Consider the following 57,671-nt stretch of genomic DNA (forward strand, 5'->3'; position numbering starts at 1 on the left):
ATCTATTTACACAAAAAATTTGACAGTTTCTATTAAACTGATGATAGGTCGTGATATAAGTGAATCTCTACATTAAATTAATTATATTGTGTATGTTTTTGCAATGTTTATGGCACATAGTTAGATCATTGATAATTTTTAAAAAGATAAAACATTATTCTATAAATAATATTAATTTTAAAAAATTTGATGGACTACTATATATAGTTATTCCCTGCTTATTGGAACAAAGAATTATCAGTAATACAATTGATAATTTTGTAAAAGCAATTGAGGAAAGTAAAATTAAAGCCCAATTATTGATTGTAACAACTAATAAAGAGAAGAAATTAATTGATTCAGATGATACAACTTATGAAGTGGTAAAAAAGAAACTTGCTACTTCTTCAAAATACAAAAATGTAAAATTATTGAACTATCCTGCATATTCTGGAATGATGGCACATCAATTAAATTTTGCTTTGCAGGCAATAATAAAAAACAATAAAAATGTCGATAAAAAAAGCTATTTTGCTGTTTACAACGCTGATAGCAATATTACAAAACAAACTTTAATAAATATGTGTAAATTATGTCAGACAAAATCATTTCCACTAATTATGCAGGAATATGCTGCATTTTTTAAAAATTTAAAGTCGTTATCTCCTTTGATGAAAGGCTTTGCAATTTTCCAAACGAATTTTGAATTTACAAATGGGTTTACAAATGGGTTTACAAATGGAATTCTTTTTTCTAAATTTCTTAGAAATCATGTGGTTGGTCATGGCTTATTTATAAGGTTAGATTATTTACAGAAAATACGAGGATTTACAACAGATTACTGGTGTGAAGATATTTATTTGAGTTTTTTTCTTAGAAGCCATGATGTTAAGATTTATCCTATTTTTGCTGTGGAATATGGAGAATCGCCCAAAAATTTAAAAATACTAATGAAACAAAATGCCACATGGTTTAAAACACTATTTGAAAATGGAAAAATATATTCTGATCTGGTCAAAAAGCATATTGATAGGACTTCTGCTTTTTCATATTTGATTAATCAATATAGAGGAGCATTTGCATGGCTTTTTTTGCCAACTTTATATTTAGCTATAATATTTTATTTGTTTTTACTAGGAAATTGGCAGTTAGGTATTATTTTTTTATTTAGTTATATTGCAACAACAACTATTCGGTATTGGCTAAGTAATAGAATTGTAGAATTACTATCTCATAATACTATGCAATCTAAATTGTATTTAGCTTTTTTAGCTAGTTTTGCATACTTGATTTCTAATATAGGACCTTTATATTCATTGCTAAATCCTAAAAGAAAAAAATATAAAACTGAAAGGTGATTAAAATGATTTTTTTAAAAGAATTAACAAATCGTCTAGGAAAAGAACCTAATAAAGTAGCTATAAGTTCCAGAGATGGAAATTTAACTTTTTTACAGATTGAAAATCTAAGTAATCAACTTGCTCAAGGCTTATTGCATTTTAATAAACAAAACATTGTTCCTTTTTACTTACAAAATACGCGTTTCGTTCTTCCTGTAATTTTAGGAATCTGGAAAGCAGGAAAAATCCCAATGCCACTTGTTTCAGCTTTATCTCTTAATGAAGCACTAAAGCGTGTTAAAGAAGTGGAATGGAATTCCTTGGTAACTGATTTTGTGGTAACTGATTATGATTTTACTAATATAAATGTTGAGGAATTTGACCCAGATAAAAATATAAGCTTTAATTATCAAGCTTCTAGTCCTAAATATGCTTATATTCTTGCAACATCAGGTAGTACTGGGGTACCGAAGAAAGTTTTTTTGACTGAAGAAAATATTAAATGGTTATTATCTGAATTATATCCATTAATTCACGTTAATAGTGAAACGCGCTTCCTTTTCTCAACACCATATTCTTTTGATGTTTCATTAACTGAGATTCTTTCACCAATTTTGACCGGGGCAGAGCTTGTCTGTTTGCCTACTAGTCCATCAAAAAGTGAAAGTATTCGCTTAATTCCTAAATTGATTAACGAAGAAAAAATTACTCATTTATCTTTATCTCCTTCATTTGCCGATGCTTTGTTAACAATCGGAGGGCCCGATGTTTTTAAAAAATTAAAATTTTTAATGGTTGCTGGAGAAGCTTTTCCAATTGACTTAGCGAAAAAACTTAAAGCAAGTTTGAAGAGTGGATGTCGAGTCTTTAACTTATATGGACCAACCGAAACAACGATTTATGCTACTTATCACGAAGTGACCCTTAATGAAAATAATTATGTTCCAATTGGAAAACCTTTTTCTGGTGCAATTGTTAAGTTAGTCAATCAAGAGGGGAATAAAGGAGAACTTTATATTGGTGGCAAAGGTGTAACTCAAGGCTATGTGTTAGATCCTGTGAAAAGGCGAGAAAAGTTTATTTCTGAAGCAGGAATTAATTACTATAAAACAGGTGATATTGTTGAGCAATTAGATAATGGCGAATTGGTATTTTTAGAGCGAATGGATGATCAAGTTCAAGTTAATGGTATTAGAATTGAACTTGGTGAAGTGAAAACTATTGCGAGTGAAGTAATGGGAGTAAAATCTGCAGTTGCCAAATATCAAAATGGTCGAATTTATATTTTTTATCTAGCTGACAATGATAAAACGGCTGAAATTAATCATAAACTTCCGCGGTATTTAAATCCGATAATTATTCGAGTACCTGAGTTTCTATATACTTATAATCGAAAAATTGATGCAAAAAAGATGATTGAAAAATATTATCTTAAAAAGCAATACTTGCGTAATGATACCAAGGATATTGAGCAGGAACTTGAAAAATTGCTTGCGAAATTTAATGTATCAGCTTTAAAAGATTTGGATTCATTAGATTTGGTCCGTTTTATAATTGAAGTTGAAAGTGCATTTAAAATCGAAATAGAGGATGCAGAACTTAACCAAATTAATAATCTGTCACAACTAGATCAATTAGTTGTGAAAAAGCTAACTGGTAATAATGAAGTCAAAGGTGCATTTGCTAGTGAAGTTGACCTAGATAATTTAAAGTTATTGTTTGATAATTTTAGTGCTGAATATGGATCTGAGCCAATCATTGCCTCTCCAACAGCACAGAGTCTTTTCTCACAAGGTAAAACTTCTTTTTCGATATTAGAGTTTGATTTAAAAGAAGCCAGCTATACAGAAATTAGGAGAATCTATCAATTGTTAACTGAATTAGCTAATAAAGTTGATTTATTAAACTATGCTTGGTTTATTAATGACAAAAAATTAGAGTTTAGGCCAATATTAAACTCTTCAATTCCATTTTTGGTTGCAACAGGGGAAATTAAACGTTCTGATTTAGAAAAAATAATGTATCAAAAGCCAGGTCGACCAATTTTTATAGCCCTAGTTGATTTATCTTCTTCAAAATTAAGATTAATTTTTTCTCATCATAGTTTAGATGCTGCTTCTGAAACTTTATTAAAAAAGAGGTTTAGTAATTTATATCAGGGGGATGAACTAGCTTCAGCACTTCCAGTTAGTTCTTTTGCTTCATATTCTAAATTCTTAAAAAAGCAAAATGAACAAGTTGATTTAGCAAAAGCAATTGAAGAAATCCCAGAAACAAGCGAGAATTTAAATTTATCTAAGGATAAAAAGCTTCTACATGTAATTTCTTTCCCAGCCAAGGTAAAAGATGTAGATACTGCTTATATTCAAGGTATTTATACTTTAGCTAAGGCAGTTATTAGCGAAAGACATCTTAGTCAAGTTACAGGTAAACTTGCGCTTAATATTCGTAAGTTCAAGGAGTTTGATGCCCAAAATGTGCTTGGTGATCTGCATGCAACGCTCCCTTGGGAAGTTAAAGCAACTGATAGTTTAGCTGATTTTAAACAAAGATATTTTGTAACTAAGCAACTTTATCAAACTGGTATTGACTATCGTTATTGTTTATTTAATAAACTGGGGAAAGATCTTGAATTTTTACCAGTTTTAGAAAAGAAATGGAAAGCAATGAATCTTTCACCAAATTATTTGGGTGAGGTGAAGTCAGTACAGGCAGTTATTGATGAAATTTGGCAACTTCCTTTCAAAGCTAACTATATTACCATGGTTTCTTGTCATGGAAAGATGTATGCAATTTTATATGGCGATTTATTGAAAGAGAAAAATATTAAGATTTGTCTAGATGGAAAAGATTTTGTAGTGCAAACGCAAATTTTAGAAAATAAATAAACAAAGACGTAATTGAACACAGCGTTCAGTTACGNATCTTATCTTTGCTCAATTAAATTCTTGATTGCTTCATCACCCATTTTTTCATTTTGTTTAATCAAAATTCCGGCACAAGCTTCACTGTCACTTAAAGCATTATGGTGATGCCAGAGTTCAACATCCAATGCTTCAGAAACAGTATTAAGTTTATGATTTGGCAAATCAGGTTCAAATAAGCGACTGGTTTTTAAGGTATCAATCACTAGGTAATGTGGCTCTGCGATGTCATATCTGGCTAATGACATTTTTAAAACATTGGCATCAAATTTGGCGTTATGAGCCGCAACAAGCATGCCTGGCTGGTATAAATCTTTTATTTTGGGCCAAACTTCTGCCATTGTAGGAGCATCTTTTACGTCGCTGGGTGTGATTTGATGAACACTAATGTTGCGCCCATCAAAAGGCATTTGTGGATTGATTACCGTATAAAAGCGATCTGCTATTTTGTTGTTTCTAACCATTACTAAGGCTAGTGAACATGCACTTTCAGGATGACGATTGGCGGTTTCAAAGTCCATAGCAATAAAATTCATCTTAAAATTCTCCTTAAATGTAAACAATTTCAGTATAGCATACTACTGCGTAATAACGCGCTTTGCGGTAAAATAAAAAGGATGAAAAAATTGGAGGCTCCTAAATGAAAATAGATTCTTTAATTAAGCAAAATTATAATATTTCAAAGCAGATACCTTTGAGTCGGTATACTTTTACTAAAACCGGTGGAGAGGCAGAATATTTGGCTTTTCCAAAGAATCTGGAGCAGCTGCAGATGCTAGTTGCTGCAGCAAATGAAGATGGCTTAGATATTACTGTTATTGGTAATGCATCAAATTTAATCATATCTGATAAAGGGATTGCTGGTTTAGTAATTATTTTAACAGATATGAATGAAATTAAGCTTGATGGAGATACAGTTGAAGCACAAGCTGGTGCAACAATTGTTAAAACAGCTTTTTTTGCTGCTAATCATGGACTATCAGGTTTAGAATTCGCTGCTGGAATTCCTGGTAGTGTTGGTGGAGCAGTCTTTATGAATGCTGGAGCATATGGTGGAGAAAGTGAGCAGGCAATTTCTGAAGTTACCGTTTTAACTAGATCAGGTGAAATTAAGCATTATAGCCATGATGAAATGCATTTTAGTTATCGCCATTCATTGGTTCAGGAAACTGGAGATATTGTAGTTAGTGCTCGCTTTAAGCTGGAACAAGGTGATAAGCTTAAGATTTTGGATGAAATGAATTATCTCAATGCCTTAAGAGCATATAAGCAACCACTTGAATATCCATCTTGTGGGAGTGTCTTTAAACGTCCAACAGGTCATTTTGTCGGCCCAATGTTGATTAAGGCTGGTTTGCAAGGAAAGCAAATTGGTGGAGCACAAGTATCAACTAAGCATGCAGGATTTATTGTTAACAAGGGCGGGGCAACAGCTACAGATTATTTAAATCTGATTCATTACATTCAAAAAACAATTAAAGAGCAACGCGGAATTGATTTGCATACTGAAGTTAGAATAATTGGTCGTGATATTGAGGGGGAGAGTAAGTGAACATCATTGAATTAAAGAATGTAACTAAGCGTTATGATGATGGCTTTGTGGCTTTAAAAGATATTAACTTAGAGATTGAATCGGGTAAATTTTATTCTTTGCTTGGTCCAAGTGGTAGTGGAAAAACAACCATTTTAAGAATTATTGCGGGTTTTACAGAGGCTACTAGTGGTCAAATTTTGTTTGATGGTCAAGATATTACTAATTTAGATGCTTCTAAAAGACATTTAAATACCGTCTTTCAAAATTATGCCTTGTTTCCACATTTAGATGTCTACGAAAATGTTGCTTTTGCTTTAAAGCTAAAAAAACGACCAGAATCTGAAATTAAACAAGCTGTTAAAGAGGCGTTGCATACTGTTCGCCTAGATGGGTATGCTAATCGTGAAATATCTGAATTGTCGGGTGGGCAGCAACAAAGGGTTGCTATTGCCCGGGCAATTATTAATAAACCCAAAGTTCTATTACTCGATGAATCCTTGTCTGCCTTAGATAAGCGTCTGCGTAAAGAAATGCAGTTTGAATTGCGGGCTATTCAAAAGAAGCTGGGAATTACTTTTATATTTGTTACTCATGATCAAGAAGAAGCTTTAGCAATGAGTGATGAAATCTTCGTTTTAAACGAGGGCAAAATTCAACAATCTGGTACACCAGTAGATATTTATGATGAGCCAGTTAATGATTTTGTAGCACGCTTTATTGGAGATTCTAATATTGTTCCTGGACGGATGGTTCAAGATTATGAAGTAGAGTTTGTTAATAAGCATTTTGAATGTGCTGATGCTGGTATCAATCCGAGAGAAAAAGTTGAAGTGGTTTTAAGACCAGAAGACTTGGATATTGTAGAACCTGATAAGGGAAAATTATTAGTTACAGTTGAAAGTCAGCTATTTTTAGGTGATCACTTTGAAATTAAGGCTCATGATGCTGATGAAAATGAGTGGCTAATTCATTCAACTAATCCAACTGAAGTTGGAAAAGAAGTAGGCATTTTCTTCGACCCAGAAGATATCCATGTTATGCGATTTGGTGAAAGTGAAGAAGAATTTGATGCACGATTAGAAAAATACGAAGGTGAGGATGATAATGAAGAATAAACATTGGTTCTTTTTATTACCTTACAGTCTTTGGATTGGCTTATTTGTTGTTCTGCCGTTATTGCTGATTTTTTGGACTTCATTAACTGGTAATGGTTCAATTAGTTTAGAAAATTTTAGCAACTTCTTTACAAATGCTACTTTTTTGAGAATGACACTAAATTCATTTTGGTATGCATTACTTATTACTCTATTTACTTTGTTAGTATCATATCCAGTAGCTTATATTTTAACTAAACTAAAAAATCAACAATTTTGGTTACTTTTGATAATTTTGCCAACTTGGATTAATTTGCTTTTAAAAGCCTATGCATTTATTGGGATTTTTGGTAAGAGTGGATTAGTAAATAACTTCTTGCATCTATTTGGAATTGGTCCGGTAAATATTTTGTTTACCAATTTTGCCTTTATTTTTGTAGCAACTTACATCGAAATTCCTTTTATGATTTTACCCATATATAATGCGATCAAGGAAATTGATCCTGCGTTGATAAATGCAGCTAATGACTTGGGTGCAAGTAAGTGGCAGAGTTTTCGTTATATAATTTGGCCATTATCACTTCCTGGTGTTGAAAGTGGTGTTCAAGCAATTTTTATTCCATCATTATCACTTTTCATGTTGACTAGATTAATTGGTGGTAACCGAGTTATTACATTGGGAACTGCGATTGAGGAATACTTTACAACAACAATGAACTGGAGTATGGGTTCAACTATCGGTGTAATACTGATTGTAATGATGGTAGCTGTAATGGTTTTGACAGGAGAAAAGAATAAGCGCAAAAAGGAGGTAAAACTATGAAAAAAGTTTGGGGAAGACTATATTTAGCTTTAGTTTTATTTATTCTTTATTTGCCAATTTTTTATCTAATCGTTTTTTCTTTTTCAAATGGGAAAAATATGGATGTCTTTCATGGCTTCACATTAACGCACTATAAAGATTTATTTGCTGACGGTCGACTTTTAGCAATCTTCTTAGATACGATTATGTTGGCTCTACTTTCAAGCTTAATTGCAACGATTATTGGTACTATGGGGGCAATTGCAATTGATGGTACTAAGAATAAGAAGAAAAAAACGGTATTACTATCATTAAATAATGTGCTAATGGTGTCGCCTGATGTAATTATTGGGGCAAGTTTTTTAGTGTTTTTTACTGCATTAGGACTTAGTTTGGGCTTTGGCTCCGTTTTACTTAGTCATATTGCTTTTTCAATTCCAATTGTTGTCTTAATGGTATTGCCCCGCCTTAAAGAAATGGATAAGTCTTTGATTGATGCTGCTCGAGATCTTGGCGCAAATAATTGGCAGGTATACAGTAAAGTATTGATACCAGCAATTACACCAGGAATACTATCTGGTTTGTTCATGGCTTTGACTTATTCATTAGATGATTTTGCTGTTACCTTTTTTGTAACAGGGAATGGCTTCACAACTTTATCGGTAGAAATATATTCACGTGCACGCCAAGGAATTGATCTAGAGATTAATGCTTTATCAACTTTAATGTTTTTAATTGTTCTTGTATTAGTCGGTGGATATTATCTCTTAACTACCCGTCATAGCCATAAGGGTAATAAGCCAGAGATTGGGGGCCTTATTAAGTGAAAAAATTAATTTGGGGTGCAGTAATTATTTTAGCCCTTTGTTTGGGACTTAGTTTAGCTGCCAATAAGTTAGATTCTTCATCAGCTACTTCCTCCAAAAAAACTTTGATTATATATAATTGGGGAGATTATATTGACCCAAGTTTGATTACTAAATTTGAAAAACAAACGGGTTATAAAGTCATTTATGAAACTTTTGACTCAAATGAAGCAATGTTTACCAAAGTGAAACAAGGTGGGACGAGCTATGACTTGGCAGTTCCATCAGACTATATGATTACTAAGATGAAAAAAGCCAATTTACTGGATAAGATAGATACAAATAAGCTATCTAACTTTAAAAATCTTAATCCGCAGTTTTTACATCAGTCTTTTGATAAGCATAATCAATATTCTATTCCTTATTTCTGGGGAACTTTAGGTATTATCTATAATGATAAGTATGTTAAATCTGATGAGGTTCAGCACTGGAATGATTTGTGGAATCCAAAATGGAAAAATAAAATTTTATTAGTTGATTCGGCCCGTGATATTATGGGATTCTCGTTAGTTTCACTAGGTTATTCGATGAATACGACCAATTCAGTTGAATTAAAACTAGCCAAAACTAAGTTAGATAGTTTAGGAACAAATGTTAAAGCAATAATTTCTGATGAAATTAAAATGTACATGATTCAAAATGAAGCCGCTCTTGCTGTTACTTGGTCTGGTGAAGCAAGTGAGATGTTAGATAATAATTCCCATCTTCATTATGTAGTTCCTGAAGAAGGCTCTAATTTATGGTTTGATAATATGGTCATTCCTAAAACTGCTAAAAATAAAAAAGCTGCTTATGCATTTATTAATTTCATGTTAGATGCCCAAAATGCTACTCAAAATGCAGAATATGTGGGATATGCAACGCCAAACAAGGCAGCGATGAAGTATTTGCCAAAATCTATTCGGGATGACAAGCAATTTTATCCAGATAAAAACACCATTAATCATTTACAAGTTTATAAGGACTTACCTCCTAAAAAAGTGCAAGAATATAATGATTTATTCTTAGAATTTAAGATGTATTCTCGCTAAAAAGGTATAATAAAATTTAATGATAGGAGGGTTTAAATGTCTTTTAATTTTACTAATTTCTTTACTTGGCAGAATTTATCAATTCTAATAGATATTTTAGTAGTTTGGTATATTTTGTATTTATTGTTAATGCTTATTAAGGGAACAAAAGCAGTTCAGCTAGCAAAAGGATTAGTCATCATATGGGTGGCTAGACAAGTTGCTGGATGGATTGGCCTTAATACTTTTGCATATATTGTTGATCAACTCCTATCTTGGTCGGTTATTGGGGTTATAGTCATTTTCCAACCGGAAATTCGGCGTGGACTTGAACATCTGGGAAGAATGCCATTTTTTAATGGTAATGCCAAAACAGAACGACAAATGTCTGAAAAATTTGTCGCTGAACTAGATAAGGCGATTCAATATATGAGTAAAAGACGTATTGGGGCTTTGATAACAATTCAACGTAATACAGGTCTTGATGATTATATTGAAACAGGAATAGGATTAGATGCAGAAGTTACAGGTGCATTATTAATTAATATTTTTATTCCTAATACCCCACTTCATGATGGAGCAGTTATTATTAGAAATGGTCGAATCGCTGTTGCTGCGGCTTATTTACCATTATCAGATAATAGTATGATTCCTAAAAAATTAGGTACACGGCACCGTGCTGCTGTCGGAATTTCTGAAGTTACCGATGCGATAACTATTGTAGTTTCTGAAGAGACAGGTGGAGTTACAATTACTAAAAATAGTCAATTTATGTTAGACATGACTAGAGACGAATATATGAAGTATTTAACTAGTGAGTTGGTACCTCAAGATGAGGTAAAGCAGACACTTTTCCAAAAAGTATTAGGTAGATTATGGAATTGGGGTGCAGACCGATGAACAAATTCTTCGATAAACCTTGGTTTTATAAGATAATTGCCTTACTTGCTGCAACTTTATTAGTAATCTATATTGATACAACTCAACATGGTTATTTCACTCAAGGAGAGCAAACAACCAGTCAACAAACTGCAACTAAAAAAGTTACAATTAGTGTTCCGTTACAGGTGTCCGTAAATACAGATCGCTATTATGTAACTGGCTATCCTGAAAAAGTTAAGATGACATTGTCTGGTGCCAGTGCTTTGGTTACATCAACACAAAATACTCAAAATTTCCGAGTGTACATTGATTTAACTAAATTAAGTGTAGGTAAACATACAATTAAAGTTAAAGTAACAAATTTGAATAAGCAATTAGCTTACTCAATTAATCCGAAAAAAATAACAGTTAATATTCAAAGACGAAAATCTCGTTCGCTTCCTGTTCAAATAGAGTATAATAAAAATGTTGTGCCGGATGCATATACAATTGGAACCGCAAAAGCAGATCCTTCAGTAGTTAGTGTTACTGGTGCAAAAAGTGAAGTAAACCAAATTAACAAGATTATTGCCAAAGTCGTTTTGCCAACTAATACAACAAAAACTTTTGAACAACAAGTTATGTTAGTGGCAGAAGATAAGAAGGGTTCACAGCTAAATGTTGTTATTAATCCTTTAGCAGTAAATGTAAAGATTCCTATTACATTACCGAAAAAGACTGTTAAAATTAAGCTAAACCCGAAGAATGAATCTAGTGATAAGGTTTATTCATTGACTGCGGAAACCACTAGTGTGACTATTTATGGCAAGAGCAGTGCTTTGAAGAAGATTAAGGAACTTGACACAGATGTTGACTTGAAGAATGTTTCTAGTTCACAGACTAAAAAGATAAAGCTAAAATTGCCTAATGGGGTAATTAAGGCAAGCGAAGATGTAGTAGCTGTGAGGATAACAGTTGCCAATTCAACACAGTCAGGTTCATAAGAAAGGTAGTTTATTGTAATGTTAAAATATTTTGGTACTGATGGCGTTCGTGGAATTGCTAATGAAGTTTTGACTCCTGAAATGGCTTTTAAGTTAGGACGTATGGGTGGTTATGTTTTAACTAAACACAAGAAAGATGGCGAAAAAGCAAAGGTTTTAGTTTCTAGAGATACTCGTATTTCTGGACAAATGCTTGAATATGCACTTATTTCAGGACTTTTGTCAGTAGGAATTGAAGTATTGGAATTGGGGGTTATTACCACTCCAGGATTGTCATACTTAGTTCGTGCTCAAGGTGCAGATGCTGGTGTTCAAATTTCAGCATCACATAATCCGGTTCAAGACAATGGTATTAAGTTCTTTGGTAGTGATGGTCTTAAATTATCTGATTCTAAAGAAGAAGAAATTGAACAATTAATTGATGCCCCAGAAGATACTTTACCTCGCCCATCAGCATTAGGTTTAGGTACAGTAACTGATTATCATGAAGGTGCATCAAAGTACTTACAATTTATTGAACAAACTATTCCAGAAGATTTAGATGGTATTAAAGTTGTGGTTGATGGCGCAAATGGGGCTTCAAGTCATTTGATTTCACGTTTGTTTGCTGATTTAAACATTGATTTTACTACTATTGCAACTCATCCAGATGGCTTAAACATTAATGACCATGTAGGTGCAACTCATACTAAGAAGTTACAAGAAGAAGTTGTTAAGCAAGGTGCTGATCTTGGTTTAGCCTTTGATGGCGATGCAGATAGATGTATCGCTGTTGACGAAAATGGTAACGAAGTTGATGGGGACCACATTATGTACGTAATTGGTACTTACTTAGCTGAACATGGTCGTCTTAAGAAAGATACAATTGTAACTACTGTTATGAGTAACCTTGGCTTTACAAAAGCTTTAGAGCGTGCAGGATTAAAGAATATCCGGACTCAAGTTGGTGACCGTTATGTATCAGAAGAAATGCGTGCTAACGGTTACAATCTCGGTGGTGAACAATCTGGTCACGTTATTATCAGTGATTACCACAATACTGGTGACGGAATGCTTACTGGACTTCACTTAATGCTTGTAATGAAGAAGACAGGCAAGAAGTTAACTGAACTTTTGAAGGACTTCAAAGAATACCCACAACGCTTAATCAATGTTCCAGTTAAGGACAAGAAGGCATGGAAGCAAAATGAAAAGGTAATGGCTGTTATTAAAGAAGTAGAAGATGAAATGAATGGTGATGGTCGTGTTCTTGTAAGACCATCAGGTACACAAGAATTACTTCGGGTAATGGCTGAAGGCCCAACTCAAGAACAAACTGATGCTTATGTAAATAAGATTGTTGAAGTTGTAAAAGCTGAAATGGGCGAATAATTTCATTAATTGATGGATAAAAAGACTGCAGATAGCAGTCTTTTTTTGTACAATAAAATATATATTTTAGAAAGTAATTTTGGGAGGACTAAAATGACAATAAAAATGCTTGCTGTTGACTTAGATGGTACTCTGTTGACGTCACATAATACAATTGCTGCTGAAACGCAAAGAATGCTTACTTTAGCAAGAAAACAAGGATTAAAAGTTGTTTTAGCTTCTGGACGACCACTATCAGGTATTTTGCCATATGCAGCACAATTAGGACTTGAAGGGGATCAACAATTCGCGACTGTTTTTAATGGTGGGGTTGCTCAATCTTATAGTGGAAAAGTTCTTTTTAGTCATGAACAAAATTTGCATGATGTTGAAACGATGAAACATTTACAGAGATTAGCTCATGTCAATATGCACTTTGAAACAACTGAAGCTTTTTATACTTTTGATCGGATAATTAATGTTCAGATGGGGATTAATGCAAGTACCACAAATAATGAAATCCATGTTTGTGATTTGAAAGATTTGAAAAAAGATTTTACTTATATTAAATGTGAATTTACAGGTTCTGTAGATGAAATCGCACGTTTTAGAAATCGTTTGCCAGATTGGGTATTTGATCAATATAATGTTGTTAGAAGTGCTGAAACTATTGTTGAATTTAATAATCCAGCAGCTTCAAAAGGCCTAGCATTAGCTGAATTAGCAAGCCGGCTGGGCTTTGAAGAAGATGAAGTAATGATTTTTGGAGATGAAGGTAATGATATCTCAATGTTTTCAAACCCAAATTTCAAAAAAATTGCGATGGGTAATGCAATTGATGAAATAAAGAATTTAGCTGATTATGTTACTGACGACAATAACCACAATGGAATTGCCAAAGCACTTAAAAAATTTGTTTTGTGAGGATAGAAATGGCAATAAAAATGATTGCAACTGATCTGGATGGAACATTGCTAACTTCAGATCATAGAATAAGTCCAAAAACTAAAAAAGCTTTACAGCGTGCAGATAAAATGGGAATAAAAGTTGTTCCTGCTTCAGGTCGACCATTACCAGGAGTTCTTCCATATTTAAAAGAACTTAATATCTCAGGACATGATAATTATGCAATTTTGTTTAATGGTGGAGTAGTACAACGCCTTACAGGGGAGAAATTAATAAGTAATGACTTATCATATGCTGATTTGAAAGAATTTCTTCATTACCAAAAGTTAGGTAAGGTTAATTTGCATTTTATGACAGAAAATCATTACTACACGATGGATCGGAATCTATCAATTATCATGGCTGCTGCCTCAGCACTAAATAATATGAAAATTCGGGTACGTGATTTAGAGCAAGTACCCGAAGACTTTCACTTTATTAAAGCAGAATTCAGTGGACCGGCAAATGAAATTAAAGCCTTTAAACAAAATTTGCCTGAAGTCTTTTTTGATAAATGGAATGCTTCAAGTAGTGGCATTTCTTCACTGGGAACAGATACAATTGAAGTTAATAATTTAGTAGCCTCAAAGGGTTTGGCAATTCATCAATTAGCACATCGGTTAGGTATTCATGAAAATGAAGTGGTTGTTTTTGGTGATCAAGGTAATGATTTGTCAATGTTTGAAAATAATAACTTTTATAAAGTTGCTATGGGCAATGCCATTAGTGCTTTAAAGGAACGTGCAGATTTTGTCACTAAAGATCATGATGACGATGGGATTGCTTATGCATTAAATAAAATTTTAGCTAGCCAAGTTTAATTACTTGGCTTTTTTATTGACAAAAAGTAAGTATCGACTTAATATATGTTTACAAATGTAAACAATGGAGGTGAAGATATGGTAGACAAAATTTTAAAAATGAATATTTCTGATGCTGAGTGGGAAGTTATGAGGATAATTTGGACACTCGATGAAGTAAAAAGCAGTGAAATAATAGATCAATTGAGTGAAAAAATGTCTTGGACTGAATCTACTATCAAAACTTTAATTAGAAGGCTAGTTGATAAGGGATTAGTTAAGATAAAAAAAGAAGGGCGTGCTTATATTTATAGTGCAACCGTTTCTGAAAATGAGATGATGTATCAAGTGACTAAGGATATGTTTTCTCATATGTGTGATATGCATAAGGGAAGTTTGTTAATTCGATTGATAAAAGAAATACCTTTATCTAAATCTGCGATAAAGGAAATACAGAGAGAACTCAATATTATGGAACAGTCAGCACCAGATACCATTCCATGTGATTGCTTACATAGTAAGAGAAACCATCAATGTTAAAAAAGGAGATAAATATGCGAATTATTTCAATTTTAATTGCTATTCTGATTATTGGATTTATTATTTGGTGGTTCTTTATCAGAAAGGTCAACGATATCGAAGCTGCCAAGACAAGTAAAAATAAACAAAAAGCGCAAATTATCATTCAAGGTGGATATAGTCCTTCTACTTTGGTATTACAGAAAGGAATTCCGGCAGAAGTAGAATTCGTCCAAAAGGATTCAACTGCATGTTTAGCTGAAATAAAGTCAGGTGATTTAGCACTAGATAAAAAACTTGCACCAGGTGAAAAGGTGTCAATAAAAGTTCCGACAGATCAGATTGGTGAATATAATTATAGTTGTGGAATGAATATGTTTCATGGAAAGGTAGTTGTTAAATAATGACAATAAGTGCAAGAAAAAAGGTAATAATTACTTTGCTTTTGTCATCACCATTACTTTTTCAAATGGTGCTTATGCCTTTTCATATTGTGTTCCCATATTATAATGAGCTAGCCTTAGTTTTGACGACATTAATTCTGGTAATAGCGGCTAAGGACTATTATATTAGTGCTTGGGCTGCCTTTAAAAAAGGACAAGCTAATATGAATACATTAGTAACTATTGGCACTTTAGTTGCCTATTTTTATAGCATTTATGCAATGACTCTGGGGCATGAAGTATATTTTGAAAGTGCTGCAGTTATTATCTTATTTATCTTACTCGGTGATAGTCTGGAAGAAGGCATGCGTAAGCGGGCTAATGGAGCATTAAAAAGTCTTTTAAAATTACAGGCTAAAGATGCCATCCTTTTAAAAAATGGGCAGGAAATCAAGATACCAGTCGAAAAAATAAAAGTTGGCGATGTTCTGGTTGTTAAACCAGCGATGAAGTTTGCTGCTGATGGGCAAGTTGTCAAAGGAACAAGCCATGTTGATGAATCTATGATTACTGGTGAAAGTTTACCAGTTAAAAAAAGCATTGGCGACAATGTAGTCGGGGCAACTATTAATTACGATGGTATCATTTATTACCAAGTTACTAAGTTAGGTCAGGATTCTTTACTTAGTCAGATTGTTGAATTTGTAAAGAGAGCACAGACTTCAAAAGCACCTATTCAAAGATTGACTGATAGATTTTCTCAATTTTTTGTTCCAATTGTTTTAATTATTGCAATCATAACTTTTGAAATGTGGTATGTGGTATTTTCTGCACCTTTTGATCATAGCTTAATTTTTGCTGTTAATGTCTTAGTTATCGCCTGCCCATGTGCTTTAGGATTGGCAATTCCAACCGCATTAATGGTGGGGACTAATTTAAGTGCCAAGCATGGAATTTTAATAAAAAATGGTCAAGCTCTTGAAGAAATTAACCAAATTTCAACTGTTGTTTTTGACAAGACAGGAACAATTACTAAGGGTGAACCAGTAGTAACAGATATCGTTGGAGATGTAAAGCAAGTTCTTACTCTTGCTAAGAATCTAGAGCAAAATAGTGAGCATCCACTTGCTAAGGCGTTTTTGAATGAAGCGGCTAAATATGACTTACCAAGTTATGAGGTATCTAATTTTAAAGTTCATAAAGGTGAGGGGATTTCTGGCCTGATTAATGGCCAAGAAATTTTTATTGGAAATGAAAAGATGGCAACTAATTTAAGCCAAAAGTTATTAGATGCTGCAAAAAAGTTAGAGCAGCAGGCAAAAACTTGTGCTTATGTCGGAATTGCTGGTGAGGCAATTGGAGTAGTGGCTATGCAAGATATTCCAAGAGATAATGCAGCTTTTGTAATTTCCGAACTTAAAAAAATGGGTAAGAAAAGTGTTATCCTCACTGGTGATAATCAAAATGTAGCTAATGAAATCGGTAAAAATATTGGAGTTAATCAAGTCATTAGTGAGGTTTTACCAAATGAAAAGGCAAATGAGGTTAAAAAACTACAAAAAGATGCTAAAGTAGCTTTTGTTGGGGATGGAATAAATGATGCTCCAGCGCTTTCAACTGCTGATGTCGGGGTGGCGATGGCAAGTGGAACTGATATTGCGATTGAAAGTGGAGATCTGGTTTTAATGCAAGATGATTTGAATAATTTACTTAAGGCCTTACAGATTTCTAAAAAAATATTTAATCGAATTAAAATTAATCTTTTTTGGGCATTTATCTATAATGCAATTGGTATTCCAATAGCTGCGGGAGTTTTTGTTAACCAAGGATTAGTTTTAAGTCCTGAATTAGCTGGTTTAGCAATGGCTTTTAGTTCCATTTCAGTTGTTGCTAGCTCTTTACTTTTAAATAGAACCAAATTTAATTAATATTTCATCAAAAAAGTTCTCAAAGCTTAGCTTTGAGAGCTTTTTATGCTTTATTTAAAGCGTTTTTTGCGGTAAACTTACAATTGTTCTGGAGATGAAAATATGAATAAAATAAGAGTCTATTTAAGTGTAGCAGTTTTTGGCTTTTTGGGTGGTATTTGTCGTTATTTCTTATCAGGAGCCTATCAAGCCATGGGAACTGTAATTTGTAATTTATTGGGATGCTTTTTACTTTCATTTCTCACTTATTTTGTTATTGAAAGTAAAAGATTACCAGAGTGGCTAAATACTGGTTTAGGTACTGGCTTTATTGGGGCATTTACAACTTTTTCCAGTTTTGAACTTGATAGTTTAAAGTTTATTAATTCTAGTCAAAGTTTTATGGCTGTAACTTATTTCTTACTTTCGATTATATTTGGCTTTTTATGTGCATTATTAGGTATGAAAGTCGGTGTTTTTCTAGGAAAGAGAGGAATAAGTGAGTGATTTTTGCAGGCTTGGGAGCAGCACTCGGTGCAGCTCTTCGTTATTTCTTAACAGTAAATATAAAAACAAATCATTTATGGCCAAGAGCTACTTTTTTAATCAATATGACTGGCGCATTTTGTCTTGGATTAATATTTGCCCTTGGATTAGATAAGAATATATATACTTTTTTAGGTACAGGTGTTTTAGGGGGTTATACAACTTTTTCAACATTGAATAAAGAGTTAGTTGGCTTACGCAAAGATAAAATTGGATTATTTTATGCACTTAGTTCATATTTATTGGGATTATTATTAGTTTATGTTGGATTTTACCTGGGAAAGATGATGTAAATGAAAAAAATTACTTATTTAGTCACTAAAATTGTTGTGTCACTGGCGTTTGCGTTTTCATTATTACTTTTATTAACAAGCTCAATTAACATGAAAAGTAATAATAATCGTTTGTACGCTAAACAATTAATTACAAACGTTGCTAATGATGCTGGTTTCGGTAACTTATCTAGTTTATTTGCTTCAAGTGGATTAGAAGATGAAATGTTGAGTCATTTACCAAAAAAGAGTGAAGTAAGTATTACTCCTCTTGAAGTTTATAACTTAAGCAGTACTTACAAAAAGCAGGGAAAATTCTCAAGTAAGGACTTAAAATTACCAAGTAAAACTAGTGGTGAAAAGTTTATTAGTAAATATATAACGGTTGGAATTAATGCTGGTTTAAAACGAAATAATGAAGATGTAAAAAATGCTTTGAATTTATATCAACTTGTATATTATGCCTTGCTTTTATGCTTTGCTATTAGTATTATTTTGGTACTACTTGGTAAACGATTTGCTGGGATTACAGCAGTTTTGTCATCAGCGGGGATGTTAGTAGGATTATTATTTGCTAGTGAAAAGGCTACTACTATTCTTGATGAAATTCTATATTCTGGCATGAAAGTAACAATTTCTCCTAATTTCCTGACAGCAGTAATTGTTGTGGTTATAGCAAGTATCGTTTGGGAAGTAGTTTGCCATAATTATAGAAAGACACAAAGATAAGATGAAAAGAGTTTTATTTGTATGCCATGGAAACATTTGTAGATCACCCATGGCTGAGTTTATTGCTCGAAATTTAGCCCAAAAAGCCGGCTTGAGTGATGTAGAATTTGATTCAAAAGCAACAACGCGAGATGAAATTAATGCTAGCGGGATTGGCCATGATATGGATCGTCGCGCCAAAAGTAAATTAGATGAAAAAGGCATCCCTTATACTTATCATGAAGCTAGTCAAGTAACTAGAGAAGATTATCAAAAGTATGATTATTTATTCTGTATGGATGAAGAGAACTTTCTCGATTTAAATAGGATTACTGGCGGAGATCCGGATGGAAAAGAGAAAAAATTACTAACTTTATTGGGCTCACATAAGGATATTGATGATCCATGGTTTACTGGAGATTTTGAAACAAGTTATCGCCAAATTAAGCAAGCTTGTGAAGTTTTAATTGAAAATCTAAAAAATGAATAAGAAAAAAGCTTATTGGGATTTTTCCCAATAAGCTTTTTTAATGAAGATTAATCTTCATCAGCAGCTGCAGTATAAACATTTGAAACATCATCATCGTCTTCTAAGGCATCAATTAAGTGTTCAAATTGTTCTTTCTTATCAGCTGGAACTGGAGTAGTGTTTTGAGGAATCATGGTAAGTTCAGCATCTGCTAACTTGTAACCAGCTTTTTCCAATGCATCACGTACGCCAGTAAATTCTTTAGCATCAGTATAGATTTCGTATGCATCATCACTTGTTTGTAAGTCATCTGCACCGGCATCCATTACATCCATTAACATTTGATCTTCATCAGCATCAGTAGTTGAACGATCAATTACAATATAACCTTTACGGTCAAACATGTAGGCAACTGAACCAGTTGAACCCATACTACCACCATTACGAGTAAAGGCAGTACGTACACTAGTAGCTGTTCTATTTTTGTTGTCAGTCAAAGCTTCAACTAAAACAGCAACACCACCTGGTGCGTAACCTTCGTATGTAATTTCGTCGTAATGTTCGTCAGAGCCACCTTCAGCCTTTTTAATTGCACGTTGGATATTATCCTTAGGCATATTAGCTGCACGAGCTTTGTCCATAACTAACCGCAATGCTGGATTCCCTGAAGGGTCAGGACCACCACTCTTTGCAGCCATATAAATTTCACGAGATAACTTTTGGAAAATCTTACCTCTTTTTGCGTCTTGTGCATTCTTGCGGCCTTGGATATTGTGCCATTTTGAATGTCCTGACATATAAGAATCCTTCTTTCTGTATTTAATAGTTAACCTTTATAATCTTACCGCTAAAGCCTAGTAAATTCAATTTATATTAAGCTTTTATTGTCTTTTTTCGTGGATTTTTTTAATAAATAAGCGATATAGCAAAAATAATAGAATTCCACATAATGCTCCAGCACTATCAAGTACTACATCATGTACGCTTGGTGTACGATCACCAGTTAGATATTGATGATATTCATCAAGTACTGCCAGGCTAATTATAACTGGCCAGACAAAAATGAAAGCATAAACTTTATTTAGAAAGAATCGTTTAATTCCGGCGAATAAGCCTAAGCCTAATAAGAAATAACTTGAAAAATGGGCTAATTTTCTAACAAAAAATTGCGTAAAGTTAGTTAGTCCATCTTTACTTGCACTGTGAATTTGTCCACCGTAATTAATTGATATATGTGATAAAATGGGTTCAAGAAAACCAAAGTAAGTTTTAATTGTCGTTGAACTCATCTTTTGCTCATGATAGGTCATCGAGCTGGAAATAAAAAGACTTATAAAAACGACTAACGCAAGAATTAGACTGAGTTTTTCTTTCTTGCTGAACTTAAATTTTTGCATTTTATTGCACCACCTTGACAAAAATGATAATTAAGTATACTCTACTATGATTTACATTTATAAGAAAGGAAATCGAATGAAAATCAAAAAAATATTTACAATTATGGCTTTAGCATTAGCCAGTTTAACCTTAGTTACAGCTTGTTCACAAAGAAAGAGCGAAAAGAGTAATGGTATAAAAATTGTTACTTCAACTAATGTTTATGCCGACATTGCCAAGGATATCGTAGGTAAATATGGTAGTAGTGAAGCAATAATTTCTAATGGGGATATTGATCCACACGATTTTGAACCAACTACTAAGTCTGCTACAACAATTAATAGCGCTAATATTGTGATTGCTAATGGTATGGGGTACGACAATTGGATGAGCAAATTAGCTAAATCTAATGGCAAGACAGCTGTTAAAGTTGGCGAAGATATCATGAAGCTAAAGAGTAGTGATAATCCACATATTTGGTATAACTTAGATATGCCAGAAGATTATGTTAACTACTTGGTTAAGAAATTATCCAAATTAGATGCAAAACATGCTTCTTATTTTAAAAAGAATGGTGAAAATTATTTAGCACAAATTGCTGAAATTAAGGCTATCGCTAAAACTATTGATGGGAAAAATTCTAAACCAGTTTATGTAAGTGAACCAGTATTTGATTACGCTTTGAAGGCAGCTAACTTTAAGATTGGTAATAAGGATTTTGAAGAAGCTATTGAAAATGAAACGGATCCAAGTGCAAAGATTATTGAAAAAATGAATAAGGCAATTAGTCGTAATGAAATTGCTTTCTTTGTAAATAATACTCAAGCAAGTAGTGCGACAGTTAAAGCTTTGGTGAAGAAATGTAAAGCTGCTGGTATTCCAATAATTGAAGTGCGCGAAACTATGCCTAATGGGGTAAGTTATCTTAAATGGATGACACAAAACTATGAAAAGTTAAAAGATGTATCTAAATAATATTTCAATATTGTAAATCACAAAAAAGTCTCGATTATGAGGCTTTTTTTGTGGAAATCTTTATTTAGGATATAGAAATTACAAGAAGTAAACAGTAAAATAGTAAACGTTACAATAAATTTGGAGATGAAAAATGAATTCGAAGTTGAAAAATAAATCACCTGTTTTATTACCAGGTAGATAAAATAGATAGTTTAAATATTTTTTTACGGGGTAATAAAATTGGATGATTTGATAAAAGATAAGAAATATATTTCCTGGCCTACCTTAACATTAATGGCGTTTGTTACGGTTATTGGCTTGGATGACATCATGTATAACTTCCAAAACCAAGGTATGACTGTTATGACGTCTTGGGTTTTGATGTTATTTTTATATGTTATTCCATATGCTTTAATGGTTGGTCAATTAGGATCAATCTTTAATAAAGGTGGTGGTGGTCTGTCATCTTGGGTTCGTGGAACTGATGGAGAATTTTTAGGCTACTTTACTGCTTGGACTTACTGGGCGGCTTCAATTCCTTATGTTGTTGATTCAGCAAATGAAATTATTGTTGATGTGGGATGGGCTTTTACTGGTTCAGAAAAATTCCAAGACAATATTTCTAACGCACAATTTACACTTTTGACTTTCTTGATGTTTATTATTTTTATTTTTATTGAAAGAAAGTTTGCTAATTCAATGGAAGTCTTGTCAACAATTGGCGGGGCAATGATGTTTATCATGACTATGCTTTTTGTCTTTTTAGCTTTTGTTGGTTTGGCAAAATCTGGTGGTCATATGGCGACGCAGCCATTTACTTGGAAGACGATGATTCCAAAGTTTGATTTGAAATATTGGACTACAGTTGGGATGCTGATTTATGCAGTTAATGGATCAGAGTTAGTTGCGCCATATGTAACTAGAATGAAAAAGCCTAAGACTGATTTCCCTAAAGCTATGATTGCTTTAGCAATAATGACAGCATTTTTAACTATCTTTGGCTCATTTGCTTTGGGAATTTATTTCGATGCATATCATATGCCAAATGATTTAAAGATGAATGGTTCTTACTATGTCTTTGAAGCTGTTGGACAGCAATTTGGTATGGGTCATACATTGCTATATGTATATGCCTGGACTTCTGTATTTTATAATGCTGCCTTATTAGCAGTTTTATTAGATGCAATGACTAGAATGCTTATTTCTGATACTGGTGATAAGTATATGCCAGAATTTTTACGTAAGACAACTAAGGATGGCTTGCCAATTAATGGTTATATTTTAACTGTTTCTCTTTCAGCATTTATAATGCTTTTAGGTGTCTTTTTACCTGATATGAATGATATTTTTAACTGGTTGTTAAACTTAAATGGTATTATTTCTCCAGGTGTAACTTGTTGGATTTTCTATTCATTTATGCGTGTAAGAAAAGATTCCCAAAAATATCCTTCTGAATATGTTTACATTAAAAATGATAAATTAGCTTATTTAGCTGGATTAGCATTATTGGTTGTTACAGCAGTTGCAACTATTTTGGGAATAGCTCCTCAAGATGTAAAGCAGTTTAGTGATATTTGGTGGTATGAATTAATCATTAATATTATTGCAGTTGTTGTTTTGATTGGATTAGGAACGATTCTACCAGGGATTAGAAGACGTGAAGTTGAATATGGTATTGCCTTTTCTAAGAAGCAATGGATTATTATGCTTGCTTTGATTATAGGTTCAATTGTTTTAGATGTTTACTTGGGTGGTACCAAGTTAGCTTTACGAGGATTGTATATCTTTATTGAAGCATGTCTTGCTTTACTTATTTGCTGGGTAGTTGGTCGCAAAAAGCCAATTGAAAATTAAAATAGATAATAAATTGACTTGAACTAATTTAGTTCAAGTCTTTTTTTAGAAAAAAATAAGCTGATTTTGTGTATTTATTGATTAGAAAGGAGGATACATATGGAAGTAAAACGTTGGGCTGAAGATTTAATAATTTCTGCGAAAGAACTAGGTACAAGTGATATTTTTATTTCTGGAAAACAGGATTTTTATGAAGTTAACTTTCGAACTAGTAAAGGTTTAATAAAACAAGAAAAGTTGAGTTTAGAGTTTGGTCAAGAAGTTATTAATTATTTTAAATTTATTGCACAGATGGATATTTCAGAGCATCGCCGTCCACAAGTTGGTAGTTACATTTTCAAAAAAGATAAAGAATCAATATTTTTACGTTTTTCTGTTTTAGGAGAATTTTCTGGTAAGGAGTCACTAGTTATTCGGTTAATTACCGAAATTAATAGTAATCATTATTTCTTTATTGAACAGCTTGATATTTTAATGGGTGCTGCAATTAAAAGAGGGTTGATATTAACAAGTGGGCCAACCGGCTCAGGAAAAACTTCAACTATGTATTATTTAGCTAAAAAATTGGCTAATAACAAAGTGGTGATGACAATTGAAGATCCTGTTGAAGTGTTTGAACCAGCATTTTTACAAACTCAAGTAAATCATGAAGCTGGAATTGATTATCAGAGTTTGTTAAAGGCTGCCTTGCGTCAGCGACCAGATATTTTAATTATTGGTGAAATTCGTGACAAAGTAACAGCAAGGTTAGCGGTTGATGCGGCTCTTAGTGGGCATTTAGTTTTGGCAACGGTTCATGCTAGGTCTACTTTACAAACAATAGCTAGATTAAAGGGATTAGGAATAGATTCAGTTGAATTAGCTAATTGTCTAAATTGTGTAAGTTATCAACGATTAATTCAAACAAAAAATGGAAGAAATGCCTGCTTATTGGATATTGTAAGTGGAGAAAAATTGAAAAAAGAAATTAATAAAGCTGAGCCTGGTGACTTTATTAATTGGCAAGAAAAGTTAGCAGAACTGCTGAAGGAGGAAAGAATTAGTGTCGATAGTTTTACCAATTTTCAGGAAGGATAAGTTAACTGCTCAGGAGCAATTGGAATTTTTAGAATATTTGGCCATGTCTTTAAAGAATGGTTTATCTTTAGCAGAGAGTTTACAAGTTATGCCAGCTTTATGGTCAAAAAAGCAAATGTTATTGAAAAAAATAACATATTTGATGAAACAAGGGGTTAACTTTAGCCAAATTTTACAGCAAATGGGCTTTGGTAAAACCATTGCCAGTCAAGTTGACTTAGCGATGATGCAGGGAAATCTAAATGAATGTCTCAGTCAATTAGTTATTATTAATCGTTTAAAAGAACAACAGGTAAAAAAGCTAAAAGCCGAATTATCTTATCCAATAACTTTGTTTGTTTTAATGATTTTTATGTTGCTATTTATGCAAAACTTCTTGAGTAGTCAATTAGGACAAGAAGATGGAACTGCAAATTTAGTTTTTGCGAGTCTTATTATTATGGCTCTCGGAATAAGTGGAGCTATAGCTAGAATTGCTATTTTACTAAAAAAGCAGGATTATAATGCCTTAAAGAAATTGCAACATTATCCAATTATTGGAAAAATAACGAGATTATACGTTTTTTATATGTTAAGTTCTGAATTTGGAATGATGTTAGGTGCAGGCTTTACTTTCCCAGAAATTTGTAAGTTGTTTGCTAGACAAGAAGAAGGCTCATTACAGGAATATTTAGGAAGAAAAATGCTTGCGCAATTTGAAGCAGGTAAAAGTATGACAGAGATTATTCGAAATGAAGTTTTTTTGCCAGATAATTTGCTTTTGTTTGTAGAAACCGGTGCTAATAAAAAAGAACTAGGCTTAAAATGCACAATTTTGGCTAAAGGCTTTTTCCGTGATTTGACGCAAGGTTTAGAACGAATGATTGTTAATGTACAACCAATTTGTTTTATTTTTATTGGAATTTGCATAATTGGGATGTATTTGAAGATGTTACTACCAATGTATGCATTGATGCAAAATATGTAGGAGGAATATGATGAAAAAGTTTAAGGATTTAGTAAAAAAGTTAAAAATGCAAACTGTTAAAGGATTTACTTTAATTGAAATGGTAATTGTAGTTGCGATTATTGCAATTTTATTAATCTTAGTAGTACCTAATTTAACTAACCAAAAAAGTAATGCAGAAGCCAAGACGGATGAGGCATTTCAGACTACCTTGCAGTCACAAGTGACTTTGGCAGAAGAAGATGGTAAAAAAATAACTTCTTGGGATCAATTATTAGAAGCTAAATATATTTCAGAGAAACAAGCTAAAAAGGCACAAGAAAAATTTGTGATTACAAATGGTGAAGTTGTTAAGAAATAAGATTAAGGCTTTTACCCTTATTGAAACGGTTATTACATTAGGAATTGTTTCAATGATTCTCACGATTGGCTGGTTAAATTTTTCTACTATTAAAGAAAAAATGCTAATTGATAATACTAGTATGCAAGTTAAAGTTATTCTTAATCAGGTATTACGTCAGGCTAGTATTACTAATAGGCTTTATATGATTGATTATTATAGGTCGGATAACTTATTAATTGTTAAAGAACCAAATGGAAAAATAAAAAAATATTCTTTGCCTGAAGAGGTAAAGATATATAATTTGGCAAAAACTAATATTGAGCAAACGGGTTATATTGCGCCAAAAACAATAACCTTTCAAACTGAACACTATAAAAAGCAACTTCGGATTCAATTAAAGTGGGGAAAAATCAATGAAACAAGTTAAAGGCTTTCTATTGATTGAAGCAGCAATTAGTCTAATTATTTTATTGTTGTGTCTAAATTTGTTTGTTTATTGCCTTACTGAAACAAGAAAAATTGAAGCCAATTCGCAAATAAAGAGTGATCGAGCATACGCTCATTATATATTGAGAAAATATCATTTACATAAAATTAAAGTTCATGGAATTGAATATGAAGATTAAACAAGTTAAAGGCTTTTTATTAGTAGAAGCAATAATAAGCATAGCAATTACCTTACTTTGTTTAATGATGCTAACTAATTTATTGGGGTTATTTAAACAGTATCGACAAGTTGAACACTATGGTAATGAATTGGTTTTAAGCTATGTTCAATTAAATAACTTTATTGAAACGAGCGATTATATTGAGATTGATCAAAAAGAAAGTAATTCAAAAAAGGTAATATTTAAGCGAGAAGAAGCAGGAAAAGTAACTAATTATGTTCTTGAGTATTACAACAAATCAATGTTGCGTTTAACCGCAAGTCAAGGTGGACATATACCTTTATTAATGAAAGTGAAACAAAGCGATTTTGATATAGATGGTCAGAAATTAAAAGTAAGAATTACTGAGTGGAAAAACGGAGAGAGTGAGTGGTTTTTTGATCTTTCTAGTAAAAATAAACCAGCTGATGAAAAAATGGAACAAGATGATAAAAGTCAGGATAAACGGTAGTATATTGATTAGTACGATTCTCTTGTTATTAGCTATTTTGCTTTTTTTGCAATATTATCAATTTATTTTCGTAAAGACTGTTGAAAATAACCAACTTTTAGTCAAATACTTTGAAAGTAAGTGAGTTCCCTTGCATGTCATAACCTCTTTCTTTTAAAATGTTATAGAAGAAAAAGGGGTTTGATTAAATGAAAAATATTGAAGCAATTTTTGCACAATTTTTAGAAGTAGTTCAAATTTTACAAAAAAACTTAAATGTCCCATTTGCCGGTGCTGTAACTGAAACTTTTGATAATTTAGAAAATGGCAAGATAAAAGTAGAAATGGGTGCACCTGATAAAGAAGCTGTAGCTTTGCTATCTAAAAAATATCAGGAATTAAATTATGATAAACTTCCAAGTACTCAAAAATACTTGGTATTTACTTTATTGACTCTAAAAGCAATGAAAGAAGATGGCCGAAACTATTCTCAAATGCCAACTCCGCCAGTTTTGGCAACAGTAGTTGCAATGGTCTGGGATAAGTTAATTACTAAAACAGAATTATCTGTTGTTGATCCAGCAATTGGAACGGGGAGTTTGCTATATACGGTTATTGATCAACTTGTGCAAAGCCACCATTCTCAAAACCAATATCGTTTAGCAGGAATAGATAATGATGAATCAATGCTCGATTTAGCAGATGTTGGTGCACATTTAAACAATTATAAGATTGACTTGTATTGCCAAGATTCATTAGAAAATTGGTTAATTGAAAAACCAGATGTAATAGTATCCGATCTACCTGTTGGTTATTATCCAATTGATAAAAATGCCAAGAATTTTGCTACTCAAGCCAAAGAAGGACATTCGTTAGCCCATGAATTACTAGTTGAACAAACAATTAAAAACTTAGCTCCTGCTGGTTATGCATTTTTATTAGTCCCAAATAGTCTTTTAGGTGGAAAACTAGGAGCTGAATTTATGCCATGGCTTGCTAAGAAAGTATATTTACAAGCAGTAGTTCAGTTGCCAAACGATTTATTCCAAAATCCATTGAATCAAAAGTCTTTGTTAGTTTTCCAAAATCATGGTGAAAATGCGCAAAGTAGGGATGTATTATTAGCTAAACTTGGTTCACTTAAAGAAGAAAAATCTTTAGTTGACTTCAACCAAAAATTAAACGAGTGGTATACTAAAAAAAGATAGTTTGTGAAATTAAATTAAAGGAGTATCACTCTATGAAAAAAGTTTTAGCGATTAATTCAGGTAGTTCATCGTTTAAATATAAATTATTTGGCTTACCTGATGAAACTGTTCTAGCAGAAGGTCTTGGTGATCGAATTGGGCTTGCTGGTTCTACTTTTGAAATGAAGTTTGGAAATGGTCAAAAGTATTGCGAAGAAGTTGCATTACCAGATCAAGAAACAGCTGTGAAAATCTTACTTGATTGGCTGAAAAAGTATGATGTAGTTAATGATTTAACAGAAATTGTAGGTGTTGGTCATAGAATTGTTAGTGGTGGTGAAGAGTTTACTGATTCTGCCATTATTGATGAAAAAAACTTACAAAAAATTTTTGATTTAACTGATTATGCACCATTACATAATCCTGCAGAAGGTCGTGGGATAAAAGCTTTCATGAACTTGCTTCCAGGAGTTCCTCAAGTTGGTGTTTTTGATACTTCTTTCCACCAGACAATGGATGAAGTTCACTACCTTTATTCTGTACCTTTTGAATATTATGAAAAATATAAGGCACGTAAATATGGAGCTCATGGTACTAGTGTAAGATATGTTGCGAATAGAACAGCTGAACTTTTACATAGAGATTTATCCGATCTCAAGATGATTATTTGTCACTTAGGATCTGGGGCTTCAATTACTGCTGTAAAAGATGGTAAGTCATTTGACACTTCAATGGGCTTTTCACCATTAGCAGGTGTTACAATGGGAACTCGCTCCGGAGATGTTGACGCATCCTTAATCCAATTCATTATGGATAAAGAAGGGATTAAGAACATTGATGATATGATTGATATTTTGAATCATAAGTCAGGACTTCTTGGTATTAGTGGCATATCTTCAGATATGAGAGACCTTGAAAGTAGTGACACAAAGCGTGCAAAATTAGCTCGTGACATTTTTGTTAACCGTGTAATTCGTTATGCTGGTTCATATGCAGTTGAAATGGGTGGTATCGATGCTCTTGTCTTTACTGCTGGAATTGGGGAACATGATGCCAATATTCGTGCAGGAATTATGAAATTATTTGAATGCATGGGTCTTGATCCAGACTTTGAAGCTAATAAGACAAATGGTGAAAAGTTAATTTCTAAAAAGGGTTCTAAGATTGCAGCATTAATTGTTCCAACTGATGAAGAATTGATGATTGAACGTGATGTTGTTCGTTTAGCACACTTAGATTAAGCAAAATACTTGAGGATATAGTAATTTATCGTTATAATTACTATGTCCTTTTTTATGGGGATGTTTTGGGATTCGACAGGCGTAGATCTGCTCTGACTGCGATTCGTAGGTTACGTCTACGTAAAAACGTTATCAGTTAAATATAACTGCAAAAAACAATAATTCTTACGCATTAGCTGCTTAGTCAGCGTGTGTTGCCTCTTAGCGATTCACCTATGGTTGCTAATTGGTATCAACTCTAATAGGTTACGCTTAGTTTTGCCACCTGAGAGAATAAGAAGAGAATTTGCAGGTTAGTTAGGTTCTACTAGCCCTGATATATGGCGTTTGAACCTAATGAAATTCAAATAATATCTCTATGATCGTAGAGGTTAGTGATGGAATGCGTTTGGACAGGGGTTCAACTCCCCTCATCTCCACCCAGAAGAATAAAAAGCCCGGTATATCAATATACTTGGGCTTTTTTGGTTGAAAATAACCAACTTTTAACCAACTTGAGCAAAAATAAAAATATAAAAAGCAACTAGACCAATTTTAGATAAAAATAAAAAGCCAACAATAATTGCTGGCTTAAATATTTAAATCATTTATCGATTGAGCAACTTTTTTCTTGCTCTGATTGGTAACGTGAGTATATATATTGAGAGTCATCTCTACAGTTTCGTGTCCCAGTATTGCCTGAACATCTGATGGTTTGATATACGGATTAGACTCAATGAGTAGTGAGGCAAAGGAGCGATTTCAAGTAATCGCTCTTTTATTTATCCCAAAGACACAGAACTTACTGGTAATGATTTAATTGAGTTTATCAATTACAACGATAGCCATCTCAAGCCTCATTATCGCACTAATATGGACTATTACTTAGGACACCACCCAGTGCTTGAACAACCAGCTAAGCAGACTGGTGCAGACAACCGACTAGTGGTTAATCTGCCTAAGTACTTAGTAGATACATATAACGGTTTCTTCTCAGGAATTGCACCTAAAATTTCACTCGATGATGATAAGGAAAACCAAAAACTCCAAGACTGGAACAACACGAATAGTTTTGTGGACAAGCTGAACGAAATATCCAAGCAAGCCGATATTTATGGCAAGTCCTATGCTTTCGTTTATCAAGATGAGGATAGTCAGACTAGAGTTACATACTGCAGTCCAAGCCATGCTTTTATGGTCTATGATGACACAGTCAATCGTGAGCCATTGGCATTTGTACGCTATCACTATGACAATTCAAGTGACGCAACCGCTAAAGGGACTATCTATTATGCTGACGCTAGTTATGACTTTGTAGGACCAGCAATTAATCCTGAGCCTACTCCTAATTTATATAAGCTAGTTCCAGCTGTTGAGTTCTATGAGAATGAGGAAAGACAAGGTGTGTTTGATGGTTGTATCACCCTTATCAACGAATTAGACCGTGCGCTTAGTCAGAAGGCAAACCAGGTTGAATACTTCGACAATGCTTACTTATACATGCTCGGTATTCAATTAGAAAAGGATAGAGATACAGGACAACCTATGCTTGATTTGAAGAACGATCGTTTCATTTATGCTCCAGCTGATACAGCAGTTAACGGCAAGATTGGCTTCGTATCTAAGCCAGATGGCGACAACATGCAAGAGAACCTTATCAATAGACTGACCGAATGGATATTCCAAACTGCGATGATTCCTAACATGAACGACCAGGCTTTCAGCGGTAACAGTTCAGGTGTTGCACTCCAGTATAAGCTCCTCCCAATGAAGAATCGTGCTTCAAACAAGGAACGGAAATTCGTTCATTCATTAAGACACCTGTATCAGATTATCTTTAGTGTTGGGACTGTACTTCCTGATAGTTCAAAAAATAAATGGCAAGACTTATCATTCCAGTTCACTAGAAATATGCCAGCTAATATTGCTGATGAAGTTAATAGTGCAGTTAATGCTTCGGGAATTGTATCTAAAGAAACAGCTCTCTCTCTACTTAGCTTTATTGATGATCCTAAGTCTGAAATTAATCGTATGGAAAAAGAAAAAGACGAGGAAATGAAGCGAGTTAGTCAGCTAAGCCCTGCTGCAATGGACTTCCAGAAGGTAAATAGCGATGACGAGAAGTGATTATTGGAAGAACAGGGATGAACTAGAAAAAGAAGCCAATCAAAAATATATTAATCAGGATTCTGCTTATCTTAAAGAGCTAGAAGCTCATTACAACTTAATGCTGGATAATATCAATAAGCAGATTGATGCTGAATATTCATCTTTAGCAAATCGCAATCATGTTTCAATCGATTTGGCAATGCAACAAGTTAGTCAAATGGACGTAAGCATATATTCAACTAAGGCCAAACAAATAGTTGAAAAAGCAGCTAAGATAAAAAATAAGGTTAGCTATAGTGATTATCCTGACGCTGTAAATCAAGAATTACGTGTTTATAATGCAACAATGAGAATTAATAGGCTGGAGCTGTTAAAAGCTAATGTTGGCCTAGAAATTCAAAAGGTTGGACTAGAAATCTACAATGAGGCAAGTAATAGATTAGCACAAAGATATAAAACTGAATCTAAACGGCAAGCAGGTATCTTAGGCTTAAATGAACCAGCTGACAGGCTATATGCTAGTCCAGATATGCGGAATGTTATTAATGCAACTGTAAAAGGGGCTACTTGGTCGCAAAGGCTGTGGGCTAATCAACAGGGATTGAGATATGCAGTTAACCAGTTATTAACGACTGGAGCAACTAATTCTAATAGGCAGAAATTGAAAGAATTGTTGCAGACTACAGTCAATAACTGGCGATATGTAACCCAGAGATTGATTAATACAGAGCTTGCCAGAGTTCAATATAAAGCCCAGAAAGATTCAATAACTAAGGCAGACTACAAGTATGTTAAATGGATAGCTGAACCCAAAGCATGTAGTACTTGTAATAGGATAGCTAGAACTGATAACGGTTGGGGCAAAGGGGTATGGGAACTTGAAAAAGTACCAGATATACCGCAAGATACACATCCCAACTGTAGGTGTGCAATTAGTGCTCACTGGGTTAGTGAGAATAAAGAGGAAGCCAGAACAACAGATCAAAGTCCATTAACATCTGAAGAAATGGAGAAGATTATAGGCTTTGACAAAGTTGCAGCATTGAAACAGTACATGAGTGCGGAATCTTATTTATTAAATGACTGCCTTAGAAATGATGTTAAATTAAGTGATGACCAACAAAAATTAGTTAATAATCTTGACGAGGCATTGGCTAAACTACCAAAATATAGATCTGATAAACCAGTTTCAAGAGATTTCTCTCAATCCATGTCCATGTATGATATTGAAGACGCAAAAGAAATTGTTAAATCATGGAAAGAACAAGGATATTATCAAGATAAAGCTTATATTTCAACAAGCAAAGGTCATTATGCGGAAGGCGAAGAATTGATTCATATGATAATTAAAAAGCAACATAGTGGTGTTGATTTAAGTCATATAGATGCATCAATTGGCGCAAATGACAAAGAAAGTGAAGTGCTTTTTCCTAGAAATACACGATTCAAGTTTATTAATTGGCACTATGATAAAATTGATAAAAAATATGTTGTATTTGTGGAGGAAACTAATAATGAGTGATAAAGAAGATTATTCACATCGATTCACCGAAGATTTCGAATTTGCTACTAAAGACTTAGAAAAAGTCTGGCCTAAGAAAGTAGAAGGTGCACTCCGCTTCTGGAAGCGAAAGCATGATGCAGGAAGAGTTCCTGATGATTATTATGAAAAAACAAGAGAAGCCTTGCTTAAATCATTAGATGATTGGAAAAAAAGACACGGTAAATCTTAATATTATTATCAATTTATCTAAGAACTAACAACACGTTAGTTCTTTTTTTATGCCTTTTTCCGTGCGTTGTAGGCGTTAAAGAACAACCTGAGTGTCTCCCACGACGGTAAATGCGAGTTTAGAAAGGACAATGAATATGCCTAACGAAGAACAACCAAATGTAACTAACAATGGCCAAGAAGTTAAGCCAGAACAAGCTGGTAATGCTGAACCAAAGCCAGAAAAGCAAGATGACGGTAAGGATTATGACAAACTTACCTCAGAACTTGAAAAGTTGAAGAATCGAATCGGCAAGGAACAGCATGAAAAGCATGTTGCAAATGATCGTATTAAGGAACTTCAAGCTGAGCTGGATAAGTACAAGCAAGAACAGGTGGATAAAAACCCTGAGAAGAAGCAAGATGAAACAGCTAAGCAATTAGAAGAACTTAAAAAGAAGAATGAAGAACTCAATTTTTGAGGTTTAATTTTTTAATAAAGTTAAGCTTTTCAATATACAAGATATTGAAAGATTATGAATATATATTTGAATTATCCCCAATATGTTGTATGCTTATATTTATAACAACACATTTTTTAGTCGAATGGGAGAAAATAATGTCAACCTTAGAAGTAAAAGATTTATATGTTTCAGTTCAAGACAACAATGAAGAAAAGCAAATTTTAAAAGGTCTTAACCTTAAAATGAGTACTGGTGAAATCCATGCAATCATGGGACCTAATGGTACCGGTAAATCAACTTTATCTTCAACAATTATGGGGGATGCAAAATATCACATTAATAGTGGGGATATCTTATTAAATGGTGAGAGTATCTTAGATTGGCCAGTTGATCAAAGAGCGCGGGCTGGACTTTTTTTAGCAATGCAATATCCTGCAGAAATTCCTGGGGTAACTAATGCTGAATTTGTCAAAGCAGCTGTTAATGCACGTCGTCCTAAGAATGATCCCGTTCCTATGGGCGAATTTATGAAAGAACTTCAATCTACTTTGAAAACTTTAGATATGACTATGGAAATGGCAGGACGCTATTTGAATCAAGGCTTTTCTGGTGGTGAAAAGAAGCGGAATGAAATTATGCAAATGATGATGATTAAACCATCTTTTGCAATCTTAGATGAAATTGACTCTGGGCTTGACATTGACGCTTTAAAGGTTGTCTCACGTGGTGTTAACTTGATGCGTGGCGATAACTTTGGTGCTTTGCTTATTACCCACTACCAACGTTTACTTAACTATATTGAACCTGACTTTGTTCATGTGATGATGGGCGGAAAAATTGTTAAAACAGGGGATGCAAGTCTTGCAAAACGTCTTGAAAATGAAGGCTATGCAAAACTTCGTGATGAATTAGGATTAGATATTAAATTAGTTGATGAAGACGCATAGGAGGCTGAAGAATGGAATCTGTAGAAACTTTAGCTAAAAAGCGTTTGGAGCCAACTTGGTTTGAAGAAATTCGCGAAAAAGCTAGTCAACTTATTGGAAAAACTCCATATCCTGATTTTAAAAAATTAAAATACAAAGATTGGGACTTACACTTAACTGGGAATTTTGTTTCAACTGAGACTTTTACGGCTAATGCCAATGTCGCGCAAGCAGGCGAAAATTTAGCTCAAATTAACCTCCCTGATGAATATCGCAAAAAAGGGGTAATTGTGGCTGATTTTCATGAAGCTTTACAAAATTACCCTAAGTTAGTACAAAAATATTTTATGACTAAGGGCTTAAAAGCTAGTGATGATGAGTTTTTAGCTGAACATGTTGCTTATTTACAAAGTGGATTATTTATTTATGTCCCTAAAGATGTGCAAGTTGAAATACCGCTGACTTGTGAATATTTGCAAAAGGCTGCATTAGCATCTGAATACGTTCACCATGTATTATTAATCGTTGATGAAGGAAGTAGTTTCTCATATATTGAAAAGCTTACCAGTCAAGGCAATGAAAAAAGTAAAGTTAACTTTGTTTGTGAAGTAATTGCGAAGAAAAATAGTCATGTTCACTTTACAAGTATTGATAACTTGGCGGAAAATGTTACTTCTTATTTGAATCGTCGGGGTTATTTAGAAAAAGATGCCAAAGTTGATTGGGCCATGGCCTTGATGAATGATGGCCGAACTTTGGGTGATTTTAATAGTGATTTAGTTGGTGATGGTAGTCACGCTGAATTAAAGGCAGTAGGTATTTCGACTAATAGCCAGATTCAAGGAATCAATACCCGCGTTACAAATTATGGCAATAATACTATTGGTCACATTTTGCAACATGGTGTTAGCTTAGATAAATCAACTTTGATTTTTAATGCAGTTGGTCACATTATGAAAGGCTCAAAAGGCAGTGACGCTGAACAAGAAAGTCGTATCTTAATGCTGAGTCAAGGTGCACGTGGGGATGCAAATCCCATCTTACTAATTGATGATAACGACGTTATGGCGGGTCACGCAGCAAGTATTGGCCGAGTAAATCCAGAACAGCTCTATTACTTGATGAGCCGCGGCCTTGATAAAAAGATGGCAGAACGCGTTGTGATTCGCGGCTTTTTATCGCCAGTACTTGAAGAGATTCCAACTGCTGATTTAAAACAAGTGTTTAGTGATTTAATTGAGAGAAAGATCAGTGAAAAATAACTATAAAGCAGACTTTCCACTATTGGCCAATTCTGACTTAATTTATTTAGATAGTGCAGCAACTAGTCAAAAACCGCAATGTGTAATTGATGCTCTAACTAATTATTATCAAACTCAAAATGCCAATGTTCATCGGGCTTTGTATGGTTTAGGAGAAGCTGCTACGGCAGAGTATGAGCAGGCAAGAAAAAAAGTCGCAGGCTTTATTAATTCTGAAGCAGATGAAGTGATTTTTACCAAAGGGACGACTCAAGGGCTTAACTGGATTGCTAATGGTTTTGCCGAGCAAGTCTTAAAGCCAGGTGATGAAATTTTAATTTCGATTGAAGAACATCATTCTAATTTGGTTCCTTGGCAAATTATTGCTCAAAAAACTGGAGCTAAGCTAGTTTATGTCTATTTAACTGCTGATCTAAACTTTGATTATGCAGACTTTGAAGTAAAGTTAAATTCAAAGACAAAAATTGTTGCCTTACACCATATGTCAAATGTTTTGGGAAATATTCTTGATATAAGTAAACTTGCTGAATTAACTCATAATTTTGGTGCATATTTGGTAGTTGATGGCGCCCAAGCAGCTGCTCATACAGTACTTGATATGAAAAAGTTTGATTGTGATTTTTATGCTTTTTCAGGTCATAAAATGTTTGGCCCAATGGGAATTGGGGTGCTTTTTGGTAAAAGAGAGTTGCTAGCTAAAATGCAACCTGTTGAATATGGCGGAGAAATGATTAATGAAGTTAGTGAACAAAGTGCTGACTTTAAAGCTGCTCCACTTAAATTTGAAGCTGGAACTCAAAATGTTGCTGGTGCGATTGGCTTAGGAGTGGCAATTGATTATTTGAAGCAAGTAGGGATTACCAATATTGAAAAGGTCGATTTGGACTTAAGTAAATATGCTAAAAATAAACTGGAAGAAATTGATGGTATTACCATCTACGGCCATAACCATGGCATAATTTCGTTTAACTTAGATGGCGTTCATCCCCATGATGTAGCTAGCTTTCTTGATGCAGATGACCTGTGCCTACGTGCTGGGCATCACTGTGCTGAACCACTAATGAATTATTTGAAAATTCCAGCATGCTTGCGAGCAAGTTTTAGTATTTATAATGATTATTCAGATGTAGATGCTTTAGCTAATTCACTAAAAAAGATAAAGGAGTTTTTTGGAAAATGAGCTTTAATTTGACTGATTTATACCGTGAAAGCATTGTTGAAGCAGCTCAAGCTCCTAGACACCATGGCCAATTAACTAAGAAAAATGCAAGCGTTGAACTTCATAATCCTTCTTGTGGGGATGTTTTAGTTTTAGATGGCTATTTTAAAGATAATAAGTTAGTTGATGTCGCCTTTTCTGGTTATGGCTGCACGATTAGCCAAGCTAGTGCTAGTTTAATGACTGATCATGTTTTAGGACAAGAAATTTCTAAAATAAAAAATGAAGTAATACTCTTTTCAAGCCTGATTACTGAAGAACTTAGCCAAGCTCAAAAAGATCAACTAGGTGACTGCATCATGCTTGAAGGTGTAAAAGAATTTCCAGCCAGAATTAAATGTGCAACGTTAGCATGGAAGGCAATTTATCAATTAATTGAAAATTATGAAGGACAAAAATAATGACTGATGAAGCAATAAAAAATCTAGGTGGTCAATATCAATATGGATTTAAGGATGATATTGAACCGATTTATACGACTGGTGAAGGTTTAAGCGAAGAAGTTGTTAGAAAAATTTCAGCAGCTAAAAATGAACCTAAGTGGATGCTCGACATTCGTTTAGCTGCTTATGAAACCTATAAAAAGTTATCTTTACCAACTTTTGGGCCAGACTTAACCAAGCTTGATTATGAACACATTAACTATTTCAGACGTGACAGTGACTTTGTTGCTCGTAAATGGGAAGATGTGCCAGAAGATATTAAAAAGACTTTTGATAAATTAGGTGTGCCCCAAGCTGAACGAAAATATTTAGCTGGTTCCAGTGCCCAATATGAATCAGAAGTTGTTTATCACAATATGCGCAAGCAATTTGAAGATATGGGAATTATCTTCATGGATACTGATACAGCAGTACAAAAGCATCCTGATTTAGTTAAGAAATATTTTGGAAAGTTAGTTCCAGCTAGTGACAATAAGTTAGCTGCTTTAAACACAGCAGTTTGGTCGGGTGGTACTTTTATTTATGTACCTAAAGGCGTTAGTTGTCCAACACCAATTCAAAGTTATTTCAGAATTAATGCGGGAAATTCTGGGCAATTTGAAAGAACTTTAATTATTGTTGATGAAGGCGCACACGTGAACTATGTTGAAGGTTGTACTGCTCCAAATTATTCAGCTGATTCACTTCACGCTGCAGTTGTTGAAGTGAATGTCTTAAAAGATGCATATTGTCGCTACACTACGATTCAAAACTGGTCGAACAATGTCTATAGTTTAGAGACTAAAAGAGCTCAGGCTTTAGAAAATGCAACTATGGAATGGGTCGATGGTAACTTGGGTTCAAAGGTAACGATGAAGTACCCAAGTATCTACTTAAATGGACAAGGTGCCCATGGAAATATGTTATCCATTGCCTTTGCCGGTAAAAATATTGATTCTGATACTGGTGCTACGATGGTTCATAACGCTAAAAATACTTATTCAAGTACTGTTTCCAAGTCCCTATGTAAAGATGGCGGTATTGCCGATTACCGTGGCCATATTCGTTTTAACGAGCATTGTGATGGTTCATTTGCCCATGTTGAATGTGACACAATCATTATGGATGATAAGTCTTCAAGTGATACTATTCCATTCAATGAAGTCTTGAATTCAAATGTATCAATGGAGCACGAGGCGAAAGTTTCGAAGATTTCCGAAGAGCAGCTTTATTATTTAATGAGTCGTGGAATTAGTGAAGAAAAGGCAACAGAAATGATTGTCATGGGCTTTGTTGAGCCGTTTACGAAAGAATTACCAATGGAATATGCAGTAGAACTTAACCGACTCATACAGCTCAACATGTCTGGCGGTATTGGATAATAAAAAAAGCCGTTTACACATGATTTCCACATGATAATGTCTAAAATAAATTATTTAGATATTTGTTTGATTGATAGACCAATTTTAGGAGAATAAACTTTGAAAAGAGCTTTTACATTTAGTCGCTTTATAAAAATAAAATCACAATGTTTTTGGGATAAACTAAATATCATTAGAGCAGGAATTTTAGGTGCTAATGATGGTATTATCTCAGTTTCAGGAATTGTATTGGGAGCAAGTGGTGCTAATTTAGACAGTAAGACCCTATTAATTGCGGGTCTTTCAGGAATGCTAGCCGGAGCTTGCTCAATGGCAGGTGGAGAATGGATGTCTGTTTCTACCCAAAGAGATATCTTGATGAAGAAGTTAGAAAAACAGACTATTGATGAGGATTTAAAACTGAAAAAAACAGATGGCTTAACTCCTATTAGTGCGGCTTTAAGTTCTTTTTGTTCTTTTATTGCTGGAGCCATTATCCCCCTATGCGCCATGACTTTATCACCAATGAATTTACGAATTCCAATAACGCTTTTTGCAATGATAATATCTTTAGCGCTTAATGCATTTATTAGTACTCTTAATAGTGAAGCATCTGTCAAAAAAGCAATTTTTAGAAATATTTTTACTGGTGTTTTAACAGGCGTCATAACTTTTACCTTGGGAAGTGCTGTATAAAATAATTTTGTTAGTTAAATAATAGAGTTTTTCCTTGTAAAACAAGTGTCAGGGTAGTAAACTAAAGTAGTTGTATTTGTGAAACCTCACATCTGCAACCGCACATGCTAGGTCACAAGTCTTTCATGTGAAGGCACCTGGCTTGGCGAGTCTAAGTATTTTTTATGGAGGTGTACAAATGTACGCAGTAATTAAGACCGGTGGTAAGCAATACAAGGTTGCTAAGGGCGACAGTGTTTTTGTAGAAAAGCTTGATGTTGAAGCTGGCGAAAAGGTAACTTTTGATCAAGTAATTCTTGTTTCTGATGGTAAAGACGTTAAAGTTGGTACTCCATTAGTTGAAGATGCAAAAGTTGTGGCTACTGTTGAAAAGCAAGGTAAGGAAAAGAAGGTTGTAACTTTCAAGTACAAGCCTAAGAAGCACTCACACAGTAAATATGGTCACCGTCAACCTTACACTAAGGTAACTATCGAAAGCATTGAAGCTTAATAAGAGGTGAATAATATTATGATGATGAATAACTTTTCAACTATGAACTTATTTGCCCACCACAAGGGTGGTGGTTCAACTGCCAATGGTCGTAACTCAGCTGGTCGTCGTCTTGGCGCAAAGCGTGCTGACGGTCAAGCAGTAAACGCTGGTTCAATTATCTACCGTCAACGTGGTACTAAGATCCACCCAGGTAAGAACGTTGGTATCGGTGGTGACGACACTTTATTTGCTTTAGTAAATGGTGTTGTTAAGTTTGAACGTCTTGGTAAAACTAGAAAGCAAGTTTCTGTTTACCCAGTTGAAGAAGCAAAATAAGACTATTTTTTGCAGACTGAAGGCATAATGTCTTCGGTCTTTTTTAATATTTGAGGTATAGCTTATGACTGACTCTTTACTTTTGACATTGACACAAGCAAGGATTAACAAAGTTCTTGAATTAATGAAGCAATATAATGCAGATGCCTTCTTAATTTTTAATCAAGCTAACTATCGTTATTTAACAAATTTTACAGGTGAAGAAGCTCAATTAATTTTGACAAATAGTGGTGATCGCTATTTATTATCAGATTCTAGATTTGCCGGTCAAATCAAGGCTCAAGCAAGTGGAGAATTGACCGCAATTATGAAGCAAACTAGCGAAGTAAATGAAATTAGTCGAGTTTTAAAAAAGCTAGCAGTAAAGAAACTAATTGTTGAAGGTGAATTTATTTCAGCAACTGAGTTTTCTGAACTTGAAGAGGCTAATCCAGATTGTCAATTTGTCCTTGTAGAAGAACTTGTTGAACAAGTTAGAAATGTTAAAGATGAGTTGGAGTTACAAGCTCTACAAAAGGCTATTTCCATTTCACTAGAAAGCTTTAAAGAAATTTTACCGATGATTAAACCTGGAGCAGTTGAAAGAGACATCGCTGCAAAGCTAGATTATCTATTTAAACTTAATGGTGGTGATGGGCCTTCATTTGAAACAATTATTGCTTCAGGTGTGCGTTCTAGTTGGGCTCATGGTGTTGCCAGTGATAAGGTAATTGAACAAGGAGATTTAGTAGTCTGTGATTTTGGTAGCTTTTATGATGGCTATACTGCTGATATTACTAGAACTGTTGCAGTTGGTAATGTAGATGTTGAATTAGAGAAAATATATAAGATTGTTCATGAGGCTCAAAGAAGAGGAATTGAAGCTGCAGTAGTTGGTAATACTGGGTCAGATGTAGATAAGGCGGCCAGAGATTATATCTCAGAGCAAGGATATGGTAAATATTTTGGTCATGGGATAGGCCATGGAATTGGTTTAGAAATCCATGAATTGTGTATGCCAGCCTTACCTTTCAAAAAGCAAAAATTAGTTAATAATATGGCTATCACTGTTGAACCGGGAATATATCTTCCTGAAAAAGGCGGTGTTAGAATTGAAGATGATATTTTAGTTAATGGAGAAAGTCCAGAAACTATGTCATCGTTTAAAAAAGATGAACTAATTCACTTATAAATTAGTAAGAGTATGGAAATCTTTACCTATAATTGGTAAGATATTTAAGTAGAAATGAGGGATTACTTATGACAATGATCTCAGTTAATGAGTTCAAAAACGGATTAACCATTGAACATAATAATGATTTATGGAGAATTATCGAATTCCAACATGTTAAGCCTGGTAAGGGTAGTGCTTTTGTTCGTTCAAAATTAAAGAGTTTAAGAACAGGCGCAGTTCAAGACTACACTTTCCGCTCAACTGAAAAAGTTAACACAGCTGATATCCAAACTAAGCCAATGCAATACTTATACAACGATGGCTCAAGTTATGTATTTATGGATATGAACACTTACGAACAACTTGAAATTCCAAATGCTGAAGTTGATCGTGAATCTAAGTTTTTAAAGGAAAACATGGAAGTTAATGTTATCATGCATGGTAGCGAAACTTTGGGAATTGATTTACCAAATACTGTTGACCTTGAAGTTGCTGAAACAGAACCAGGTATTCGTGGTGATACTTCTTCCGGTGGTGGTAAGCCAGCTACAATGGAAACTGGTTTAGTAGTAAATGTTCCATTCTTTATTAATGCTGGTGATATTTTAACTATTAACACTGCTGATGGTAGTTATGTATCACGTGCTAATAAGTAGTATTAATATTACGAGGTAAGAAAAATGGCTGATAGTTCAACAATTCTTTTGACCAGTAATCAAGCTGGTGACGAAATCAAGATTGATTTAAGCGTTTTGGAAGTGATTTTAGCAATCGCTGCTGAAAAAGTTGATGGTGTTGCTGCGATGCGTGGTAGTTTAAAGTCTGGGTTGAACTGGGTCTTAGGACGCCAAGATCGTGGTAAAGGTGTAGCTGTTTCAGTTAATCAAGATCACAAGATAGTAGCTGATGTCTATGCCTACTTTGATGCAGGTGTTAATGTTCCTAAGGTTGCTGCCAAAATCCAAGAAAAGTTGGCTGGGCAACTTTCTCAAATGACGGATCTAACCTTAACTACGGTTAATGTACATGTAGTTGGCCTTATTTTCCCAGATGAAAAAGCACATGTTACTAAAGTAGAAGAAGACAAGAAGGAATTATTTCCTGAGTCAGAAAAGGATGGGGAATAATGTCGCAACACGATAGTCGTAGAATTGCAATGCAAGCAATTTTTCTCGCTAATGGCGAACCAGATCTGACTATTGAACAGGTGGAAACAAAAGTTGCTAAAAGTTTAGATTTAAAAGAAATCCCTGCTTATGCTCATGAAATTATTGCTGGTGTTTTAGCTAAGAGACCTGAGATTGAAGCTGATATTAGCAAGTATCTTAAAAAGGGCTGGCGTTTAGAACGGGTAAATCGAATTTCTGTAGCAATCATGGAAGTCGCAATCTTCGAAATTAGTCAAAGTGATGCAATTTCAGCTCCAGCAGCTGTAAATGAAGCTTTAATTTTGTGTGAAGAATTTGATGATCCAAAATCTAAATCATTTATCAACGGAATTTTGGCAAATTTTATGCCAAGCAAGTAATTAATGCCGGCTTTTGCCGGCATTTTTTGTTAAGGAGATGTAGTTGATGGGAGAAATACTAGATGGTAAGGCATTAGCTAACGTTTTATCTGAAGAAATTAAAGAAAAAGTTAAGGTAATGACTGCTAGCGGAATTAAGCCACACTTTTGTGTAATTAATATTGGTGATGATCCAGCGAGCAAAGTATATGTCAGAGCGAAAAAAAGACGTGCTGAGAAATTAGGAATTGATCAAGAAATTTTTCAATTACCTGCAGAAACTACTGAAGAAGAAGCTTTGACCCTAATCCAAAAATTGAATAAAGATCCCCAAATTAATGGTGTAATGGTTCAACTTCCTGTACCAAGTCAAATTAATTCAGATCATTTAATTGAAGCAATTAATCCAGAAAAAGATGTCGATGCCTTAACTGCAACTAATGTGGGTCGTCTATGGCAAGGAACACATTTTGTTAAACCTGCTACAGCCTGTGGCATTATTGATTTATTAGATCATTATAAGATTTCAATTGATGGTAAAAAGGCTGTTATCATTGGTAGAAGCAATATTGTTGGTAAGCCATTAGCTGCATTATTGCTTGAAAGAAATGCTACCGTAACGTTAGCACATTCACATACTAAGAATTTAGTGGAATTAACAAAGCAAGCTGACATTTTAGTGGCTGCTGTTGGAAAGGCAAAGCTTGTCACCGAAGATATGGTAAAAGAAGGAGCAGTTGTAATTGACGTCGGTATAAATCGAATCGACGGTCATTTGGTTGGAGATGTTGATTTCGAAAATGTTAAAAAGAAAGCAAGTTATATTACTCCAGTTCCAGGTGGGGTTGGCCCATTGACTGTTGAGAGTTTAATGCAACAAGTTGTTGCCTTGACAAGGAGACAAAATGGAAAGTCATGATAAATATTTATCTGTTTCTGATTTAAATTATTACATCAATTTAAAATTTAAAAACGATCCATATTTGCATCAAGTATTTTTAAAAGGTGAATTATCTAATTTTCGCTATCGTAGAAATTCCCATCAATATTTTTCATTAAAAGATGAAAAAGCCAAAATTAATGTAGTAATGTTTCGATCAGCCTTTGAAAAGTTAAAATTTAAACCAGAAGAGGGTATGAAAGTCTATGTAAGTGGTTATATTGGCGTTTATCCACCACAAGGCTCATATCAATTTTATGCTCAAACGATGGAGCCAGCTGGTTTGGGTGAGCTGTATGAAAGATTGCGTCAATTGCAAGAAAAGTTATCTAAAGAAGGGCTTTTTGCTGCCGAACATAAGAAAAGATTACCAAGATTTCCAGATAAGATTGCTGTTGTAACTAGCGCATCAGGTGCTGTTATCCATGATATTATGGTAACCGCTAACCGGCGCTTTCCGCACGCTGAAATAGATCTGTTCCCTGCTCAAGTTCAAGGTGAAACAGCAGCTGCAAGTTTGGTAAATGCTATGGAGCAAATCAAAGAGCGTGCTGATGAATATGATGTAATGATTATTGGACGAGGCGGAGGATCACTGGAAGATTTATGGCCATTTAATGAAGAAGAAGTGGTTCGTTCCGTGTATAGTATGCCTATGCCTGTCATTAGTTCGGTAGGCCATGAAACTGATACGACCTTGTGTGATTTAGTTGCTGACGCTCGAGCAGCTACTCCGACAGCAGCAGCAGAGTATGCAACACCTAATTTGAGCGATGAATTAGCAGGATTGCATCAGTTGCAAAGCAGACTCTTAACAAGTATGCAATCATGCATTCGGGAACGTAAACAGGCACTTCAAAGAATTCAAAACTCTCCTATTATGCGTGAACCAATGCGTCTTTATGATCAACAAGCACAAAGTGTCGATCAACTAGCCGGAAGACTGATGCAGATTATCAAAGTTATTTTGCAGAATAATCGTCAAAATTTAAAAATTAGTGAGCAAAAGTTATTAGCGCAAAGTCCCAAAAGATTGCTTGAACGAACTAAACAAAGTAATGATTATTTAAATCAGCGATTATTCAGTGCAATGAAAACTTTTTTGAAAGATAAAAGAACTCTTTTTCAACAACAAGTCCAAACCCTTGAAGATATCAGTCCTCTTAAAGTGTTAGGTCGGGGATATATATATACAAGTAACCAAGCTGGAGAGACGGTTATGTCAGTTAAAAATATAGCCAAGGATGAGGTCTTAAATTTACATTTTGCAGATGGTAATGCTGAAGCTAAGATTTTAGAAGTAGAGGATAATGAAAATGCCAAGTAAAAAAAATAATTTTGAAGAACAATTAGCAGATCTTGAGAAAATAGTTAATAATCTTGAAAATGGTAATGTTCCATTGGATGAAGCTTTGGAACAATTTCAAGCTGGAGTGAAAATTAGCCGAGATTTAGAGAAAAAGTTAACAGCAGCAGAAGAAACAGTTGCTAAATTAATTGATAAAGACGGCTCTGAACATGAATTAGATCCACAAAATGCAGCTGCACCAGAGGAATAAAATGACAGAATTTACCAACTTTTATAAAAAATACCAACCAATTATTGATCATTACCTTGAACAACATTTAGCTAGTGAAATTGAAGATAAGAAGTTTAGCCAAATTATGGCTTACTCAGTTATGGCAGGTGGTAAAAGACTTCGACCATTACTTTTTTTGGCAACATTAATTTCTCTAGGAAAAGAAATTAATGAAAAAGAAATACGAGTTGCTTGTGGAATTGAATTAATTCATACGTATTCCCTAATTCATGATGACTTACCAGCGATGGATAATGATGATTATCGACGTGGAATGCTTACTAGTCATAAAAAATGGGGCGAAGCGGAGGCAATTTTGGCAGGTGACGCATTATTACCTATGGGGCTTGAATGGATTGCTAGTGCTAAAAATGCTGAAATGGTGGCTGTAATGGCAAATGCAATTGGCCCCAATGGCATGGCTGGCGGACAATATTTAGATATTGATTCAACTAATAATGAAGCTGTTAAAGAAGATAATAATTTTATTAATCGAATGGAATGGCTTAAAACTGGTTGCCTTATTAAAGCTAGTGTTGAACTTGCAACAATTTATGCTAATGCAAATGATCTTTTGCGTAAGAACTTAGTTGATTTTAGTGCTAATTTTGGGCGAGCTTATCAAATTTATGATGATTTAGTTGATGTTATTCAGACTAGCCAAGAAGCTGGCAAAGCAACTCATAAGGACGAAGAAGAAGGTAAAAATAATACTTTAACTTTGCTAGGGATTGATCAAAGTCGAGAAGAATTAAAAGAATTGATTTCGGCAGCAAAATCTAATTTAGATGGATTAAATAGTGAAGTATTGTTAGGATTCTTAGACCTATATAAAAAGGTGTTGTAATGGCTAAAGAACGTGCAGATGTAATTTTATTTAAACAAGGACTCTTTCATTCCCGTTCTCAAGCACAAAGAGCAATTATGGCGGGTTTAGTTACAGATCATTTACATCAAAGAATTGATAAGGCTGGGGAAAAATTCCCAGAAGATGAACATTTTTATATTAAAGATGATGGTCAAAAATATGTATCTAGAGGTGGCTTTAAATTAGAAAAGGCACTAAAAGTTTTTGACATTGATTTAACTGACAAATTATGTTTAGACATTGGTGCATCAACTGGTGGATTTACTGATGTTGCATTGCAAAATGGGGCCAAAAAAGTTTACGCTCTTGATGTAGGCTATAATCAACTGGCTTGGCAGCTCAGAGATGATTCAAGAGTAGTTGTGATGGAAAGACAAAACTTTAGATATTCTAAATCAGCAGATTTTACAGATGGTTTACCTGATTTTGCAATGACTGATGTTTCTTTTATTTCATTAGATTTAATCATGCCACCTATGTTTGAAATACTAAAAGATCAGTGTGATGCTGTTTGTTTAATTAAACCACAATTTGAAGCTGGACCTGAGCATGTAGGGAAAAATGGTATTGTTCGCGATCACAGTGTACATGAAGCAGTTATCAAACATACCATTGAAAAGGCATTAGAAATCGGTTTTGATGTCTTGGGAATTGATTATTCTCCTATTAAAGGCGGAAAAGGTAATATTGAGTTTTTAATTCATCTTCGTAAAAATCTTGCAGATCCTAGTCAGCTACTATGGGATGGCGATATTAAATCTGTAATTGATGCTGCTGTAAATCAGCTTTAAAGGAGAAAGAACAATGTTAGTTGAATTAGACATTCAGAATTTTGCAATTATTAAAAATCTGAAAATCAAATTCAAGAAGAACATGACTGTCTTGATTGGTGAAACTGGGGCAGGGAAATCAATTTTAATTGATGCACTCTCTCTACTTTTGGGTCATCGTGCCCAAAGTGAAATGATTCGTTCAGGTGAAAAAAAGGCAATTGTAACGGGTCTTTTTACACTTAATGAAACTCAAAAACAAATTGTTGAGAATTTATGTGATGAATATGGATTACCTTTAGATGGTGATGATCTGATTATCAGTAGAGAATTATCAAATAAAGGGCGAAATGTAATCAGAATTAATGGTCAATTAACGACAATTACAGTTTTAGCACAAATAGGACAATATTTAGTTGATATCCATGGACAAAGTGATCAACAAATATTAATGAATCAAGATAGGCAAATTGACTTAGTCGATGAATACGCAGGTCAAGATTTTAAAGTTGAGCTTGAGAATTATCAGACACTTTTTAAAAAATGGATAGAATTAACAAATAAATTAAAGCATTTACAAAAAGGTGCTCAGGAATTAGCTCAACGGCATGATATCCTTCAATTTCAAAAAGATGAACTTGATTCTGCTGATTTAACAGATATTGACGAAGATGAAAAGCTAGAACAAGAATATGCAAAACTCAATAATTATCAAAAAATCGCAGAAACTGCTAATTATTTAGTGCAGTTATTTGATGATGATGAGCAAGGGCTAACAACTTTATTAGGTAATGCACAAAATGCTGCAGATGAGCTAGCCGAATATGGATCTGATTTTAAGAATATGGCCCAGTCATTATCAGATGGGGTATATTCATTATCAGATAGTCGAAGTGAATTAGGTAATATAATGGATAATTTAGATTTTGATGAAGAAAGATTCCAATATGTTACTAATCGACTAGATACCTTGAATAACTTAAAAAAGAAGTATGGCCCAGATTTATCAGATGTATTTGATTTTTATCAAAAGATTTCAAAAGAGCTTAGTCAATTTGAAATGGGTGGTCTAGATGAAGATAAACTTCAAAAGGAAATAGGCCAACTAGAAGATAAAATGTCTGTATCAGCTCAAAAGCTTCATCAATTAAGAGAAAAAACTAGCTCACAACTTGAACAAGAAATTAAGTCTGAATTAGCAGATTTATTTATGGAAAAAGCTAGATTTTCTATCAGATTTGTTCAATCAAAAACTTTTAATGAACTAGGAACTGATGAAGTGGCATTTTACATAGCTCCTAACCCTGGTGAAGAGTTGATGCCACTTGTCAAAATTGTTTCTGGTGGTGAACAATCCCGTTTGATTTTGGCCTTAAAAACTATTTTTTCAAAGGTTGAACCTGTTGGAACAATGGTCTTTGATGAAATTGATACTGGGGTTTCTGGTCGAGTGTCAGCAGCCATCGGAAAGAAAATGCATTCAATTGGACAGCAAAAGCAAGTTATTGCAATTACGCACTCTGTTCAAGTAGCGGCAAGTAGTGATTGGCGTTATAAAATTGAAAAGCATGTTGAAGATGGCAATACTTACACTCAGGTTCATATGCTTAGTGATCAAGATAGTGTAAAAGCCATTGCACAAATGATGGCCGGAATTAATATAACATCAGCTGCAGAACAAAATGCTGCAGATTTAATTAAAAGAAGTCATGAAAAGTAAATAAAAAGCTGAGAAGTAACGCTATTATGCGAAACTTTTCAGCTTTTTGTTTTATTACGCAATATCTGTTCGAAAAATATCAGGAATATTGACGATATTAATTGCATCGGTATCAATATTTTTTATGATAATTTTATTATTAGGGCCGACCTTAATAATTTTCCCAATAATATTGGTATTATCTTTAAGTGTAAGTAAAATATAACTGCGATGTAATAAAGCATAGCTAAGGTTAGTTAAAATGTAATGTTGTTTTTGTCCAACAATAGAAAGTTGATCTTGATCATAAGCAAAAATATCTTCAAACAAGTTAAAAGTTTTAGTTACTAAGTTTTTTCCAATAAGCTGTAAATTCTTCATACTCTCAATCTCCTAAACGCACTTTTAAATCCTAAATCAATCTCGAACAGCTGTTTGATTAAATTATACGAACAAGCGTTTAAAATGCAAGCAAAATTCGAAAATATGTTTGGAAAAATTGGAATTTAATTATGAGAAAAAAGTAGTGAAACTTGAAAAATCTGCTAGTTTAGTGCAATATAGAATTATTAATGATTTTTAGGAGCAATCATGGCAAGTAAAGGTTTATTATTGGTTCTATCAGGACCTTCTGGTGTTGGTAAAGGTACAGTAAAAAGCGCAATTGTTGAAACTAAGGCTTTTCCATTTGAATATTCAGTTTCAATGACTACTAGAAAACCTCGACCTGGTGAAGTAGATGGAAAAGATTATTACTTTGTAAGTGTTGATCGTTTCAAAGAAGCTATTAACCAAGGTGAGCTTATTGAATATAATCAATATGTAGGCAATTACTACGGTACACCGTTAGCTCCAGTAAAAAAGATGTTGAGCGAAGGTAAGGATGTTTTGCTTGAGATTGATGTTAATGGTGCACAAAAAGTTCGTCAGCAAATGCCAGATGGTGTTTTTATCTTTTTAACGCCACCGGATTTGCACGAATTAAAGCATCGCTTAGTTCATCGAGGAACAGATTCAGAAACTGTAATTCAAAATCGGATGAAGCAAGCGCGTAATGAAATTATGATGATGTCTGATTATGATTATGCAGTAGTTAATGATACTGTCGCAAATGCAGTTAGTCACATTAAGGCAATTGTTGAGGCAGAACATGTTAGTGTTAAGCGCGTAATTGATTCATATCGGAAAATGGTTGAGGAGGACTAATATATGAAAATCACATATCCATCAATTGACAAATTATTAGATAGAGTTGATTCAAGATACTCTTTATCAGTTTTAGCTTCAAAAAGAGCTCATGAGCTTGAAGCAGGTAGCCCAGCAGCACTTGAAAAATTTAAATCATCTAAGTCAGTTGGTCAAGCATTAGAAGAAATTGCTGCAGGTAAGGTAATTATTGACCCAGATCATAAGACTAATATTGATTAGTTAGTTAGACCTTCATCGCTAAGATGAGGGTCTTTTTAGCAGGTGAAAAATATGATAGCGCAAGTAATTGTAGATGTTGCGGCTAAGCAAACAGATCGAATTTTTGAGTATAATATTCCAAAGCAAATTTCCGATTTAACAATTGGAGCGCGCGTAGTTGTTCCTTTTGGTCCAAGGAAGGTACAGGGATTTGTTGTTGGCTTAACAAAAACTAGTCAGTATCAAGGAAAGCTAAAAAATTTACTGTTAGTAGTTGATGAACAAGCTCCATTGACTCCAGAATTGGTCCAATTATCAGAATATTTAGCAAAAACAATTTTTTCTTATCGTATTTCAATTTTGCAAACTATGCTACCTAGTGTCATGAGAGCAAAGTATCGTAAAATATTAGTTCCAGCAACTAGAGAAGCAGAAGACTTGCCAATTTTTAAAGAAAAAAGTATTGATTTGGCTAAAGTTACTAATTTAGAAGAAATTGCCCAAATTAATCAATTATTGAAAAAAGATTTGGCTAAAATTGAATATGCAGTTGAAAATAAAGCAAAAGAAAAGACCAAAAAAGTTTATTATCTTACATCTACTTTAGAAAATTATCAAACAATTAAGCAAAGTCTACGTTCAAATGCCGTAAAACAAGCAGAACTATTCCAGTTTATAATTGAACATTTTCAGCAATTCCCATTTGATTATGAACAATTAAAAAAATATAATTTATCATTTTCAGCAATTAATACTTTAGTCAAAAAAGGCTTGCTTCGAGTTAAAGAAAAAGAACAGTATCGAAACCCTTTGACTGATTTTTCCAAAAGAACTAAGCCAAAAAGTATTACATTAAATCAGCAACAAACTGCTGCGTTGCAACAAATAAATGAAAGTATTGAAAGGTCTGAGTCAAAAACTTACTTACTTGAAGGAATAACTGGAAGTGGAAAAACTGAAGTATATTTACATGCTATTAGTAATGCATTACAAAGGGGAAAAAATGCATTAATGCTTGTTCCAGAAATTTCTTTAACACCACAAATGGTTAGCCAAGTTAATGCACGTTTCGGAAAAGAAGTGGCGGTTTTACATAGTGGCTTATCAGAGGGAGAAAAATATGATGAATGGCGTCGAATTCGACGTGGTGAAGCTCGGGTAGTTGTTGGAGCTAGAAGCGCTATTTTTGCACCTTTAAGTAATATTGGCCTAATTATTATTGATGAAGAACATGAAGCATCATATAAACAAGAAGATACACCGCGATATCATGCAAGAAATGTAGCCATTTGGAGAAGTAAATTTCATAATGCACCCTTGGTCTTAGGAAGTGCTACCCCATCTCTTGATAGTCGCGCACGAGCACAAAAAGGTGTTTATAAGTTATTGCGGTTAACTAAAAGAGCTAATCAAAAAGCACTTCCAGAAGTTAAGATTATTGATTTGAAATCTGTCGAATTTGCTGGAAGTCAATTTGATTTATCAACGGATTTAGTTAAGGCTATCAAAGAAAAACTGCTAAAAAATGAGCAAATAATTTTGCTACTTAATCGCCGTGGATTTGCTAGCTTTATGCTCTGTCGAGATTGTGGTTTTGTATTACAATGTCCTAATTGTGATTTATCTTTAACCATGCACAAAGATACAAGGCAGATGATTTGCCACTATTGTGGCTTTCATCAACCAATTCCAAATCGCTGTCCTAATTGTCAAAGTAGTAAGATTCGCTTCTTAGGAACTGGAACACAGAAAGTTGAAGAAGAATTAACAGAATTACTTCCTGGTGCTAGAGTTTTAAGAATGGATGTTGATACAACAAGGCGTAAAGGTAGCTATAAAGAAATTTTAGATAAATTTGGTGCAGGAAACGCCGATATTTTACTTGGTACCCAAATGATTGCTAAAGGTCTTGACTTTCCAAATGTAACTTTGGTTGGAGTAATTAATGCCGATACAGCACTTTATTTGCCAGATTATAATGCAAGTGAAAAGACTTTTGAATTATTAACACAAGTTGCTGGGCGAGCAGGACGAGCAGAAAAAAGCGGGCAAGTTATGATTCAAACTTATAATCCTGATCATTATGCAATAAAACTTGCTCAAAAACAGGATTATGAAACTTTTTACCAAACTGAAATGAAGGTTAGATATCAAGGAAATTATCCACCTTTTTTCTTTACAAATTTAATTTCAGTAGCTTCAAAAAATGAGCAAAATGCAGCTAAAGAAGCTTTTGCTATCAAGAGAATATTAATGCGCAACTTGCATGCTCCAACAATCATTTTAGGGCCTACTCCAAGTGCTATTTCCAAAATAAATAATCAATATTATTATCAAATACTGGTAAAATATAAACGTGAACCTAAATTGAATGAATTGCTTCACCAAATTCAAGACTTGGCTCAAGAGAAGCAAAAATATGGCTTAAATATATATATAGATACTCAGCCGGGAAGAATATTTTAATGAAAGAGGGATGAATATGACATCAGTTATTTTCTTAGGAACACCAAATTTTGGTGCAACAGTTTTAGAGGGATTAATAAAGAACAGTTATCAAGTTTTAGCTGTAGTAACACAACCCGATAAAAAAGTGGGCCGAAAGCAAAAATTAACTCCTTCTCCTGTTAAGGAAATGGCTCAAAAATATGATTTGCCAATTTATCAACCTGCACGTTTACCTAGAAGTGAAGAACTTGATACTTTGATTAATTTACATGCTGATTTAATTATTACAGCAGCTTATGGACAATTTTTGCCAACTAAGTTTTTGAAGAGTGCTAAGATTGCGGCTGTCAATGTCCATGGCTCGCTTCTTCCAAAGTACCGTGGTGGTGCACCAATTCAATATTCTTTGATTAATGGTGATAAGGAAACAGGTGTAACCATTATGGAAATGGTTAAAGAAATGGATGCTGGTGATATGTATGCTCAAGAAAAGTTATCAATTGAACCAGATGATACTGCTGGCAGCCTGTTTGAAAAAATGGCAATTTTGGGACGAGATTTACTTCTTAAAACTTTACCAAGTATTATTGATGGTAGCTGTGATAAAAAGCCGCAAGATACTTCTAAGGTAGTCTTCTCTCCAAATATCAGTAAAGAACAAGAAAGAATAACTAAAGATATGACTGCAAGTCAAGTTCACAACTTGATCCGTGGCTTAAACCCTGATCCAGGTGCTTATTTAATAATTAATGGTCAAAGAATGAAGGTTTGGGCTTCAGAAGTAACAAATGAAACTACTCAATTTCCGGCAGGTGCTTTAGTAGATAATCATAAACGATTTGCGGTAAGTTTTGCTGATAATACTGTTCTTAATCTTACTGAAATTCAGCCAACTGGAAAAAAGAGAATGGCTGGTCGTGATTATATGAATGGTAAAGGATCAAGTTTGAAGCTAGGAGAAGTAATTATTGATGACTAATTCAGCGCGTGCTGTAGCATTAGCTACTTTGATAAAAGTATTTAAGCAAAAAAGCTACTCAAACTTAAGTCTAAGCCATGCTTTAAATGAAAATAATTTATCTCAAAAAGATCAAGCCTTTGTTACTCAATTAGTTTACGGAACGATTCAATATCAATTGTTTTTGGAATATCAACTAAAAGACTTATTAAGAACAAAATTAAAAGAAGATTATCTCAAGCCTCTTTTGTTAATGTCTGTTTATCAATTAATTTTTTTAAATAGGGTACCTAATCGAGCAGTTCTTGATGAGGCCAATAAGCTTGCTAAAGACTTTGGTAAAAAGAATTCTTCCGGCTTTCGGCTTGTAAATGGAATTTTGCGTTCATTTTTAAGACGTGGGCAAGTGTTGCCCAGTCCTAAAGATCCTGTCCATTTTTTGAGTATAAAAGAAAGTATGCCAGAATGGTTAGTTCAATATTTTGTTAAGAACTGGGGCTTAAAGCGGACAGAAAAACTATTGATAAGTTTAAATGAGCGAGCAGAAAATAGTATTAGAGTTGCTAAGGGGCTAGATCACTCTAAAATAGTCAATAGCCTTCAGAAACAGGGCTTTTCAGTAAATGAATCAACTTTAGCAGACAATTGCTTTATAGTAGATCATAGTATTGTTAATACTAATGAATTTAAGTCAGGGCAGATAACAATTCAGGATGAAGCTGCTAGTTTAGTAGTTGATTGTTTTGATTTACGTGAAAATGATCATGTTTTGGATACTTGTGCAGCCCCTGGTGGAAAAACGACCCAACTAGCAGAAAATTTGTCGCATGGAAAAGTGACAAGTTTAGATATTCATAAAAAGAAGTTAAATCTAATCAAAAAATATGCGCAAAGAATGCATGTTGATGACCGGGTTGAAACGCTTGCTTTAGATGCTAGAAAGGCAGCAGAACATTTCTCTGATACAAAATTTAATAAAATACTAGTTGATGCGCCATGTTCTGGCTTGGGTTTACTAAGAAGAAAACCAGAAATTCGCTATGATAAAACTATAAAAGATGTTCATAATTTAGCAAGAATTCAATTGGCTATTTTGGATAATGTTGCACAGTTATTAAAGAAAAATGGTGAATTGGTTTATTCAACTTGTTCAATTACGATTGAAGAAAATGAGCAAGTGATAGCAGAGTTTTTAAAGAAGCATCCAGAATTTGAGTTAATGCCGATAACTTTATCTAAAGTTCAAAGTAAGAGTAGTTTAAAGATTCTTCCAGATACTTATGGTAGTGATGGATTCTTTATTGCAAAAATGAAATTAAGAGGTTAAATAATTTGATTGAAACAGCTTTTGCATCAAGTATTGGTCGCGTTAGAAAGACTAATCAAGACTTTGTTCAAGTATATGAAAATCAAAAAAAGATAAAAATGGCAGTCGTCTGTGATGGAATGGGTGGCCACCAAGGTGGGGATGTCGCTTCTACTATGGCAGTGAGTCATTTAGGACATGATTTTGCTAAGACAGATTTTGAAACAGCAGAAATGGCAAAAAAATGGTTGCAAGTTCAATTAAAACTGGAGAATGAAACTATTTTGCGCGCTGCTGATCGCTTCCCAGATTTAAATGGAATGGGAACCACAGTGGTTTTAGCAATTTGCTTTGAAAAAAATGCATTAATTGCCCATTTAGGTGACTCGAGAGCATATCTATATTCAGGTGAAAAGTTTATTCAATTGACTGAGGATCATTCATTAGTGAATGAACTTGTAAAAATGGGACAAATTACTAAAGAACAAGCAAGAAATCATCCACAAAAGAATATTATTACCCAAGCTTTGGGCGTCTCAAGTACTATTAATCCTGAGTTTAATCGCCCTATTATCCAAGAAAATGACGTTATTTTGCTTTGTACTGATGGATTGACTAACTCATTAGAAGATGATCAAATTCATCAAATCTTGGCAACTAAGTCATTATCATTAAATGAACGCTGCAAAAAATTGATTACTGAGGCAAATCGGTTAGGTGGCGGAGATAACATAACAGTTTGCCTGCTTTTATGCAAGGCAGGTGAAGAAAAATGATAACGCAAGGTTATTTATTAGGTGAACGTTATAAAATTCTGGATACCTTAGGCGAAGGTGGAATGGCTAATGTTTATTTAGCCGAAGATATCATTTTACAAAGAAAAGTAGCTGTTAAAGTTTTAAGACTCGACTTGCAACGTGATCCACAAACTCTGAAGCGCTTTACGCGTGAAGCGATGTCAACTAGTGAATTAAGTCATCCAAATATTGTTTCAGTGCTTGATGTTGATACTGATCAAGGCCTTCCGTATATGGTAATGGAATATATAAAAGGACCAGATTTACATCAATATTTGCATGATAATTATCCATTACCTTTTACGGAAATTATCAGAATTATGGATCAAATCTTGAGCGCGGTTGCTCTAGCTCACAAGCATAATATAATTCACCGTGATTTGAAGCCAGAAAACATTTTGATTGATAAAGATACTGGAAAAATTAAAATTGCTGATTTCGGAATTGCAGTTGCTTTAAATCAGAGTACAATTACACAAACTAACTCTACAATGGGGTCTGTTCATTATATGTCACCAGAGCAGACTAAAGGTGGTTTAGTTACTAAGCAATCAGACATTTATTCATTGGGAATTATTTTATATGAGCTTTTAGCAGGAAAAGTACCTTTTGGTGGAGAAACAGCAATTTCAATTGCTTTAAAGCACTTGAAAGAGCCACTTCCAGATTTGAAGAAAGTTGTTCCTAATTTACCTCAGTCACTTGAGAATGTCGTTCTTTGTGCTACTGCCAAGGACCCTAGAGATCGGTATGAATCAGTTTTGGCAATGAAGGCTGACTTAGATACTGCTCTTAATCCCGAAAGAGCTAATGAACCTGTCTTTAAACCATCACACAATCCCGCTTTAGAGGAAACTAGAGTTATTCCAACAGTTATTCCTAATGAAGATGCTGCCTTAAAAAATATTAAAGAAGAGAAAAAACAAGAGTCCAAGCCGGCTAAGAAGAAGTTTTGGAAAACCTTTAAGGAACATAAGATTTGGCTAATTAGCTCAATTTTTGCAATTCTTGTCGTTTTGTTTTGTCTTATTTTGGCTTTAAGTAAAACTAATCAAACGACGGTTCCTGATGTAAGTAATTTTAACGAGGAACAAGCTAAGCAAGCACTTCAAGCAGCAGGTCTTAAAGTAGGAGAAATTGAATATCAGCATTCAGATACGGTTGCAAAAGACAAAATTATAAAGACCTTACCAGATAAGGGACTTTCAATTGAAAAAGGTAAGAGTGTTGATTTAGTTGTTTCTAAAGGTGCAGGTTTAACAACGGTTCCAGATTTAGTTGGTGTTGCATATACACAAGCTAAAAAACGTTTAGAAAAATTAGGCTTTAAAGTAGAAAAACAAACCGATTATTCTTTTGAAATTAGCCGTAATTATGTTATGAGTCAGAGTGTTGAAGCTGGCGAGCGAGTAAATGCAGCTAAAACAACAATTATCTTGGTTGTTTCTAAGGGAAAATATAAAAAAAATAAGCCTAAGCAATTTAAGGTTAAAGATTTAACAGGATATTCATTAAAGAAAGTCCAAGACTATGCTGAAGATAATGGCTTAACACTAAAGATTGATGAGCATTATTCAGATTCAGTCGAAAAAGGTCTAATTATTTCACAAAATCCAACAGTTGGAACAACAATGAACCGTGGTGATACTTTAGAAGTTGTTGTATCTAAAGGAAAACAAGAAAGTTCTTCTGCTTCAAGTAATTCATCTTCTTCGGGTAGCTCAAGTGATTCTAGCTCCGTTAATAAGAGTGTTTCAATTAGTTATGACTCAAGTAAGACAAATAACGGTAATGGAAATCATATTCAAATTTATATTGCTGATGATAATCATCAAATAAGCAATATTTATCGTGATTTTTATATTACTCATGATACAACTTTGAATAT

The 57,671-nt window shown here is 33.9% G+C and carries 62 protein-coding genes, 1 other RNA gene and 1 other annotated feature (1 of these 64 running past the window's edge); of the genes, 59 read left to right on the forward strand and 4 right to left on the reverse strand.

Features of this window, described 5'->3' with window-relative positions:
- Positions 1-128: 128 nt before the first annotated feature.
- Positions 129-1,337 carry a glycosyltransferase family 2 protein gene (locus tag FC45_RS00005; RefSeq protein WP_236694504.1) on the forward strand — a complete coding sequence of 403 codons (1,209 nt, stop codon included), beginning with the start codon at positions 129-131 and terminating at the stop codon, positions 1,335-1,337.
- A gap of 5 nt (positions 1,338-1,342) precedes the next feature.
- Positions 1,343-4,207: a non-ribosomal peptide synthetase gene (locus tag FC45_RS00010; protein WP_057706277.1), complete on the forward strand. Its 2,865-nt coding sequence runs from the start codon at positions 1,343-1,345 to the stop codon at positions 4,205-4,207.
- A gap of 38 nt (positions 4,208-4,245) precedes the next feature.
- Here FC45_RS00010 and FC45_RS00015 read toward each other — a convergent pair whose 3' ends face one another.
- Positions 4,246-4,779 carry a 3'-5' exonuclease gene (locus FC45_RS00015; protein ID WP_006584963.1) on the reverse strand — a complete coding sequence of 178 codons (534 nt, stop codon included), beginning with the start codon at positions 4,777-4,779 and terminating at the stop codon, positions 4,246-4,248.
- Between the two features lie 104 nt (positions 4,780-4,883).
- On the opposite strand from FC45_RS00015, the gene murB reads away from it, so the two are divergent.
- The 17 genes from murB to FC45_RS00100 all read left to right on the forward strand — a co-directional run bounded on the left by murB (position 4,884) and on the right by FC45_RS00100 (position 19,334).
- Positions 4,884-5,795, forward strand: a complete 912-nt coding sequence (murB, locus tag FC45_RS00020) for a UDP-N-acetylmuramate dehydrogenase (RefSeq protein WP_006584962.1) — start codon at positions 4,884-4,886, stop codon at positions 5,793-5,795.
- Positions 5,792-6,892, forward strand: a complete 1,101-nt coding sequence (locus tag FC45_RS00025; RefSeq protein ID WP_006584961.1) for an ABC transporter ATP-binding protein — start codon at positions 5,792-5,794, stop codon at positions 6,890-6,892. The genes murB and FC45_RS00025 overlap by 4 nt, the downstream gene beginning before the upstream one ends.
- Positions 6,882-7,694, forward strand: a complete 813-nt coding sequence (locus FC45_RS00030) for an ABC transporter permease (protein ID WP_006584960.1) — start codon at positions 6,882-6,884, stop codon at positions 7,692-7,694. Before FC45_RS00025 ends, FC45_RS00030 begins: the two co-directional genes overlap by 11 nt.
- Positions 7,691-8,500, forward strand: a complete 810-nt coding sequence (locus FC45_RS00035; protein ID WP_006587934.1) for an ABC transporter permease — start codon at positions 7,691-7,693, stop codon at positions 8,498-8,500. The genes FC45_RS00030 and FC45_RS00035 overlap by 4 nt, the downstream gene beginning before the upstream one ends.
- A complete protein-coding gene (locus FC45_RS00040) occupies positions 8,497-9,570 on the forward strand; it encodes an ABC transporter substrate-binding protein (protein WP_006584959.1) in 1,074 nt (357 codons plus the stop codon). Before FC45_RS00035 ends, FC45_RS00040 begins: the two co-directional genes overlap by 4 nt.
- Positions 9,571-9,606: 36 nt before the next feature.
- Positions 9,607-10,449, forward strand: a complete 843-nt coding sequence (gene cdaA, locus FC45_RS00045) for a diadenylate cyclase CdaA (RefSeq protein ID WP_006588457.1) — start codon at positions 9,607-9,609, stop codon at positions 10,447-10,449.
- The gene (locus FC45_RS00050; RefSeq protein ID WP_006587933.1) at positions 10,446-11,414 is read left to right on the forward strand and encodes a CdaR family protein; all 969 of its coding nucleotides are present in this window, start codon (positions 10,446-10,448) and stop codon (positions 11,412-11,414) included. Before cdaA ends, FC45_RS00050 begins: the two co-directional genes overlap by 4 nt.
- Before the next feature lie 18 nt (positions 11,415-11,432).
- Positions 11,433-12,785: a phosphoglucosamine mutase gene (gene glmM, locus FC45_RS00055; RefSeq protein ID WP_006584955.1), complete on the forward strand. Its 1,353-nt coding sequence runs from the start codon at positions 11,433-11,435 to the stop codon at positions 12,783-12,785.
- A 93-nt stretch (positions 12,786-12,878) separates the two neighbouring features.
- On the forward strand, positions 12,879-13,688 hold the full coding sequence (locus tag FC45_RS00060; protein WP_006584954.1) for a Cof-type HAD-IIB family hydrolase: 810 nt from the start codon (positions 12,879-12,881) through the stop codon (positions 13,686-13,688).
- 8 nt (positions 13,689-13,696) lie between these two features.
- Entirely contained in the window at positions 13,697-14,530 is an 834-nt protein-coding gene (locus FC45_RS00065) for a Cof-type HAD-IIB family hydrolase (protein WP_006587932.1), read from the forward strand.
- Positions 14,531-14,608: 78 nt separating this feature from the next.
- Complete coding sequence (locus FC45_RS00070) at positions 14,609-15,049, forward strand: CopY/TcrY family copper transport repressor (RefSeq protein WP_006587931.1); 441 nt, start codon at positions 14,609-14,611, stop codon at positions 15,047-15,049.
- A gap of 14 nt (positions 15,050-15,063) precedes the next feature.
- Complete coding sequence (locus FC45_RS00075; protein ID WP_006584952.1) at positions 15,064-15,432, forward strand: cupredoxin domain-containing protein; 369 nt, start codon at positions 15,064-15,066, stop codon at positions 15,430-15,432.
- Positions 15,432-17,339, forward strand: a complete 1,908-nt coding sequence (locus FC45_RS00080) for a copper-translocating P-type ATPase (RefSeq protein WP_006587930.1) — start codon at positions 15,432-15,434, stop codon at positions 17,337-17,339. Before FC45_RS00075 ends, FC45_RS00080 begins: the two co-directional genes overlap by 1 nt.
- A gap of 102 nt (positions 17,340-17,441) precedes the next feature.
- Positions 17,442-17,825, forward strand: a complete 384-nt coding sequence (locus tag FC45_RS00085) for a fluoride efflux transporter FluC (RefSeq protein WP_006587929.1) — start codon at positions 17,442-17,444, stop codon at positions 17,823-17,825.
- Positions 17,822-18,157, forward strand: coding sequence for a fluoride efflux transporter CrcB (crcB, locus tag FC45_RS00090; protein WP_006584950.1), 336 nt, complete (start codon positions 17,822-17,824; stop codon positions 18,155-18,157). Before FC45_RS00085 ends, crcB begins: the two co-directional genes overlap by 4 nt.
- Positions 18,158-18,865 (forward strand): hypothetical protein, encoded by a 708-nt coding sequence (locus FC45_RS00095; protein WP_006584949.1) that lies wholly within the window; start codon positions 18,158-18,160, stop codon positions 18,863-18,865.
- Between the two features lies 1 nt (position 18,866).
- Positions 18,867-19,334: a low molecular weight protein-tyrosine-phosphatase gene (locus FC45_RS00100; RefSeq protein WP_006584948.1), complete on the forward strand. Its 468-nt coding sequence runs from the start codon at positions 18,867-18,869 to the stop codon at positions 19,332-19,334.
- Positions 19,335-19,381: 47 nt separating this feature from the next.
- Here the strand turns inward: FC45_RS00100 and FC45_RS00105 are convergent, their stop codons facing one another.
- Both FC45_RS00105 and FC45_RS00110 read right to left on the reverse strand, forming a co-directional pair.
- Positions 19,382-20,110, reverse strand: a complete 729-nt coding sequence (locus tag FC45_RS00105; protein ID WP_006584947.1) for a YebC/PmpR family DNA-binding transcriptional regulator — start codon at positions 20,108-20,110, stop codon at positions 19,382-19,384.
- Between the two features lie 84 nt (positions 20,111-20,194).
- Positions 20,195-20,710 carry a VanZ family protein gene (locus FC45_RS00110; protein WP_006584946.1) on the reverse strand — a complete coding sequence of 172 codons (516 nt, stop codon included), beginning with the start codon at positions 20,708-20,710 and terminating at the stop codon, positions 20,195-20,197.
- A gap of 76 nt (positions 20,711-20,786) precedes the next feature.
- Between FC45_RS00110 and FC45_RS00115 the strand changes: the two genes are divergently transcribed.
- The 33 genes from FC45_RS00115 (at position 20,787) to recN (ending at position 48,888) form a co-directional block, all read left to right on the forward strand.
- Positions 20,787-21,665, forward strand: a complete 879-nt coding sequence (locus tag FC45_RS00115) for a metal ABC transporter solute-binding protein, Zn/Mn family (RefSeq protein ID WP_006584945.1) — start codon at positions 20,787-20,789, stop codon at positions 21,663-21,665.
- A 222-nt stretch (positions 21,666-21,887) separates the two neighbouring features.
- Complete coding sequence (locus tag FC45_RS00120; protein ID WP_006584944.1) at positions 21,888-23,501, forward strand: APC family permease; 1,614 nt, start codon at positions 21,888-21,890, stop codon at positions 23,499-23,501.
- A 99-nt stretch (positions 23,502-23,600) separates the two neighbouring features.
- Positions 23,601-24,578: a competence type IV pilus ATPase ComGA gene (gene comGA / locus FC45_RS00125; RefSeq protein WP_006584943.1), complete on the forward strand. Its 978-nt coding sequence runs from the start codon at positions 23,601-23,603 to the stop codon at positions 24,576-24,578.
- Complete coding sequence (locus FC45_RS00130) at positions 24,544-25,545, forward strand: type II secretion system F family protein (protein WP_006584942.1); 1,002 nt, start codon at positions 24,544-24,546, stop codon at positions 25,543-25,545. Before comGA ends, FC45_RS00130 begins: the two co-directional genes overlap by 35 nt.
- A gap of 7 nt (positions 25,546-25,552) precedes the next feature.
- A complete protein-coding gene (gene comGC / locus FC45_RS00135) occupies positions 25,553-25,885 on the forward strand; it encodes a competence type IV pilus major pilin ComGC (RefSeq protein ID WP_006584941.1) in 333 nt (110 codons plus the stop codon).
- On the forward strand, positions 25,863-26,294 hold the full coding sequence (locus FC45_RS00140; RefSeq protein ID WP_006584940.1) for a type II secretion system protein: 432 nt from the start codon (positions 25,863-25,865) through the stop codon (positions 26,292-26,294). Before comGC ends, FC45_RS00140 begins: the two co-directional genes overlap by 23 nt.
- A complete protein-coding gene (locus FC45_RS00145) occupies positions 26,281-26,493 on the forward strand; it encodes a hypothetical protein (RefSeq protein ID WP_006584939.1) in 213 nt (70 codons plus the stop codon). The genes FC45_RS00140 and FC45_RS00145 overlap by 14 nt, the downstream gene beginning before the upstream one ends.
- A complete protein-coding gene (comGF, locus tag FC45_RS00150) occupies positions 26,483-26,986 on the forward strand; it encodes a competence type IV pilus minor pilin ComGF (protein ID WP_006587926.1) in 504 nt (167 codons plus the stop codon). Before FC45_RS00145 ends, comGF begins: the two co-directional genes overlap by 11 nt.
- A gap of 188 nt (positions 26,987-27,174) precedes the next feature.
- Positions 27,175-28,173, forward strand: a complete 999-nt coding sequence (locus FC45_RS00155; protein WP_006587924.1) for a class I SAM-dependent methyltransferase — start codon at positions 27,175-27,177, stop codon at positions 28,171-28,173.
- Positions 28,174-28,205: 32 nt separating this feature from the next.
- Positions 28,206-29,393: an acetate/propionate family kinase gene (locus FC45_RS00160; RefSeq protein ID WP_006584937.1), complete on the forward strand. Its 1,188-nt coding sequence runs from the start codon at positions 28,206-28,208 to the stop codon at positions 29,391-29,393.
- Positions 29,394-29,449: 56 nt separating this feature from the next.
- Positions 29,450-29,815, forward strand: a transfer-messenger RNA (tmRNA) gene (gene ssrA, locus FC45_RS07620).
- A 316-nt stretch (positions 29,816-30,131) separates the two neighbouring features.
- Entirely contained in the window at positions 30,132-31,499 is a 1,368-nt protein-coding gene (locus FC45_RS00165; protein ID WP_180753775.1) for a phage portal protein, read from the forward strand.
- Positions 31,486-33,003: an ADP-ribosyltransferase gene (locus FC45_RS00170; protein ID WP_006584935.1), complete on the forward strand. Its 1,518-nt coding sequence runs from the start codon at positions 31,486-31,488 to the stop codon at positions 33,001-33,003. The genes FC45_RS00165 and FC45_RS00170 overlap by 14 nt, the downstream gene beginning before the upstream one ends.
- The gene (locus FC45_RS00175; RefSeq protein WP_006587923.1) at positions 32,996-33,214 is read left to right on the forward strand and encodes a hypothetical protein; all 219 of its coding nucleotides are present in this window, start codon (positions 32,996-32,998) and stop codon (positions 33,212-33,214) included. The genes FC45_RS00170 and FC45_RS00175 overlap by 8 nt, the downstream gene beginning before the upstream one ends.
- 136 nt (positions 33,215-33,350) lie before the next feature.
- Positions 33,351-33,674: a hypothetical protein gene (locus FC45_RS00180; protein ID WP_006587922.1), complete on the forward strand. Its 324-nt coding sequence runs from the start codon at positions 33,351-33,353 to the stop codon at positions 33,672-33,674.
- A 137-nt stretch (positions 33,675-33,811) separates the two neighbouring features.
- Positions 33,812-34,603: a Fe-S cluster assembly ATPase SufC gene (gene sufC, locus FC45_RS00185; RefSeq protein ID WP_006584932.1), complete on the forward strand. Its 792-nt coding sequence runs from the start codon at positions 33,812-33,814 to the stop codon at positions 34,601-34,603.
- An 11-nt stretch (positions 34,604-34,614) separates the two neighbouring features.
- Positions 34,615-35,844, forward strand: coding sequence for a Fe-S cluster assembly protein SufD (gene sufD / locus FC45_RS00190; RefSeq protein WP_006584931.1), 1,230 nt, complete (start codon positions 34,615-34,617; stop codon positions 35,842-35,844).
- Positions 35,819-37,024, forward strand: a complete 1,206-nt coding sequence (locus FC45_RS00195; RefSeq protein WP_006587921.1) for a SufS family cysteine desulfurase — start codon at positions 35,819-35,821, stop codon at positions 37,022-37,024. The genes sufD and FC45_RS00195 overlap by 26 nt, the downstream gene beginning before the upstream one ends.
- Positions 37,021-37,464 carry a Fe-S cluster assembly sulfur transfer protein SufU gene (gene sufU / locus FC45_RS00200; protein WP_006584930.1) on the forward strand — a complete coding sequence of 148 codons (444 nt, stop codon included), beginning with the start codon at positions 37,021-37,023 and terminating at the stop codon, positions 37,462-37,464. The genes FC45_RS00195 and sufU overlap by 4 nt, the downstream gene beginning before the upstream one ends.
- On the forward strand, positions 37,464-38,867 hold the full coding sequence (gene sufB, locus FC45_RS00205) for a Fe-S cluster assembly protein SufB (protein ID WP_006584929.1): 1,404 nt from the start codon (positions 37,464-37,466) through the stop codon (positions 38,865-38,867). Before sufU ends, sufB begins: the two co-directional genes overlap by 1 nt.
- Before the next feature lie 99 nt (positions 38,868-38,966).
- Entirely contained in the window at positions 38,967-39,542 is a 576-nt protein-coding gene (locus FC45_RS00210) for a VIT1/CCC1 transporter family protein (protein WP_006587920.1), read from the forward strand.
- A gap of 86 nt (positions 39,543-39,628) precedes the next feature.
- Positions 39,629-39,705: a sequence feature (ribosomal protein L21 leader region), on the forward strand.
- Between the two features lie 15 nt (positions 39,706-39,720).
- On the forward strand, positions 39,721-40,032 hold the full coding sequence (gene rplU, locus FC45_RS00215) for a 50S ribosomal protein L21 (RefSeq protein ID WP_006584928.1): 312 nt from the start codon (positions 39,721-39,723) through the stop codon (positions 40,030-40,032).
- A gap of 18 nt (positions 40,033-40,050) precedes the next feature.
- Positions 40,051-40,350, forward strand: a complete 300-nt coding sequence (gene rpmA, locus FC45_RS00220) for a 50S ribosomal protein L27 (RefSeq protein WP_006584927.1) — start codon at positions 40,051-40,053, stop codon at positions 40,348-40,350.
- A gap of 64 nt (positions 40,351-40,414) precedes the next feature.
- Complete coding sequence (locus tag FC45_RS00225) at positions 40,415-41,521, forward strand: aminopeptidase P family protein (RefSeq protein WP_006584926.1); 1,107 nt, start codon at positions 40,415-40,417, stop codon at positions 41,519-41,521.
- 68 nt (positions 41,522-41,589) lie between these two features.
- Complete coding sequence (gene efp / locus FC45_RS00230) at positions 41,590-42,159, forward strand: elongation factor P (protein ID WP_006584925.1); 570 nt, start codon at positions 41,590-41,592, stop codon at positions 42,157-42,159.
- A gap of 24 nt (positions 42,160-42,183) precedes the next feature.
- Positions 42,184-42,630: an Asp23/Gls24 family envelope stress response protein gene (locus FC45_RS00235; RefSeq protein WP_006584924.1), complete on the forward strand. Its 447-nt coding sequence runs from the start codon at positions 42,184-42,186 to the stop codon at positions 42,628-42,630.
- A complete protein-coding gene (nusB, locus tag FC45_RS00240) occupies positions 42,630-43,031 on the forward strand; it encodes a transcription antitermination factor NusB (RefSeq protein ID WP_006584923.1) in 402 nt (133 codons plus the stop codon). Before FC45_RS00235 ends, nusB begins: the two co-directional genes overlap by 1 nt.
- Before the next feature lie 46 nt (positions 43,032-43,077).
- On the forward strand, positions 43,078-43,929 hold the full coding sequence (locus tag FC45_RS00245; RefSeq protein WP_006584922.1) for a bifunctional methylenetetrahydrofolate dehydrogenase/methenyltetrahydrofolate cyclohydrolase: 852 nt from the start codon (positions 43,078-43,080) through the stop codon (positions 43,927-43,929).
- Positions 43,916-45,277 carry an exodeoxyribonuclease VII large subunit gene (xseA, locus tag FC45_RS00250; RefSeq protein WP_006587919.1) on the forward strand — a complete coding sequence of 454 codons (1,362 nt, stop codon included), beginning with the start codon at positions 43,916-43,918 and terminating at the stop codon, positions 45,275-45,277. The genes FC45_RS00245 and xseA overlap by 14 nt, the downstream gene beginning before the upstream one ends.
- On the forward strand, positions 45,267-45,509 hold the full coding sequence (locus FC45_RS00255; protein WP_006584921.1) for an exodeoxyribonuclease VII small subunit: 243 nt from the start codon (positions 45,267-45,269) through the stop codon (positions 45,507-45,509). The genes xseA and FC45_RS00255 overlap by 11 nt, the downstream gene beginning before the upstream one ends.
- A gap of 1 nt (position 45,510) precedes the next feature.
- The gene (locus FC45_RS00260) at positions 45,511-46,377 is read left to right on the forward strand and encodes a polyprenyl synthetase family protein (RefSeq protein ID WP_006587918.1); all 867 of its coding nucleotides are present in this window, start codon (positions 45,511-45,513) and stop codon (positions 46,375-46,377) included.
- On the forward strand, positions 46,377-47,189 hold the full coding sequence (locus FC45_RS00265) for a TlyA family RNA methyltransferase (protein ID WP_006584920.1): 813 nt from the start codon (positions 46,377-46,379) through the stop codon (positions 47,187-47,189). Before FC45_RS00260 ends, FC45_RS00265 begins: the two co-directional genes overlap by 1 nt.
- A gap of 13 nt (positions 47,190-47,202) precedes the next feature.
- Positions 47,203-48,888: a DNA repair protein RecN gene (recN, locus tag FC45_RS00270; RefSeq protein ID WP_006584919.1), complete on the forward strand. Its 1,686-nt coding sequence runs from the start codon at positions 47,203-47,205 to the stop codon at positions 48,886-48,888.
- Positions 48,889-48,942: 54 nt separating this feature from the next.
- On the opposite strand, the gene FC45_RS00275 is transcribed toward recN, so the two are convergent.
- Entirely contained in the window at positions 48,943-49,248 is a 306-nt protein-coding gene (locus FC45_RS00275) for a hypothetical protein (RefSeq protein ID WP_006584918.1), read from the reverse strand.
- Between the two features lie 210 nt (positions 49,249-49,458).
- On the opposite strand from FC45_RS00275, the gene gmk reads away from it, so the two are divergent.
- The 7 genes in view from gmk to pknB are tightly spaced (at most 51 nt apart) and all read left to right on the forward strand, a layout consistent with a single transcriptional unit that may run on beyond the window.
- Positions 49,459-50,073, forward strand: coding sequence for a guanylate kinase (gmk, locus tag FC45_RS00280; protein ID WP_006584917.1), 615 nt, complete (start codon positions 49,459-49,461; stop codon positions 50,071-50,073).
- Positions 50,074-50,076: 3 nt separating this feature from the next.
- Positions 50,077-50,295 (forward strand): DNA-directed RNA polymerase subunit omega, encoded by a 219-nt coding sequence (gene rpoZ / locus FC45_RS00285; RefSeq protein ID WP_006584916.1) that lies wholly within the window; start codon positions 50,077-50,079, stop codon positions 50,293-50,295.
- Between the two features lie 51 nt (positions 50,296-50,346).
- Complete coding sequence (gene priA / locus FC45_RS00290; RefSeq protein WP_006587917.1) at positions 50,347-52,740, forward strand: primosomal protein N'; 2,394 nt, start codon at positions 50,347-50,349, stop codon at positions 52,738-52,740.
- A 16-nt stretch (positions 52,741-52,756) separates the two neighbouring features.
- Positions 52,757-53,701, forward strand: a complete 945-nt coding sequence (fmt, locus tag FC45_RS00295) for a methionyl-tRNA formyltransferase (RefSeq protein ID WP_006588399.1) — start codon at positions 52,757-52,759, stop codon at positions 53,699-53,701.
- Positions 53,694-55,007 carry a 16S rRNA (cytosine(967)-C(5))-methyltransferase RsmB gene (gene rsmB, locus FC45_RS00300; protein WP_006587916.1) on the forward strand — a complete coding sequence of 438 codons (1,314 nt, stop codon included), beginning with the start codon at positions 53,694-53,696 and terminating at the stop codon, positions 55,005-55,007. The genes fmt and rsmB overlap by 8 nt, the downstream gene beginning before the upstream one ends.
- 5 nt (positions 55,008-55,012) lie before the next feature.
- Positions 55,013-55,762, forward strand: coding sequence for a Stp1/IreP family PP2C-type Ser/Thr phosphatase (locus FC45_RS00305; protein ID WP_006584914.1), 750 nt, complete (start codon positions 55,013-55,015; stop codon positions 55,760-55,762).
- On the forward strand, positions 55,759-57,671 hold the 5' portion of the coding sequence (pknB, locus tag FC45_RS00310; RefSeq protein ID WP_006587915.1) for a Stk1 family PASTA domain-containing Ser/Thr kinase. Its footprint extends 85 nt past the window's final position; 1,913 of the gene's 1,998 nt are visible here — the first part of the coding sequence; its start codon is at positions 55,759-55,761; its stop codon lies beyond the right edge, outside the window. The genes FC45_RS00305 and pknB overlap by 4 nt, the downstream gene beginning before the upstream one ends.

The organism is Lactobacillus jensenii DSM 20557 (assembly GCF_001436455.1).
Taxonomy (GTDB): domain Bacteria; phylum Bacillota; class Bacilli; order Lactobacillales; family Lactobacillaceae; genus Lactobacillus; species Lactobacillus jensenii.

Coding starts and splice junctions, on each gene's coding strand:
- FC45_RS00010 (WP_057706277.1), top strand. CDS start 1,343: ATGATTTTTTTAAAAGAATTAACAAATCGTCTAGGAAAAGAACCTAAT.
- FC45_RS00015 (WP_006584963.1), bottom strand. CDS start 4,779: ATGAATTTTATTGCTATGGACTTTGAAACCGCCAATCGTCATCCTGAA.
- murB (WP_006584962.1), top strand. CDS start 4,884: ATGAAAATAGATTCTTTAATTAAGCAAAATTATAATATTTCAAAGCAG.
- FC45_RS00030 (WP_006584960.1), top strand. CDS start 6,882: ATGAAGAATAAACATTGGTTCTTTTTATTACCTTACAGTCTTTGGATT.
- FC45_RS00035 (WP_006587934.1), top strand. CDS start 7,691: ATGAAAAAAGTTTGGGGAAGACTATATTTAGCTTTAGTTTTATTTATT.
- cdaA (WP_006588457.1), top strand. CDS start 9,607: ATGTCTTTTAATTTTACTAATTTCTTTACTTGGCAGAATTTATCAATT.
- FC45_RS00050 (WP_006587933.1), top strand. CDS start 10,446: ATGAACAAATTCTTCGATAAACCTTGGTTTTATAAGATAATTGCCTTA.
- glmM (WP_006584955.1), top strand. CDS start 11,433: ATGTTAAAATATTTTGGTACTGATGGCGTTCGTGGAATTGCTAATGAA.
- FC45_RS00060 (WP_006584954.1), top strand. CDS start 12,879: ATGACAATAAAAATGCTTGCTGTTGACTTAGATGGTACTCTGTTGACG.
- FC45_RS00065 (WP_006587932.1), top strand. CDS start 13,697: ATGGCAATAAAAATGATTGCAACTGATCTGGATGGAACATTGCTAACT.
- FC45_RS00070 (WP_006587931.1), top strand. CDS start 14,609: ATGGTAGACAAAATTTTAAAAATGAATATTTCTGATGCTGAGTGGGAA.
- FC45_RS00075 (WP_006584952.1), top strand. CDS start 15,064: ATGCGAATTATTTCAATTTTAATTGCTATTCTGATTATTGGATTTATT.
- FC45_RS00080 (WP_006587930.1), top strand. CDS start 15,432: ATGACAATAAGTGCAAGAAAAAAGGTAATAATTACTTTGCTTTTGTCA.
- FC45_RS00085 (WP_006587929.1), top strand. CDS start 17,442: ATGAATAAAATAAGAGTCTATTTAAGTGTAGCAGTTTTTGGCTTTTTG.
- FC45_RS00095 (WP_006584949.1), top strand. CDS start 18,158: ATGAAAAAAATTACTTATTTAGTCACTAAAATTGTTGTGTCACTGGCG.
- FC45_RS00100 (WP_006584948.1), top strand. CDS start 18,867: ATGAAAAGAGTTTTATTTGTATGCCATGGAAACATTTGTAGATCACCC.
- FC45_RS00105 (WP_006584947.1), bottom strand. CDS start 20,110: ATGTCAGGACATTCAAAATGGCACAATATCCAAGGCCGCAAGAATGCA.
- FC45_RS00110 (WP_006584946.1), bottom strand. CDS start 20,710: ATGCAAAAATTTAAGTTCAGCAAGAAAGAAAAACTCAGTCTAATTCTT.
- FC45_RS00115 (WP_006584945.1), top strand. CDS start 20,787: ATGAAAATCAAAAAAATATTTACAATTATGGCTTTAGCATTAGCCAGT.
- comGA (WP_006584943.1), top strand. CDS start 23,601: ATGGAAGTAAAACGTTGGGCTGAAGATTTAATAATTTCTGCGAAAGAA.
- comGC (WP_006584941.1), top strand. CDS start 25,553: ATGATGAAAAAGTTTAAGGATTTAGTAAAAAAGTTAAAAATGCAAACT.
- FC45_RS00140 (WP_006584940.1), top strand. CDS start 25,863: ATGGTGAAGTTGTTAAGAAATAAGATTAAGGCTTTTACCCTTATTGAA.
- FC45_RS00145 (WP_006584939.1), top strand. CDS start 26,281: ATGAAACAAGTTAAAGGCTTTCTATTGATTGAAGCAGCAATTAGTCTA.
- comGF (WP_006587926.1), top strand. CDS start 26,483: ATGAAGATTAAACAAGTTAAAGGCTTTTTATTAGTAGAAGCAATAATA.
- FC45_RS00155 (WP_006587924.1), top strand. CDS start 27,175: ATGAAAAATATTGAAGCAATTTTTGCACAATTTTTAGAAGTAGTTCAA.
- FC45_RS00160 (WP_006584937.1), top strand. CDS start 28,206: ATGAAAAAAGTTTTAGCGATTAATTCAGGTAGTTCATCGTTTAAATAT.
- FC45_RS00170 (WP_006584935.1), top strand. CDS start 31,486: ATGACGAGAAGTGATTATTGGAAGAACAGGGATGAACTAGAAAAAGAA.
- FC45_RS00175 (WP_006587923.1), top strand. CDS start 32,996: ATGAGTGATAAAGAAGATTATTCACATCGATTCACCGAAGATTTCGAA.
- FC45_RS00180 (WP_006587922.1), top strand. CDS start 33,351: ATGCCTAACGAAGAACAACCAAATGTAACTAACAATGGCCAAGAAGTT.
- sufC (WP_006584932.1), top strand. CDS start 33,812: ATGTCAACCTTAGAAGTAAAAGATTTATATGTTTCAGTTCAAGACAAC.
- sufD (WP_006584931.1), top strand. CDS start 34,615: ATGGAATCTGTAGAAACTTTAGCTAAAAAGCGTTTGGAGCCAACTTGG.
- sufU (WP_006584930.1), top strand. CDS start 37,021: ATGAGCTTTAATTTGACTGATTTATACCGTGAAAGCATTGTTGAAGCA.
- sufB (WP_006584929.1), top strand. CDS start 37,464: ATGACTGATGAAGCAATAAAAAATCTAGGTGGTCAATATCAATATGGA.
- rplU (WP_006584928.1), top strand. CDS start 39,721: ATGTACGCAGTAATTAAGACCGGTGGTAAGCAATACAAGGTTGCTAAG.
- rpmA (WP_006584927.1), top strand. CDS start 40,051: ATGATGATGAATAACTTTTCAACTATGAACTTATTTGCCCACCACAAG.
- FC45_RS00225 (WP_006584926.1), top strand. CDS start 40,415: ATGACTGACTCTTTACTTTTGACATTGACACAAGCAAGGATTAACAAA.
- efp (WP_006584925.1), top strand. CDS start 41,590: ATGACAATGATCTCAGTTAATGAGTTCAAAAACGGATTAACCATTGAA.
- FC45_RS00235 (WP_006584924.1), top strand. CDS start 42,184: ATGGCTGATAGTTCAACAATTCTTTTGACCAGTAATCAAGCTGGTGAC.
- nusB (WP_006584923.1), top strand. CDS start 42,630: ATGTCGCAACACGATAGTCGTAGAATTGCAATGCAAGCAATTTTTCTC.
- FC45_RS00245 (WP_006584922.1), top strand. CDS start 43,078: ATGGGAGAAATACTAGATGGTAAGGCATTAGCTAACGTTTTATCTGAA.
- xseA (WP_006587919.1), top strand. CDS start 43,916: ATGGAAAGTCATGATAAATATTTATCTGTTTCTGATTTAAATTATTAC.
- FC45_RS00255 (WP_006584921.1), top strand. CDS start 45,267: ATGCCAAGTAAAAAAAATAATTTTGAAGAACAATTAGCAGATCTTGAG.
- FC45_RS00260 (WP_006587918.1), top strand. CDS start 45,511: ATGACAGAATTTACCAACTTTTATAAAAAATACCAACCAATTATTGAT.
- FC45_RS00265 (WP_006584920.1), top strand. CDS start 46,377: ATGGCTAAAGAACGTGCAGATGTAATTTTATTTAAACAAGGACTCTTT.
- recN (WP_006584919.1), top strand. CDS start 47,203: ATGTTAGTTGAATTAGACATTCAGAATTTTGCAATTATTAAAAATCTG.
- FC45_RS00275 (WP_006584918.1), bottom strand. CDS start 49,248: ATGAAGAATTTACAGCTTATTGGAAAAAACTTAGTAACTAAAACTTTT.
- gmk (WP_006584917.1), top strand. CDS start 49,459: ATGGCAAGTAAAGGTTTATTATTGGTTCTATCAGGACCTTCTGGTGTT.
- rpoZ (WP_006584916.1), top strand. CDS start 50,077: ATGAAAATCACATATCCATCAATTGACAAATTATTAGATAGAGTTGAT.
- priA (WP_006587917.1), top strand. CDS start 50,347: ATGATAGCGCAAGTAATTGTAGATGTTGCGGCTAAGCAAACAGATCGA.
- fmt (WP_006588399.1), top strand. CDS start 52,757: ATGACATCAGTTATTTTCTTAGGAACACCAAATTTTGGTGCAACAGTT.
- rsmB (WP_006587916.1), top strand. CDS start 53,694: ATGACTAATTCAGCGCGTGCTGTAGCATTAGCTACTTTGATAAAAGTA.